Here is a 57,329-nt window from a genome sequence, read left to right as displayed (position 1 = left end):
GTTCATTCTTTGTTCAGTTTTCAAAGGTCAATTACTTATCACGTGTCACGTGATGTTTCCTTCGTGACAACTTCTTAATATTACCACCTCGACAAGTTAATGTCAACACTTTTTTAAAATCTTTTTTTGAAGAAGTTTTAAGCGTTTGGTGCGTCGCTCGTTCAGCAACTTTTATATAATAACATCTATATATTATTTGGTCAACAATTATCGGTGTATTTATATTGCTTTATTATCATGATAGTCATCCACTTGAAAGTAGAAGTTGTTTTCTTCTATATATAATGGCATTATTTCTAGTTGTTATATCATTACATATATCCCGTTAATGTATCTCTTCCTATATAATCATTTATCTTTTATACTGCGTTCTCTATTATATAGCTAAAAAAAGAGCCCTTCGTATCTGTCCAGTTGCTTGGCAACTTTCTAGACGAAGGACTTTTAATTTTTGATGGGACATGTAGGGCTCGAACCTACGACCCATTGATTAAGAGTCAATTGCTCTACCAGCTGAGCTAATATCCCGTTGCTCATTTACTAATAAGTGAGAACATAATTCATTTTACTCCTGCTTTTTTTCAATTGCAATGAAAAATTCAAAAAAAGAGAGAATTTTTTCTCATATTATGCTGGTTCTGGTACATAAGACATTGAAGAGAATTTATTAAACTCTTTCTTAAAGAGTAGTTTTACTGTACCACGTGCTCCACTACGGTTTTTTTCAATAATAACTTCAACGATATTATTTTCAATTTCTGGTTCGTCGTTTTCTTCTGAACCTTCTCGTTCGTAATAATCATCTCGGTATAAGAACGCTACGATATCCGCATCTTGTTCAATAGATCCAGATTCCCGGATATCACTCAAGACAGGACGTTTATCCTGACGCTGTTCAACTCCACGTGACAACTGTGAAAGTGCAATAACAGGTACTTTCAATTCTTTTGCGAGCTTTTTTAATTGACGTGAAATTTCCGAAACTTCTTGCTGTCTACTCTCACGGTTATTACCTTCTATTAACTGAAGATAATCAATAACAATGAGTCCTATTTCTCCTTGTTCTTGTTTAAGTCGGCGTGCTTTTGCTCTGATTTCAGCAATACGTATACCTGGCGTGTCATCTATGAAGATACGTGATTGTCCAAGAGTCGCCATTGCCATGATCAAATTGGACCATTCATCCTCTGACATTTGACCAGTACGCAGATTTCCGGCATCAATATTACCTTCCGCACACAACATCCGGTTAACTAATGATTCCGCACCCATCTCTAGACTAAAGATGGCCACAACTTGGTCCGCCTTTGTCGCAACGTTCTGAGCGATGTTTAGAGCAAAGGCTGTCTTACCAACGGCAGGACGTGCTGCTAGGATAATCAATTCTTCTGGCTGTAAACCGGCAGTCATTTTATCTAACGCAATGTATCCTGTCGGAATCCCCGTTACATCCCCTGATTGTTGCGAAAGCAATTCAATATTTTTTAACGACTCATTCACGACATCCGAGATGCGGATAAAGCCTGATCGATTTCGACGTTCGGACACTTGTAGAATACTTTGTTCTGCGCTATCTAAAATAACCGCTAGTTGGTCATCTTCATCATAACCTTGTTTGACAATGTCAGTCGCTGATTTAATTAAATTTCTTAATATTGATTTTTCTTCAACGATTTTTGAATAGTACTCAACGTTTGCTGCTGTTGGTACGAAAGATGCTATTTCACCTAGATAATCCAGACCTCCAACGTTTTCTAGTTGGTCTTTATTCTCCAGCTCATTTGTCACAGTTACAACATCAATAGCTTCATTACGATTAAAAAGTGTCATTACTGCATCAAAAATAATTTGGTGGTTCTTTCTATAGAAGTCTTTGGGTTCCAGATACTCCAAAACATTCACTACAGTTTCAGGATCAAGAAAAATAGACCCAAGGACTGATTGCTCTGCCTCTATACTATGTGGTGGTGTACGATCTCGGAATGTTTCTTCCATTATAGTCTTCATCCTTTTTTGATTACTCTATTATTTCCCCTGTTTCTAGCCTCTTTATTGTACTTGAAATTAAAGTTGTTTACAATCCAACAGCAAGAACGTTCGTTCCCATTTGAAGCAAAAGAAAAAAACTGCCTCAGCAGTTTTTATTCTCCGACTATATGTACAGTTAATGTTGCGGTAACTTCTAAGTGTAAACGCACTTCTAATTTAACGAATCCTAGAGCACGGATTGGCTCTTTCAAATCGATTTTACGTTTGTCTAGTTTGACTTTATATTGCTTGTTCAGCTGATCAGCAACTTGCTTACTTGTAACAGAACCAAATAGACGGCCGTCTTCACCTGATTTCGCTTTAACGATAATAACTGTTTCCTCAGCTTCGAGAAAGGCTTTTAATTTGTTCGCTTCATCTAGTTGTTCTTGTGCCTTTTTATCTTCAGCTTTTTTCTGTCCTTGTAGAGCAGACACGCTTGAGTTGGTAGCCTCTTTTGCTAGGCCATTTTTAATAAGATAGTTTTGCGCATAACCATCGGCTACGTTTTTAACTTCACCTTTTTTACCTTTACCTTTTATATCTTCTAGGAATATAACTTTCATTTATTGTTCTCCTTTCGACTCTTCTTTATTAGTAATAACAGCGATGAGCTGTTCTTTTACTTCTAAAATAGTTTTATCACTTATTTGGGTTGCGGCGTTTGAGAGATGGCCTCCTCCGCCTAATTTCTCCATAATCCTTTGAACGTTTACTTGACCCAAGCTTCTCGCACTGATTCCTATCCGTCCATCCTTACGTAACGTAATAACGAATGAAGCTTCGACACCTTCCATCGAAAGCATCGTGTCTGCCGTTTGAGCAGCAACCACTGTGTCATAAGCATGTTCTTCTTCACCATTTACAACAGCCATTCCCGGAACCACAAAGTCCATAGTTTCCAGTAAGCGACTTCTCATTAAATAGGTATCTAAATCTTCCTTCAAAGAGTTTTGAATCAAAATCGTGTCTGCACCATTTGATTGCAAATAACTTGCTGCATCAAATGTTCTGGAGCCTGTACGCAAACTGAAATTTCGTGTATCTACTATTATACCTGCCAACATGGCCGTTGCTTCTATTTTATTTATGGTATCAATGTCATTGGATTGATACTCAAATAGTTCTGCAATTAACTCGGATGCTGAGGAAGCATACGGTTCAATATAAACGAGGACAGGATTCTTTGGAAACTCCTCGCCACGTCTGTGGTGATCAATAATAACAACTTTATTCGAAATATCCATCAATTCCGGAGCCGGAACCATACTTGGTTTATGTACGTCTGCTAAAACAATCAATGATTCTTCTGTCACCATTTCTTGTGCTTGTTCGGGGCTAATGAAATATTTAGACAGGTTCGTATCTTTTCCGATAACGTCCATCATCCGTGTGATGTCATTTGAGAATTGCTCATTTTGCATAATAATCCATGCTTCTTTATTGTTCATTTGAACAATTCGTCTGATTCCCAAACAGGCTCCCAACACGTCCATATCCGGATAGTTATGTCCCATGACAAAAACCTTGTCGGAATTGGCGATTAATTCTTCTAAAGCCTGACTAATCATCCGTGCGCGAATGCGTGTTCTCTTTTCCATCGGGTTTGTTTTACCGCCATAGAAGCGCGCTTCTGCGTCTGCACTACGGACAACTACTTGGTCACCGCCACGAGCCAACGCTAAGTCAACATTCGTTTGAGCGAGCTGTGCGATATCTTTCCACTTCTCCTGCGTCATAGAAGTTTGATGAGAAATACCCATACTCAAAGTGAGCGGGAAGTTTTGTTTGGATGTCCGCTCACGAATCTGATCAACAATTTCAAACTTACTCTTTTCAAGTTTCCCTAATGTTTTTTTAGTCATTAAGATTATGAAGCGGTCATCGTCAACGCGTTTTAAGAAAACATTGTTTACGTTTGCCCAATTCGTTAATTGATTCGTTATGTAGTTATTAACGTTAGATCTTTTACGGTCGTTCATAGATTGTACTGCTTCATCGTAGTTATCAATTATGATGTTACCAAAAACAACTTTATCATCTTCATATTTTTCTTCGATATTCGCGTACTCCGTTATATCCATTAAATAGAGGACACCTATTTCTTCTTGTATAACCATTTCAAAATAACGGTCGCCCCACTTAATCTTTTGCATTTGATTGGTTTCGTACTCTTTAACCCATCCTGCAAGCTCTTTGTCAATCTCTTCAATTTTACGTCCCAGAATATCTTTATTCTCAAAATAACGAATCAGATAGGGGTTCGTCCATTGTATTTCATATTTTTCATTATATAAGAGGATACCAATCGGCATCTGAATCAGGGCTTCTTGTTCACCTTTTTTAATTCTATAAGATAAATCAGATACATATTTATTCGTTTCTTCAATTAAGTAATCTGTTGAATTATAAAGCAGCCACACTGTGACAAGAATCAGCAGCACAACTGTTAGCCCAATTTTCCAATCGGCTATAAAGGTTAAAACGATTAATAGTATCAATGACAGCAAAATAATTGTGGTTGGGACTTTTATTCTATCTTCTCTAAGAAAAACTGGAAGTTTATCAAACTTTTCCCTAATTTTCATTGTTACTCCTTTTCCCTTAAATGTTGGATTTAGTGTATTTATTTTAACACAAGGGCATTCTTATAGCCACATTTGCACCGTAAGGGAGGATGTGGCGAATGTTCCACGTGGAACTTTCACACCTACTTTGCAGCAGATGTTTCACGTGGAACATTAAAAAGAAATCGTTTACACTTATTCTTTTTATCGCTCCATTTTCTAGCGCAATATCCTTCTACTGACATTTCACAAGCGTTAATTCAATTTTTTTATAGTTTATTTGTAGGTGATACACCGGTTTTTAAGCACTTCTTTTTAATCTCCGGTAAATGTTGATAACTAAATGACTTTATCCCCAATTTGGACTTGTCCACTTGTGGATAAGTGTCATAAAAACCCATGAAACCTTGTCTTCTCAATGATAGTGGAGCTTTATTAACATGTGGGTAACTCTAAGGAAAGGCCGTCCTACACCTTTTCATTTTTGTGCATAACTCATTTTCGGTGTGGATAAGTAGTTTTATGTAAAGCTTTCTTATTTTTGAATAAAAAATAAAAGACCTGCAGTTATCATTGCTGATAACTGCAGGTCTTGCAAATTGTATTATTATTCTGCGATTGTGAAAGGCATCAAAGCGATAATACGAGCACGTTTAATTGAGATCGTTAATGTTCTTTGATGTTTAGCACATGTACCTGTTACGCGACGAGGTAAAATTTTACCTTTTTCTGATACGTAACGTTTCAAAAGATCAGTATCTTTGTAATCTACATGATCAATGTGATTTGCACAGAAGAAGCATACTTTTTTACGCTTACGTCCGCGACGAGCACCACGTTGTTGAGCCATGTTGTTTTCCTCCTTTTTACGATCCTTTATTCACTATTAGAATGGCAAGTCGTCATCTGAGATGTCGATTGATTGGCCACTTGATAGGAATGGATCTTCATTCGAATTGTAGTCATTAAAACTGTTTGTTTGGTTATTAGATGAGTAAGACGATTGATTATTATTTTGATTGTATTGGTTTGAATTGTTATTGTTATAAGAAGCAGGGCCAGAAGATTCAGTTTCTCTAGGTCTTTGTTCAGTAACATTTCTAGATTCAAGCAGGGTAAAGTTATCTGCTACGATTTCAGTAACATACACGCGTTGACCTTGTTGGTTTTCGTAGTTACGTGTTTGAATACGTCCTTGAATACCGACTAAAGAGCCTTTTCGTGTGAAGTTAGCAAAGTTCTCAGCAGCTTTTCGCCACATAACACAATTAATAAAATCAGTTTCGCGTTCACCGGATTGACTTTTAAATTGACGGTCAACGGCAACAGTGAAGGATCCTACTGCTGTGCCATTTGATGTATAACGTAAATCGACATCTTTGGTTAATCTACCTGTTAGTACAACGTTATTAATCATCTTTTCTTACATCCTCCTTAAAATGTTTCACGTGGAACATTTTATGCTTCTTGCTTGATGATGATATGACGGATAATATCGTTACTGATTTTCGCTAGACGGTCAAATTCTGTAATCGCTGCAGCATCAGAAGCTTCGATTGTTGCGATATGGTAGATACCTTCGCGGAAATCGTTGATTTCGTATGCTAAACGACGTTTTGACCAGTCTTTTGATTCAATAATTGTAGCGCCATTATCAGCTAAGATTGTATCGAAGCGTTTAACCAATTCAGCTTTATCAGCTTCATCGATGTTCGGACGGATAATGTAGTTAATTTCGTATTGAGTCATTGTACTGTCACCTCCTTATGGACTTTGGCTCTTATAATTACAAGAGCAAGGAGAGTATTTTTTGAAATACTCACGTTTAAATATTCTACCATAACTGTTTCTAACTTGCAATATTTTTTTAGAAAAATAAATAAAGCGATAAGAGGGGAGGCTGACTCCCATTTCTTATCGCTTTATGTTTAGTCTTTATCTTCTTCTTCGAAGATTTCAGTTGCAAATTGTTGCATATCTGCTTTGATTTGTTCGTCTGTCTTGCTGACCATTTCTTCTTCTGGCATATCCAGTTCTTCCTCTTCAGGATCAACAACAGCCATAGTCGATACTTTTGAATCGTCGTCTAAGCGCATTAAACGTACACCCAACGTCGCACGGCCTGTTTGAGATACATCCTTAGCATGGAAGCGAATCATGACGCCTGTATCGGTAATAATCATAATATCATCGTCTTCTTTTACCGTACGTAAACCGACTAACTTACCATTCTTCTCAGTAATATTAGCGGTCTTGATTCCTTTACCACCACGGCCCTTGATTGCATATTCGTCGATACTTGTACGTTTCCCGTATCCTTTTTCAGTAATAACAAGAACTGTCGTATCTTCTTCAAGAATAGCCATTCCAACGATGAAATCATCCTCACGCAAGCGTGCTCCACGTACACCTGCAGCAGTACGACCCATTTTACGGACGTCTTGCTCATTGAAGCTCACAGAGTAGCCGTAATGTGTTCCTAGGATGATGTTCTTATTTCCATCCGTCAAGACAACTTTGATCAACTCATCGCCTTCATTCAAGTTGATTGCACGCAATCCGCTTTGGCGAATATTTGCAAAATCAGTCGTTTCCGTCCGTTTTACGGTTCCTAATTTCGTAACAAAGAATAGATTTTCACCTTCAACTGGTTTATTACCTGACAAGTTGATGATGGTTTGAATCTTTTCACCCGCATCCAGGTTCAACAAGTTAATAATCGGCAATCCTTTAGCAGTACGGCCATATTCTGGTATTTCATAACCTTTAGTCCGGTAAACCTTACCTTGGTTAGAGAAGTACAGCAGATTGTCGTGTGTGGAGGTCGTTAGCAGTGTTTCGATAAAGTCGTCATCATGGACGCCCATTCCTTGTACACCGCGTCCACCGCGGCGTTGCGCGCGGAATTCGCTGCTTGGAATACGTTTGATGTAGCCATTATAAGTTAAACTAATGATTACTTCTTCTTCTTCAATCAAGTCTTCGTCTTCTAGCGAGAGAACTTCTCCAACTAATAATTCAGTACGACGTTCGTCACCGAAACGTTCTTGAATTTCAAGCAATTCATCATAAATGATTTGGAAAATACGTTGCTCATTTCCTAAGATATCAGCTAAGTCAGCAATCAGAGCAACTAAATCGTTGTATTCTCCTTCTATTTTGTCACGTTCCAAACCGGTTAAACGAACCATCCGCATATCTAAAATCGCTTGTGCTTGTTTATCCGATAGTCCGTAATCTTCCATGAAGATTTTCTTCGCTACATCGCCACTTGGTGAACTTCTCAAAATATTAACGATTTCGTCGATATGATCTAAAGCAATTCGCAGACCTTCTAAAATATGCGCGCGTGCTTCTGCTTTTCGTTTGTCATACATCGTACGACGACGTAGAACGACTTTTTGATGCTCTAAGTAATGGTAGAGGATGCTCTTCAAGCTCAATGTTTCAGGAACACCATTCACAATTGCCAGCATATTGAAACCGAAAGAAGATTGAAGTGGTGTCAATTTATATAAGTTATTCAAAATAACGGACGCACTCATATCTTTACGGACATCAATGACAATCCGCATGCCGTCACGGTCTGACTCGTCTGCTAAGTCGGTAATACCTTCGATCCGTTTGTCACGTGCTAATTCAGCAATCCGTTCTACTAATTTCGCTTTGTTGACAACGTAAGGCAATTCCGTAATCAAGATACGTTCTTTACCGTTCTTCAACGTTTCAATTTCAACTCGTCCACGGACAATGATAGAGCCGCGTCCTGTTTCATAAGCTTTACGGATACCTGATTTACCAAGAACAATTCCCCCAGTAGGGAAGTCTGGTCCTGGTAAAGCTTCCATTAATTCTGTTGTTGTCGCATCCGGATTGTTCATCAGAATGTGAAGAGCCGAGATAACTTCCGTCAAGTTATGCGGTGGAATATTGGTTGCCATTCCAACCGCGATACCAGATGCTCCGTTAACTAGAAGGTTAGGGAAGCGTGCTGGTAACACATCAGGTTCTCTTTCAGAACCATCGTAGTTATCATGATAATCAACCGTATCTTTATTAATATCCCGTAATAATTCTAACGCAATTTTAGACATTCTTGCTTCGGTATAACGCATCGCAGCAGCGCCATCACCATCGACAGAACCAAAGTTTCCATGTCCATCAACAAGCGTATACCGGTAACTAAAATCTTGCGCCATCCGAACCATTGACTCGTAAATCGCACTGTCACCGTGGGGGTGGTATTTACCCATAACATCCCCGACGATACGTGCTGATTTTTTATGAGATTTATCAGGCGTAATGCCTAATTCGTTCATTCCATACAAAATTCTACGGTGTACGGGCTTTAGACCGTCACGTACGTCTGGAAGGGCACGTGAGACGATAACACTCATCGCATACTCTAAGAACGATTTTCGCATTTCTTTACTGAGATCACGGACTTCCATGCCAGCATCTAATTCTTTATTTTCTTCGTCCATTTGATTAATGTCCTTCCTTCCTATACGTCAAGGTTTTCTACATATTCAGCATTTTCTTGAATAAAGTTACGTCTTGGTTCAACTTTTTCACCCATCAACATACTTAATACGTTGTCTGCATCAATCGCATCATCAACTGATACCTGCGCAAAGCGACGGTTTTCTGGGTTCATCGTTGTTTCCCATAGTTGTTCTGCATCCATTTCCCCTAATCCTTTGTAACGTTGGACTGATGGTTTTGGTGAAGTAGGAATTGTTGTTAAATACTCATCCAATTCTTCTTGCGATTGCAAATAAACTTCTTTCTTCCCTTGTTTTACTTGGAACAAAGGTGGTTGTGCGATATACACATATCCAGCTTCAACAAGTGGGCGCATATAACGGTAGAACAACGTCAATAAGAGGGTACGAATATGCGCACCATCGACATCGGCATCCGTCATAATAACCAACTTGTGGTAACGTGCTTTCGAAACATCGAATTCAGCCCCAAAGCCCGTTCCCATTGCTGTAAACAATGAACGAATTTCTTCGTTTGCCAAAATACGATCCAATGAAGCTTTCTCAACGTTCAGAATTTTACCCCGAATTGGTAAAATCGCTTGGAAGATACGTGAACGACCTTGTTTTGCTGATCCGCCGGCAGAATCTCCCTCTACGATAAATAATTCAGAAACTTCTGGATTTTTAGAAGAACAGTCTGCTAATTTACCTGGCAAATTACTGATTTCTAAGCCACTTTTCTTACGGGTTACTTCTCGGGCACGCTTCGCTGCTAAACGCGCTCTAGCGGCCAAAATTCCCTTCTCAACGATTCTTTTCGCTGTTTGTGGGTTTTCCATCAAGAACTTCTCTAACATTGATGAGAAGAGACGGTCTGTGATTGTACGTGCTTCGGAGTTACCAAGTTTTGTTTTGGTTTGTCCTTCGAATTGTGGATTTGGGTGCTTGATGGATAATACAAGCGTCAAACCTTCACGTACATCTTCACCGGTTAAGTTTTCTTCGTTTTCTTTCATGATTTTTGAGCGTTTCGCATAATCGTTAATAACCCGTGTCAAAGCTGTCTTCGCACCCGATTCGTGCGTTCCACCTTCGTACGTATGGATATTATTCGCGAAACTGAATAGGCTGGTATGGTAGCCATCTGTATATTGCAACGCTACTTCTACTTGGATGTCATCTTGCTCACCTTCAACGTAGACAATGTCTTCAAAAAGCGGCTTTTTATTTTGGTTTAAGTATTCAACGTAGCTCTTAATACCACCTTCATAATGGTATTGATTAACGATTTCTTTTTCAGGACGTTTGTCTGTAATCGAAATATTCAAGCCTTTGTTCAAGAAAGCCAGTTCGCGTACGCGGACATTTAATTTCTCAAATTCAAAGATAACCGTTTCGGTAAATATTTCCGGATCCGGCCAAAATTGTACAATTGTTCCTTGTTTGTCCGTTTCACCAACAACTGTCAATTCATCAATGATATCCCCACGTTCGAAGGTAATTTGATGAATTTGGCCATTTTTGTGAACTTGAACCGTTAATTTTTTAGAAAGGGCGTTAACAACGGAAGCACCTACACCGTGCAAACCTCCCGAAACCTTATATCCGCCACCGCCGAATTTACCACCGGCATGTAAGACTGTATAAACTGTTTCGACAGCTGGACGGCCTGTATTCGCTTGAATATCAACCGGAATTCCCCGGCCGTTGTCCTTTACAATAATACTGTTATCCTCTTCGATGGAAATCGTAATCTCTGAGGCAAATCCTGCTAATGCCTCATCGATTGAATTATCAACGATTTCCCATACCAAATGATGCAAACCAGCAGCACTTGTTGCTCCAATGTACATCCCCGGACGCTTACGAACAGCTTCCAGACCTTCTAGTACCTGAATCTGACTGGCATCATATTCCTGAGCTAAACTTTTTTTGTTATCTTCAAATTCTGCCATTGTTTTATGCACCTTCCTTATTCACTGAACCATCAGAAATATTAAAAATCGTCGGTTCTTCAATTTTATTTCGTTTTATTCCATCCAGACTCGTTGTTGTTAAAAAGGTTTGGACTTTTTTCTCAATTGTTTTAAGAAGATGCGTCTGTCTATCGTCATCTAATTCTGACAACACATCATCTAATAAAAGAATCGGATATTCGCCCAAAACTTCGTTCATACATTCGATTTCTGCTAATTTCATACTTAAAACAGTGGTACGTTGCTGCCCCTGCGACCCAAATTGATGGACATTTTTGTCATTCACATAGAAGACCAGGTCGTCACGATGCGGACCAAAAAGGGTAGACCCTTGCTCACGTTCACGATCCGCGACACGTTTTTGCTCTGCAATGAGTTTTTCGAACAGCTGGTCCTTGTCGTCTGTTTTCTTATAATCAATCGTTGATTTATAACGGATGCGAAGATTCTCTTTCCCATTTGAAATTTGATGATGAAGAGGATCGGCCCATTTTTCTAATTGTTCCACGAATGTCAATCGCGCCTTAATAATACTCGCTGCTTGAATTGCTAACTGATCGGTTAAGACCTCCAAATAAACGAGGTCTTTGGCCTGACGGCTCAATAACTGTTTCAAATAGAGATTACGTTGCTTCAATAAGCGTTGGTATTGCACCAAATCATATAAATAAACCTGACTCATTTGTCCCAATTCCATATCCAAAAACTTTCGCCGGTTACTCGGTGCTCCTTTGACTAAATCTAAGTCTTCCGGTGCAAATAAGACCACATTTAACTTACCGACATAGTCAGATAACCTTTTTTGTTCCAAATGATTCACTTTGGCTATTTTCCCTTTTTTTGTAAAGTGTAATTCCAGGGGATAATCGCCTGTGCGTCGTTCGATTTTACCGGTTAAAGTTGCGGAATCTTGCTGCCAGCGAATCATTTCTTTTTCGTTAGCCGTACGCGGACTGCGTGCCATTGATAAAGAATAGATGGCTTCCATCAAATTAGTCTTACCTTGTGCATTTTCTCCTAAAAAGACATTGATACCGGGAGAAAATTCCAGCGTCAATGCCTCATAATTACGAAATTGCCGAAGCTTTATTTCTTTTAATATCATGATAACGACTCTTGAGAAGAATCATTACGTTGAATCAAAAAGGCTCCTTCATCCGGAATTTCAACCATCATGCCTGGATAAATCTTACGGCCGCGACGATCCTCTTTTTCACTATCTACGAAAACAGCGTACTCTGATAAATACCATTTCGCCATACCGCCACTGGAAATAACGTTAATATGTTTAAGTAATTGTCCAAGTGTAATAAAATCTTCGTCAATATGAACTATATTTTTCAAGATTTTCACCCTATTTCATTAAAATAAGCATGGAACCTCTCGAATCCACACTTTCCACTTCTTATTATACACTTTTTTAGGCAGAAATTCAAATAAACGCGTAAAAATAGGCCTTCTATCGATTTGAGGTAATAAACAACAAAAACGTGTATTGTGTCTAAATGATATTTATAAATCAAAAAAGAAAGAAGCACAGGGCCTCTTTCTTTTTTGATTTTATTAATATGTACGTACAGGTGTGATTAATTGGATGAAAGACTGAGAAATTTCAGTGTTGTCATCTGCTGGTATAACTGTAAACGGACGAATCGGAGCAGTGAAACCAATAATGACATTTTGATGTCCAAATGTTCTTAGTGCATCTTTCAAATAATCAGGGTTGAAAGAGATAACTAAAGAATCACCTTTTGCTTCGATATACTCTAATTCTTCTTCTACTGTTCCGATTTCCGGTGAGTTACCTGATAATTCCACATGATTGTCGGAAATAGACAGTTTAATGACGTTATTCTTTCCTTCATGTGAAAGAAGAGACGCACGATCTGTCGCTTGCAGTAAATCATTCGCGTTAATTGTCAGCTCTGTTGCGGAGTTTGCCGGAATTAAACGATTTGTATCCGGGTAATAACCTTCTAATAAGCGTGAGTAGAAATAAAGATTTTCAGCTTTGAAAAGAACTTGGTTTTGCGTCACCATCATCTCAATCGTATCTTGATCTTCGATGATTTTAGAAAGCTCAGTCAAACTCTTTCCTGGAATAATGACTTTATAACTCTTATCTTTCAATGATTCAGGTACTGTAATCGGAATAATCCGTTGGCTGAGACGGTGGCTGTCTGTTGCGACCGCTTTAAGCTGGCCATTTTCAATAGTTATGTTAACACCGGTTAAAATTGGACGACTTTCTTGTGTTGATGTTGCAATAACCGTATGTTGAATCACTTGTTTAAACAGTGTCGTTGGTAAAGTAATTACTTCATTTGAATCAATTACCGGGAAATTCGGGTAATTGTCAACGTCAATACTATTGATATTAAAAGCTGCATGAGCAGATGTAATCGAAGTTTGGAAATTGTCTCCTACTTCAATTGTTAATTTTTCATCAGATAGCTTTCTAACGATTTCATTGAAGATACGTGCCGGAAGAACGATGCCGCCTTCTTTGATTACTTCTAATTGGTTGTCCTCATCGGAAACTGGTATAAAAATTTCAATTGATATATCAGAATCACTCCCACTTAACATCAAACCACTTTGGTCAATGGTCATCTTTACTCCTGTTAGAACTGGAATAGTCGTACGTGATGAAATTGCACGCAGTACATCTGTTAGAGATTTAGTGAATTTGGATCGGTTAATTGTAAATTTCATTGGGCTTCCCTCCGTTATAAATTATATTAGTAAAAAATAGTAGTAGTAGTAGGGCATGTTGATACTGTGGATAACAGCTTTTAACGTTTGACATGAAAAGATTTCCACATGTGCATAAGGTGTGCGTAAGACTGTTCACTAAAACAAGAGATATCCACAGGCGCAAAAACTAATTATTCTTCAGTTTCTCGCTGAGTGTTTTAATTTCTTCATTAAGCGTGCTGTCTTTTTTGATAGCTGCTTGAATTTTGTCGTAAGCATGCAACACGGTCGTATGATCTTTTCCACCAAATTCTTGCCCAATCTTAGGTAATGAGCTGTCCGTTAATTCTCGAGAGAGATACATCGCGATTTGACGGGGAACAACGATTCCTTTGGTGCGTTTTTTCCCTTTTATTTCTTCAACCGTTACTTGATAGAACTTCGCTACGGTTTGTTGAATCGCATAAATGCTCAGTGCTTTCGGTTTATCTGTTGGCAAAATGCTTTTCAGAGCATCTGCTGCCAAGCTGGTCGTGATATCTCGTCCTTGAATAGCCGAAAAAGCTTGAACACGCACAAGTGCGCCTTCTAATTCACGGATGTTTGAGTCGATTTGGCCGGCGATATAGCTTAATGTGTCGTCTGGAATTTCTAAACGTTCACTATTCGCTTTGTTTCTTAAAATCGCGATTCGTGTTTCCAAATCAGGTGGCGTAATGTCTACAGACAAGCCCCAGGCAAAACGAGACACTAATCGTTCTTGTAATTTAGGAATTTCGTTTGGTAAACGATCACTGGTCAGAACGATTTGTTTCCGTTCATCATAGAGTGCGTTAAACGTATGGAAAAATTCTTCTTGTGTTCCTTCTTTGTCCGCGAAAAATTGAATGTCATCTACCAATAGTAAATCAACGCTGCGGTATTCGTTCCGGAATTGTTCTTGCGTCCGGTTTTGAATGGAATTAATAAAATCGTTCGCGAATGTTTCACTGCTGACATATTTAACTTTGGCATCCGGGCGTAATTGAATCATTTGATGGCCAATGGCGTGCATCAAATGCGTTTTACCCAATCCAACTCCTCCATAGAAAAACAAAGGATTATAAATTGTTCCGGGTTCTTCAGCAACAACAAGTGCTGCAGCATGTGCCATTTGATTCCCTTTACCGATAACAAATGTATCAAATGTATATTTACTATTTAGTTGTGCCTGCTTGAATGGTTTTTTCTCAGGACGGATTGGTCTTTCTTGCTCAATAGTAGGGACTTCTTCATTTTTAATCATGAAAATAGGCGAAATTTCTTTATTTGTAAATTCGTAGATGCCTTCCACAACTCTGGTAGCGAGATTATTCTGCCAATAATCTTTATGTAGAGATGACGGCACTTCGATAATAATGTTCGTTTCAGTTAGACGAACGGGAACAGCACTATCGATCCAGGTGTCATAACTAACTTTCGAAAGTGACTCTTTAAACTTTTCTTGTAAGTAGCGCCAGAGAGAATAAATATCTTCCAATAGGAGAATCCTCCTTCTTTTAAATTTTAGATGATTTCATAAATATCAAGTATACATTATTTTAGCATTCCTGTGAAAGGTTTTCCACAACTCTTTCTTCTGTGCATAAATGTTTCCCAAACCGGTTAAAAAGTTTTCCACAAGATGGAAAACAGATGTGCATAATTTTAAAGAAAGTAAGAGTAAATACCACGTGTTGTGGATAACTAGACTAAAAAGAAAGTTGATGAATCAATGTTTTTATGTGTTATCAACAACATTTGAAAGTTATCCCCTGTTTTTCATTAACATATTGTTGCTATGTGGATAACCCTATGGAAAGGGTGAGGATAAGGGGTGGGGGGTATTATTTTATACAGAGCAATGTGCAAAAGAAAAAAAAATGTGGATAAAAATATTTTTTCTATCTTTCAAAAAAAGGTTTATCAATTCGGATAAATGTGCTATTATAATCGGGTGAGTCAAAAATGCTTATAAACCCTTGACAGATGGTCTAATGTTTCTTTATAATGTTTGGGACTATCGAGTAGAATTTTTGCATATGTCATTCTTATAGAAGGAAGCATTACCAGGAGGTGCAAGATAAATGAAAAGAACTTTCCAACCGAAAAAACGTAAACGTCAAACAGTTCATGGTTTCCGTAAACGCATGAGTACAAAAAACGGCCGTAATGTATTAGCAAGTAGACGCCGCAAAGGCAGAAAAGTATTGTCTGCATAAGATCACTGACCGTCAGTGGTCTTTTTTTTTACATCAAACTAATAGGAAAGAGGATACAGGATGCGTAAATCTTTTCGAGTTAAAAAAGAAAAAGAGTTCCAGAATGTATTCCACACGGGCTCTTCTAAAGCAAACCGTCAATTCGTTGTCTATGTCTTACCTAAAGAAGGGCAGAGTCATTTCCGGGTGGGAATATCTGTCGGTAAGAAAATTGGTAACGCAGTCATGCGAAATGCTGTGAAAAGAAAAATTCGTCAGGGGCTTCTGGAATTAAAGCCAGAAATTAAACCAGGCATTGATTTCATCGTAATAGCCCGTCAACCTACTACTCATTTAACTACAGAAGAAATTAAAAAAAATTTGCTACATGTGTTAAAATTAGCACAAGTAATATAGTTTAAAGGAGGAAATTTTGTTGTCTAAGCGAAAGCGAATACTATTATCTCTAGGATTGGTTATGGTCATGCTTGTTCTATCGGCATGTGGGAATACAGCACCAATCACTTCTGAAAGCACGGGGTTCTGGGATGGCGTTGTTATTTATAACTTCTCTCGTTTCATCATCTTCCTTTCGGAATTATTTAATAACAATTATGGTGTCGGAATTATTATCTTTACAGCTATTATTCGGGTAATTTTGATTCCATTGAACTATTTCCAAACGAAGAGCACACAAAAGATGCAAAAAGTTCAGCCGCAGATTAAAGAGCTGCAAGAAAAATATGCATCGAAAGATACGCAAACGCGTGAACTACTACAAGCTGAAATCTCGCGTGTATATTCAGATAATGGCGTTAATCCATATGCAGGATGTTTACCTGCTGTTGTACAAATGCCAGTTATGATTGCTCTTTACCAAGCGATTAGTCGTACAGAAGTATTGAGTGAAGGTTCATTCTTATGGATGAACTTAGGTGAAAGTGATCCGTACTTCATTCTTCCTGTATTAGCTGCTATTTTGACATTCTTTACAACAAAGCTAACGACAATGTCTCAACCACAAGGTGGCGGACAAGCGAAAGCAATGATGTATACAATGCCAGCGATGATTCTATTTGTGGGTATTTCTTTACCAAGTGCGTTATCATTGTACTGGGTAGTAAGTAACGCGTTCTCAGTTGGTCAAACACTGATTATGAATAATCCATATAAGATTATTTCTGAACGTGAAGCAGAAGAAAGAGCACAGAAAGAACGTGCAAAAGCATTAGAAAAAGCGAAAAAACCAAAGAAAAAGAGAAGAAAATAAAGTTGTTCTTTGAAATGGAAGGATGGACGATTAATGGAAAATGAAAAAATTGTAGTGCGAGATACAACAGTTGATAAAGCAGTCAGCAAGGGGTTAGCTCAACTAAATTTAGGAAGCCATGAAGTAGACATCAAAATCATTTCTGAAGGTAAAAAAGGACTTTTTGGTTTTGGTCAGAAGGATGCTGAGGTTGAATTGACACCGAAGGCAATTCCGGAAATAAAAGAACCAGGAAATATCGCTGTTTTCGAAAATGAAGAGCGTGCCGATTTCTTGAGTGAACAGACTGAAACGCCAGAAGCTCAAACGACCGAAGAAGACCATTATGATTACTCTGAAACTCTGGAATATGCTGAAGAAGATGAAGAAATCGAAGAAGATAGTGTTTCTGTCTCTTCTCATCAAGAAGCAATCGCGAGTGTTGTTGATTACCTGACTCAGACTGTTGAAGTTTATGGTGCAGCTGCGACGGTAAATGTAGAAGAAACAAAAAATGTGATTACATTTAACATTGATACTCAAAAGCCAGGTTTAATCATTGGAAAACATGGAAAAATTATTAATGCTTTACAGATTTTGGCTCAAACAGTCTATCAACAATATGAACGCAGTCGTGTGTCCATTGTTGTGAACGTAGGCGATTATCGTGAGCGTCGGGCAAGTATTCTAGAGAATATCGCAGAACGTACTGCAGAGCGCGTTTTACGTACGAAGCAACCTGTTTTCCTAGAACCACTACCAGCATTCGAACGGAAACAAATTCATGCGCATTTAAGCAAGAATAAACGCATTTCGACTCATTCAGAAGGTAAAGAGCCACACCGTTACCTTGTCGTCGAAATCGTTGAATAGATTAAATTTCAACCGGTCATCAGCCTCGTGCTGGTGGCCGGTTTTTTTTCTGGGGAACGTCATCCATTGTGTAGACGTGCAAAAGTCAGTAAAAAAGTGAAGACCTTTGCACTAAAAACTCCAAAAAGGTGCAAAGGTCAGTTAAAAAAGTTCAACTCTTGCACTGTTTACCGCGAAAGCGTGCAAAAGTCAGTTATAAATTAGCGATAATCCTCCTCTTATTGACTTATTATTTTCTGTTCTCCATAATTAAGTAAATAAATTTACTAAAAAGGAAGAGTTAAATGGCCACATTAAAAGATATAGCAGATAAATCAGGCTATTCCATTGCAACAGTCTCTCGTGTACTTTCGAACGATCAATCCCTTTCCGTTACAGATCAAACGCGTAAAAAAATATACGAGATAGCTGCACAGTTGAATTATCGACGAAAAATCGTCCGTCCTGAAGTTAAGAATATTGTTTTTTTATACTGGTTGACAGATGTTGAAGAATTGGAAGATATCTACTTTAAAACGATGCGAAAAAACATTGAAAGAATAGCAAATGATTACCACGTGAACCTTTCAGTGTTGAAAGTTAAGGAAGGAATCGAAAGTGTACCTCAGAATACAGAAGGTTTTATTGCGGTGGGGTCATTTTTGAAAGCGGAACTTGAATACTTACACACTATTACACCGAACGGAGTGTTCTTAGATGCAACCCCCGATCCAGAGTATGATTCAGTACGTCCCGATTTAGTTGGAACAACTAAAAACGCTATTAAATATTTACGTGAATTAGGACATGAGAAGATTGGTTTTATTGGCGGGACTTACTTTAATCCTGATACTAAGGAAAACGAACCAGATATTCGTGAAGTTACTTTCCGTGAAGAAATGCAAAAAAACGGTCTTATGGATAGTGATTTTATTCTAACCAGACGTCGTTTCTCAATTGATACGGGTTTTCATTTAATGAAACAGATAATTGAAACGCGTAAAAAAGATATGCCGACAGCGTTTTTTGTTGCTGCTGACCCCATCGCAATTGGTGTTTTACAAGCGCTGAATCAGTATAATATCTCCGTTCCTGAAAGAGTAAGTGTTGTAAGTATCAATAACATTAGCGTAACAAAATACGTCTCGCCGCCGCTTACGACATTTGCTGTCGATATTCCTGAATTGAGCCGTTTGGCGGTAGAACTTTTAATCGAACGTGTCCTCCGTAATCGCCATGCCACGAAAACAATTTACTTAGGAACAGAATTGGTGGAGCGCGCAAGTGCGTTTCCGTTAAATGAATAGATTGATTCAAAAACAAGTAAAATATTTTACTTGTTTTTTTACTTAATCTTATTTACACGTAAAACTTGCAATGATAGGATGAGGTCATAAAAGCGTTTACAAAAAATAGCGGAGGTTTTGAAAATGGTAAAAACATCTAAATGGTTATTGGCTGCAAGTGCAGGATTATTATTAGCTGCCTGTGGGCCAGGTGAATCAACAACTGAAGAGTCAGTTGCTGACACTGGCAATGGATCTGATGAGCGTCAAACGTTACTCGTGTGGGAAGATATTGAAAAATCTAATGGTATTGAAGAGGCAATTGCTGCCTTTGAAGAAGAATATAATGTAGATGTCGAAGTTGTAGAAAAAGCGTATGCTTCTCAAATTGAAGACTTGCGTTTGGATGGACCTGGTGGAACAGGCCCCGATGTATTGACCATGCCAGGAGATCAGATTGGTACCGCAGTTGTTGAAGGGTTATTAGCTCCTCTTTCGACAACAGAAGAAGTTCAAGGTATTTATACCGATGTTGCAATGAACTCTCAAAAAGTGGATGGAACAGTTTACGGACTTCCTAAAGCAGTGGAAACGACCATTCTTTATTACAACAAAGAGATCATTTCAGAAGAAGAACTGCCTACAACATTAGAAGGTTGGTACGATTTATCTAAAGAACTGACAAACGGTGATAACTATGGACTATTGGCATTGTGGGATCAAATTTATTATGCACAAAGTTTGATAAGTGGTTATGGCGGCTATATTTTTGGCCAAGATGCGGATGGAAATTATGATACAACGGATCTTGGTTTAAACAATGACCGAGCAGTTGAGGCTGTTGAGTATATTTCTACTTGGTATGAAGAAGGACTATTTCCGTCAGGTATGATTGGAGAGCAAGCGATCAATGTTTTAGACTCTTTATTTGCTGAAGGAAAAGCGGCGGCTGTTATTTCTGGTCCATGGAATTTAGGACCTTATAGTGATGCAGGAATTGATTACGGAGTTGTATCTTTCCCGACACTTCCAAACGGTAACCCGATGAGTGCGTTTGTTGGCGTGAAAAGCTATAACGTTTCAAGCTACTCCAAAAATAAAGAGCTCGCACAAGCATTTGTTGAATTTATTACGAATGAAGAAAACTCTTTAAAACGTTATGAAATAACAAAAGAAGTTCCTGCAGTAACGGTACTAGCTGAGAACGAAACCATTGCACAGGATCCAGCTGCTCAAGCAGTAGCAGAGCAAAGTCAAAACTCTGAATTAACACCAAGTATTCCAGAAATGGCAGAAGTTTGGTTGCCAGTAGATTCTGCTCTCCAGACAGTTGCAACTAAACAGCAAACAGCTAAAGAAGCGCTGGATACTGCTGTCCAAACTATTAAAGACCAAATCCAAGCGAACCATGGTGGTAACTAACGCTTAAAAATGCGAAGGAGAAAAAATGAAACATAGACGAACTGCTGCTGCCCTCTCTTTTATTCCAGGAGGAGGGCAGCTTTATAATAAACAATGGTTAAAAGCCTTAATTTTCTTTCTAACAACTGCTGCTTTTATCCTTGTATTCTTTGATTTACTGAATATGGGATTATGGGGCATTGTGACGTTAGGTGTAGAGACACCACGTGATAATTCTGTTTTTCTATTAGCTGAAGGAATATTATCACTTATTGTTTTAGCCTTTGGTATTGGCTTGTATTATCTGAATATCCGTGATGCGTATGCGAACGGAAAGCGCCGTGACAACGGCTTGCCCGTTCAAAATTTAAAAGACAATTATCATAACTTGATTAATCAAGGGTATCCGTATTTAATCAGTGGACCGGCTCTTATATTACTTATTTTTTCAGTTGTTTTTCCAATTTTATTTAGTTTTGCGCTCGCGTTTACAAATTATGACTTGTATCACTCGCCGCCTGCTAATTTGTTTGATTGGGTAGGATTACAGACTTTTAAACAAATATTTACGGTAAATATTTGGCGCCGAACATTTTTCGATGTTCTATCATGGACCGTCGTCTGGACGTTATTCGCATCCACATTACAAATTACATTGGGTGTTTTTCTAGCCGTTTTAGTGAATCAAAAAGAACTGCACTTTAAGAAGTTAATACGGACGATTTTTGTTTTACCGTGGGCTGTACCAGGATTCGTAACTATCTTAGTTTTTGCAGGGATGTTTAATAACAGTTTTGGAGCAATTAACAATGATATTTTGGCATTTTTCAAAATCAGTCCCGTCATGTGGATGACAGATGCGACGTGGACACGGGTTGCTTTGATTATCATTCAAGGGTGGTTGGGATTCCCGTATATCTTTACCGTTTCAACGGGTGTGTTGCAATCAATTCCCGATGATTTGTATGAAGCAGCCAACATGGATGGAGCAACGGCTTTACAAAAATTCCGCAACATTACCTTACCCGTTATTTTAACGGCGATGGCTCCTACTTTGATTACGCAATACACGTTTAATTTTAACAACTTTAATATTATTTACTTGTTCAATGGCGGAGGTCCGGCTGTAGCAGGATCAACGGCAGGTGGAACGGATATTTTAGTTTCCTGGATTTACAAATTAACGATGCAGTCCAGTCAATATGCAATAGCTGCAGCATTGACGATTCTTCTTTCTGTCTTTGTTATCACGATTGCAATGTGGCAATTTAGAAGAACGAATAGTTTTAAAGGAGGCGAATAATTATGTCTATAAATGGAAAATGGCAAAAAAGACTTAAATTAGGGGCAAGCTATGCCCTTATAATTTTCGTGATTATTGCGATTTTGTATCCCTTATTGTGGACGGTCGGCGCAAGTTTTAATCCAGGTAATAGCTTGGTAAGTACGAGTTTAATTCCAAAAAATCCGACGATTCGCCACTATCAAGAACTATTCTCGGGAAAAGCGAGCCTCCCTTATGGCCAGTGGTATCTAAACTCTCTTAAAATTAGTATCTTTACCATGCTTGGTACGGTCGTGAGCGTTTGTTTTACGGGCTATGCATTTTCACGGTTTCGTTTTAAAGGGCGTCAGAATGGATTGACGTTGTTCTTGTTGCTACAGATGATTCCGCAATTCTCAGCACTCGTTGCTATTTTTGTACTTGCTCAAATAATGGGGCTAATTAATAGTCATTGGTTCCTCATTCTCCTCTATATAGGTGGACAAATTCCGATGAATACCTATCTGATGAAAGGGTATATGGACACGATTCCATACGATTTGGATGAGAGCGCACGTATTGATGGTGCGAGTCATACACGGATTTTTTGGCAAATTGTGTTGCCGTTATCGAAACCGATGATCGCTGTGGCTGCAATGAATGGCTTTACCGGGCCACTGGGAGATTTTATTATTTCTTCAACAATCTTAAGAAGTACACAGTATTATACGCTGCCAATTGGGCTATATAATTTAGTGAATGATGTGATGGGAGCAAGTTATACGATGTTTGCTGCTGGCGCAATTTTAATTAGTATTCCTGTAGCATTTGTTTTCCTACTGCTACAGAAGAACTTTGTGTCTGGCTTAACATCAGGAGGTACAAAAGGATAAGGAGTGTTTGAGTTTGAAAGGTCTAGAGAACATATATGCTACACGAGAAAAAAGATTTTTACATGGCGGGGACTATTTCCCAGAGCAGTGGTTGCATCTTCCAGAGTATTTACAAGAAGATATTAAATTAATGCAGATTGCGAACACAAATACATTCTCAATCGGGATGTTTGCATGGAGTCGCTTGGAACCAGAAGAAGGCGTTTATGATTTTGAATGGTTGGATGAAGTGATTGATCGTATTCATAGTTTTGGAGGCAACGTTATCCTTGCCACTCCGAGTGGCGCCAAACCGAGTTGGATGGCGAAAAAATATCCTGAAATTCGCCGTGTAAATAATCGACGCGAACAAGAGTTACAAGGGCGCCGTCATAACCATTGCTTTACGGCACCGATTTATCGCGAAAAAATTAAAATGATTAATCGAAAATTAGCAGAGCGGTATCAAAATCATCCCGCTATCTTAATGTGGCATATTTCAAATGAATACAGCGGTGAGTGCCATTGTAATCTTTGTCAGGAAGCTTTCCGTTTATGGGTTAAGAATCGCTATAATCATGATTTAGAAGCAGTAAACGTGGCGTGGTGGGCAACGTTTTGGAGTCATCGTTATTCCGGCTGGGACGAAATTGAATCGCCTTCTGTATTGGGCGAAGATGCTATGCACGGTCTCACTTTGGATTGGCAACGTTTTGTAACAGATCAAACCATTGATTTCTATAAAGAGGAAATTATACCACTACGGGAGCTCACACCTCATATTCCAATCACAACAAACTTTATGGCAGATACAGCTGATTTGATTCCTTTCCAAGCGCTAGACTATAGTAAATTTGCAGAGCATGTAGACTTAATTTCATGGGATGCTTATCCTGCCTGGCATTCAGATACGCAAACGGACAAGGAATTGGCGGTTAAAGTTGGTTTTATTGATGATTTATATCGTTCATTAAAACAGCAACCTTTCTATATTATGGAATCTACACCGAGTTTGGTTAACTGGCATGATGTAAATAAGGCTAAACGACCAGGGATGCATTTACTTTCCTCGCTGCAGCATGTGGCGCATGGCTCGGATAGTGTAATGTATTTCCAATGGCGGAAATCACGTGGTGCTTCTGAAAAATTCCATGGCGCGGTTGTAGATCATGACAACAGTACTGAAAATCGTGTGTTTAAGGATGTTCAAGAAGTCGGGGCCTATTTGAATAAATTGGAAGAAGTTGTTGGGACTAATCGAGATGCGGAAGTAGCCTTTATTTATGACTGGGAGAATCAATGGGCGCTGCAAACCATCCAAGGATATAGCTCGGAATCATTACGTTATCCGCAAACTGCTCAAGAACATTACCGTCGTTTCTGGGAGCGTGATATTCCGGTTGACGTTTTGAATGTGAACCAAGATTTCACTGACTATAAATTGGTTGTAATTCCAATGCTGTATATGATGAAAGCAACATTTATGGAAAAAGTGGAAGCCTATGTGAAAGCAGGCGGAACAGTTGTAATGACATATATTTCCGGAGTCGTGAATGAAAATGACCTGGTATATGAAGGCGGTTGGCATGAAAAGCTAGAGAACGTTTTTGGCTTAACCGTTACAGAGACTGACACGTATTATCCGAGTGATGAAAATAGTTTGAATTTTCAAGGTAAGGATTATGTGGTTAAAGATTATGCGACTCTTCTTGAACAGAAAACAGGAGAAGTAATTGGTACATATGGAGCTGATTTCTATCAAGGAACACCGGCAGTCATGAAAAATACGTATGGTGATGGTAACAGTTACTACATTGGGGCACGAGCGGAAAGTGCCTTCCAAAATGACTTCTATGATCAATTAATTCAAGAATTGGCTATCATACCGCCATTTGAAGCAAATCACAGCGAAAATGTATCGGTACAAGTTCGTAAAGGGCCAGATTCGGCATACATTTTTGTAATGAACTTTGGTACGGATGAAGAGACAATTACATTTGAAGATGAAGTGATTGACTTGATTACAGGCGAAAAAGTGGCACGTAAAATCACATTGAATGGCTATGGTGTACGTGTTTTCAAAAAAATATAAAGATAGAAACGTACTGAAACAAAACATTGTTTCAGTACGTTTTTTTAGTATAGGGTTTTATAAGTTTCTGGAGGAACGTTATTCATTGCTTTCTTTTTGTTCCATGGATGGTAAGATAATAGATTTTTACCGCAAAAGGGTCACTATAAAATCGTTAAATCGGTTTGAGTGAGCTATTTAGTTGGCAGAATGATAAATAGACCGGCTTTCAGCCGTTAACCATAGGACGTATGCCGGTAATTAGATGATTTTACCGGCGTCCAGCGATACTCATAAGTCTGTAAGCCGGTATAATTTCTTTTTTATTGAGAAAATACTAATAAAAGTGCATAAAAATCACGGCTCTCATACCGAGCTGCATTCAGTAGACAAAAATATTTTTTAATGCTATTCTAATTTTAATTGAATAAGAGGTAGCAATGTAAAAGAGTAGTCACAGGGAGAAGGCGTTCGATGATGCGTGATGAAAGGTAACCATTGCCGAACGGTGTAAATTGGCAAGTTTTCATCGTGGGGGTATAGGGAATACGTATATCACTCCTACTAAATAGTAGAGGCGCTGACAAATTGTTACATCATGATATGTAAACAGTGTAAAAGGCGCCGGTATTGGGCGTCTTTTTTTATATAGAGAAATACGGTATTCAGGAGGAAATGAGATGAAAGAACTTGTTATCGGGGGCGTGAAAGCCAGCGAATTGACGGCGCAATATGGCACGCCGCTTTATGTCTATGATCAACAGAAACTTGAGGCTAATCTGGAAGCTTACACGACCTATTTTAAATCGGATGTTTTTCAAACGCGTATTCTTTATGCATCAAAGGCTTTTCAAACCATCGGGATGTTGGATTTAATTGCTGAATACGGCTTGGGCGTGGATGTTGTGAGCAGCGGCGAATTGTATACAGCCTTGAAATCCACTATGCCAGTCGAAAAAATCTATTTCCATGGGAATAATAAAACGACTGAAGAACTGCGAATGGCTCTTGAAACGGGCGTGAAACACATGGTGGTTGATAATGTGATGGAGCTGGAAGAGCTAGCTGGTTTAGCTGCGGAGTACAAAGAGAAGTTGCAGGTCCAAATACGTTTAAATGTCGGAATTGAAGCACATACGCACGAATATATCGTTACGACACATATTGATTCAAAGTTCGGAATCGCCTTCGGAAGTAGCGATTATGAGGCCTGTATAGCTATCCTGAAAAAAAGCGATTATTTGGCATTGGAAGGTTTTCATGTACATATTGGCTCGCAGATTTTTGAAATGGATGCGTGGTACGCGGCGATTGATAAGATGCTGGGCTATTTACAAACCTTTTCGGAACCGTTGACCTTGAATTTGGGTGGTGGTTTTGGCGTTCGCTATACGGATGCGGATCAACCGATGCCGATTAAAGAAAATATGGCGCAAATAGTGACGTATTTAGAGGATAAATTGCAAGAAACCGGCGTAAAAATTCGGGAAGTAATGATTGAGCCGGGGCGGAGTTTGGTTGCGGAAGCGGGCACGACTCTGTATGAAATTGGTTATCAGAAAAAAACACCGAATAAGCAGTATTATTTTGTCGATGGCGGGATGGGAGATAATATCCGGCCAAGCTTGTATCAGGCTGACTATTCCTGTGATGTTGCAAATAATATGACAGCTGAGAAGTCAGAGTTAGTGACAGTGGCGGGTAAATATTGTGAATCTGGCGATGTTTTAATTCATGATGTGTATTTACCGCCTGTTAAAAAGGGTGACATCTTAGCCGTTTATTCGACAGGAGCATACGGTTATGCGATGAGCAGCAACTATAATCGGAATGCAACACCTGCTGTTGTATTTGTTAAAGATGGGGAGTCCCGAGTCATTGTAAAACGACAGACTTTAGCTGATTTAATCAGAAATGATGTAAAAACGGAGGCGGATAAGCATGCTTAAAGGATCGATGGTCGCACTTGTAACCCCAATGGATGAAGAGAATCGGATTAACTATCCAAAAGTAGCAGAATTATTGGAATGGCACATTGAAAATAGTACAGATGGCCTGGTAATTCTTGGAACTACTGGTGAAGCTTCGACAATGACGTTCGAAGAGGAGAAGGAATTTGTAGCCTTTTGTAACGATAAAATTGCGAAACGGGTCCCGATGATTGTCGGCAGCGGCAGCAACAGTACGGCAACTGCTATTTCCAATAGCCAAGCCTTCGCGGAATTGGGTGCGGACTATTTATTGGTGGTGACGCCGTATTACAACAAAACGAATAATGAAGGAATGATTCGTCATTTTGAAAGTATTGCTGACAGCGTGACTGTGCCCATTATTATGTACAATGTTCCGAGTCGAACGGGGTGCAATATTACGCCAGAAGTAGTTGGTAAATTGGCGAAACACCCCAATATTATTGGTATCAAAGAAGCATCCGGTGATATGAGCTATGTCATGAATATTTCCAAATATATTAATGAGACCTTTGCCTTATATAGCGGAAATGATGATGTGATTGTGCCGCTGTTGAGTGTCGGTGGAACCGGAGTAATCAGTGTTTGGGCGAATATTATGCCGAAAGAAGTGCATGATTTGGTGCGTTTATACTTGGATGGTAAAACGGCAGAATCTTTGGCGATACAAATAAAATACCTGGATTTGATTGCGGCTTTGTTCTATGAAGTGAACCCGATTCCGGTTAAAGCAGCTTTGAATTGGATGGGGTGGGAGGTCGGTTCTCTGCGGATGCCATTAGGTGAAATGGGAGCGGAAGCCTATCAACGATTAGTTTTAGTACTGGAACGATTCGAGGAGGAATTACGTTGAAGATTGGATTAGTGGGCTACGGGGCCATGGGAAAGGTGATTGAGCAATGCGTAGCTGAAAATGATGAATTAGTTATTTTTGCTCCGGAACTGAAGACGGTATTAGATGACACCAGTGAAAAAGTAGATGTGTTGATTGATTTCTCAAATCCGCGTGCATGTGACGCGATTTTAGCGTATGCAGAAAAAAATAACGTTCCCGTCGTGATTGCGGCAACGGGACACAGTTCTGAGCAGTTAGAGAAAATTGCTGCGTTAGCCACACACGTTCCTGTTCTTAAGAGCGCAAACTTCAGCTTGGGCGTTAACTTGGTCAACCGGATGCTCCGGGAATATGCGCCGATTTTGAAAGATTTTTTTGATATTGAAATTATTGAAAAGCACCACCGTTTGAAAGAAGATGCCCCTTCCGGGACTGCGAAACTATTTGCTGATACCATCAACGAAACATTGCACTATGATTTCGTGAATGGACGTGACGGTTTCAGCAAACGCCAGGATAAAGAAATTGGTGTCCATGCGGTTCGCGGTGGATCGATTGTTGGCGAACACGAAGTCATATTTGCCGGGATGGATGAAATTATTTCCCTCAAACACGAAGCATTTTCCAAGAATATTTTTGCAAATGGTGCACTGAATGGGGCGAAATGGTTAGTGGATAAAGAAGCAGGATTGTACGATATGGAAGCAGTACTATTTGGAAAGTAACTATGCCCTGAAGAAATTTGGATTGGAACGTTTTGGCCAAATTTAGGAGTGCTTTTGTTCCAATAAGTTATGATTGGAACATTTCGACTCATTTTTTAGGCCCAAATGTTCTAATCACTATTTATTGGAACGTTTTGAACAAGAAGCGAAGCGATTATGTTCCAAATAAAAAAAGACCTTTCCAGGTCATTTTTTATGAAGGTTGGTCGGGAATGACCCAAAATAACATAAACGTTAAAAAGGCCATTAACCCAACAATAATAGCTTTAATAATCGTGAGCGGGGCAGCCCAGACAGAAATGCCCATTAAAATATATATGTTAGATAGGATTTGCCATTTTTTCCGGCGGGGAATGGCTTTTGTTTTGGCATAATCGGCAACATAAAAGTTGTAAATTTTCGTATTTTGCAGCCAACTATGAAAACGACTGGAGCTATGGGCGAAACAGTATCCGGCCAACAATAAAAAAGGGGTTGTTGGCAAAATGGGTAGAATCGTTCCAACGCTTCCCAAACCGAAAGAAATGACTCCTATAGTGAGTAGGAATGTCCGTTTAATTGTCATTCATCCTTTTTATTAAAAATTGAGCGATTAGAGGCAGAGCGATTGGCATCCTAGCAGTTTAAAATGAATATGTAAATAATATCACAAACTAAATGAGAATGCATTTTTGATAGCGCTTTACAACATGATTTTAAGAAAAAATGTTATAATTCAGCTGTATAATCGTCTAAAATAAACCAAAAAGGAGTATTCTCATGAAAAAAATAATAATGATTCTTGCTGGCCTCGTTGTTTTATTGGGAGGGATTTATGTTTTTACACGTCCAAAATCTTATGTTACGGAAGTGAAAGATGAGACGGCCTATGAAGCAGTGATGGCTGAAGAAGTCGCTTACTTGTATTTTGGTCGTGATACCTGTCAGTATTGTCGTAAATTTGAACCTTTAATGAACGAAGCCATCCAAGAAACAGGTACCGAAGTTTATAAATATGATACCGATAAACACAAAAATGACAAAAACTTCCAAGATATTATCGCTGCAAATGAAGTCGTTACCGTGCCTAAATTAGTGCGCTTGGAAAAAGGCATCATTACCGATTTTGTTGATCATACGCATACCCAAGCAGATATTACAGCTCTGTTGAATGGCGATTAAATGGTTTTATTTAAAATCGCAGTGTCGGACATGATCATTAACCATACCGATTGCTTGCATAAATGAATACATAATCACCGGACCAACAAATTTGAACCCGCGTTTTTTCAAATCTTTACTAATCAGATCAGAAAGGTCACTTTGAGCAGGAACATCGGCTTCTTCTTCCCAACTATTGATAATAGGTTCTGAAAATCCCCAAATATAATTTGAAAAGCTGCCAAATTCCATTTGGATTTTTTGGAAGGCAATGGCATTGGAACGAACGGACCGAATTTTCAGTTTGTTCTTAACGACGCCCGTCTGTAGGCGTATTTCCTCGAGTTCATCATCAGTCAATACAGCACATTCGGCCACAGAAAATTGTCGGAATGCTTCGCGGTAATCTTCGCGTTTATTCAATATAATTTGCCACGATAACCCCGCTTGTGCGCCTTCCAACGTCAACATTTCAAAGAGATAGGTATCATCGTAACGCGCCACTCCCCATTCATAATCATGATATTTCTGCATAGTCAGGTCATTTCCGGCCCATTTACAACGCTTTACCATAATCGCCACTCCTTTATTAAAATTTCCTCATATCTAAGGTTAACATTTTATTTTTGAATCCGATATGAAAAGAGATAACTGTATCTAAAATTCACTTAAAGGAGTGTTGCAGGTTGGATGCTATAGGGGCAAAGAAAATTAAGATGAAAAAGTCAAAACGGGGATTCGAATGGGGAAAGTTACAATTCAAATACCGGTCAATTCGTGCACGCTTATTAATCATTTTTTCAGTCTTTATTTTCTTTTTGATTGGGATCGGTGCTTCAACGCTATTGATGTTTCGATCTGTAAATGCAAATGTCGAAAAAATTATCGATGAAGATATGGTATTGGTGCAAAGTTACGAAAAAATGTCTTATCTGATGTCCCAACGTGTTGCTAATTTACGTGGTTATCTGTTAACAAGTGAAGGTAGATATCTACTCAATTTTAATGAAAATGTAAAAGAGAGTGAAACTTATCAGCAAGAAATTACCGCTCTTGACGCTGATAGTACGACAGACAACCTTTTTGAAAGTCTGTCAGAATGGGAAGTTTATGTCCAAGAAAATATTATTACTGTTCTTAAAGATAAACAACGCGCACAAGCTGTTCAGAATATGAACACGTACGCAAATCCAAAAGCAGAAGAGATTTTAGCAGCGATAACAGAACGATCAGATTCGCATTCGGCAGCGATTCAGTTGAATGGGGAAGTATTAGTCGCTAATACAAATAGAGGCGCACTAATTTTGGCAATGGGTGTCGCGGTTATCAGTTTGTTAGCAGTTGTAGTAGCACTCTTATTCTCACGTGATTTTGCCAAATCAATTCAAATTGTGATGCATCGTTTAAACACGATTAAATCGGGCCTCTTAAATCAAGAGCCTTTACCGGTTGATGGTGGCGGGGAAGTAGTCGCATTGACGCAAGCTACAAACGATATGCAAACGCATCTTCTCTCCATTATTAATCAAATGAAAACAAGCGCAGAGGCCTTAATGACACAAAGTGAGACCCTCTCATTTTCAGCGAGTGAAGTGCAGTCCGGTTCGGAACAAGTTGCGGTAACGATGCAGGAACTGGCAACTGGAACCGAGAATCAAGCGCAATCCACGTCATTATTAGCGACGAATATGACAGCTTTCAAAGCAGAAGTCGAAACGGTTACACGCGCTGGTAAAGCAGCGAACAAATCTTCGCAAACCATTGTTTCTTTTTCTGGAAAAGGGAAAAAGAATATGACAACTTCAAAAGAGCAAATGGAAAATATTAACCAAATTGTCGAAGAGGCAGTCTTAAAAATGGAAACCTTAGATCAAGGTACAAAAGAAATAGGGAAGTTAGTTGCGATTATTGATGACGTTGCGAACCAAACCAATTTGTTGGCTTTAAATGCAGCAATTGAAGCAGCACGGGCAGGTGAACACGGCCGTGGTTTCGCCGTTGTGGCTGATGAAGTACGTAAGTTATCGGAACGCGTCGCGGAATCCGTGAAAGATATTACAGCTTTTGTAACGAATATTCAAACCGAATCACATGTCGTGGTAGAATCTTTGCAAATGGGTTATACAGAAGTGCAGGCAGGACTCTCCGGAATCACAGAAACAAGTCAAACTTTTGATACCATTACGCACTCTTTAGAGACTGTAGTTGCAAATATTACGCAAATAAACAAAGAACTTAACCAACTGGCAGAAACGGGTAACGATATGAGCCATGCTATTTCAGAGATTGCCTCTGTTTCAGAAGAATCAGCAGCCGGTGTTGAACAAACATCAGCTGCTTCTCAAGAAATCAATAGTACGATGGAAGAAGTTGCTACGAACGCGCAACAGATCAAGCAACAAGCAGAGTTATTGAACAAGGTTGTAAATCAGTTCCAAATAAATTAAAAATGTCCCCCTAATTACTGAGCAGAGATGCTGAAGTGGTTAGGGGTTTTTGTTTTTTTAATTAAATAAAACATTTTGTTATAGCTTAAATTTGGACAAAATTTACCGATAATAAAGGAGGTATAGAAAAGTATAAAATTAGGAGTGACTGTATTGGACGTTTCAGACAAATTAAATTTAAAGAAAATAAACTTAAAGGGGAAAGGGCAGATAAAAAACATTAAGATTGGAAAGGTTGCCTATTCCGACTTAAAGATTAAGCAACGTTTACTACTCGCCTTTTCAGTAATTATGCTATTTATGACGATTATTGGCGCAACTAGCTTGTATACATTCCAACAGACATATTCGAATGTCGATGAAATGGTATCAGAAGATATTACGACTATGAAAATATATGACAATGTCAATTACTATTCAGCGCGTCGTTTAGCAGCTGTTCGTGGGTATTTTTTGACAAGTAAAAATAGTTATGTCGAACTAATTGATGAATATTCAGAATTGATGAATATTGAAATAGCGAAAATACTAGCTAAAGGTGTATCACCAGAAATTGAAACGGCCTTTCAAGAACTATCATTGTTGGATGTTGTGTTAGCTGAGCAACTGAATGCAATTAAAGAGGGCGGTAGTCGAGGAGATGCGCTACGAGTTGTAAATACGAAATATAATCCGCAATTTGAAAAGTTGGCAGACCAAATTACGGCCTTTTCACTTACTCAAGCTGATTTGGCGAAAGACAAAACAAGTACCGTTTTAGCTCAAATGAAGACAAGTATAAAAATAATGGCTGTATTGTTAGTAGTTGCGCTTATTCTCGGTATTATTTTGATTGTGTTATTCGCTAACAGTATTACGAAACCAATCATCACTGTCATGGAAAGATTGAAAATAATCGCTGCTGGTAAATTGGGCCAAAAACCTTTGGAAGTACCTGGTAAAGGTGAGATTTCCCAATTGATGGAAGCGACGAACCTACTACAAGGACGCTTTACCGAAATGGTTACGAATATTTCGGAAGCAGCTTCGGAACTGGCGCAACACAGTGAAGAGTTATCGCAATCATCTAATGAAGTGCGTACAGGGTCTGAACAAGTTGCCATGACGATGCAAGAATTGGCAATTGGAACGGAAAATCAAGCACATGCAGCCAGCCAAATGGCTACACAAATGGACCAGTTTGGAACGGATTTCGCCCATGCGTCTAAGAGCAGTTCTAAAATCAGTAAAGACTCAAGTAAAGTGGTCGGATTATCTGATCAAGGCCAAGAATTGATGCAAGCTTCAAGCCAACAAATGGCACACATTAATGACATCGTTCAAGAATCAGTTGTAATGATGGGCGACTTGGACAAGAGTACGCAAGAGATTAATAAATTGGTTGTAATTATTCGCGGTATCGCGGATCAGACGAATCTTTTGGCGCTTAACGCGGCAATTGAAGCGGCGAGAGCCGGCGAACATGGCCGTGGATTTGCGGTTGTTGCTGACGAAGTACGTAAACTTTCTGAGCAAGTAGCTAACTCAGTTCAAGAAATTACCGTATTTGTTGAAACGATTCAGAAAGAGTCTAATCATGTCACGCGTTCTCTAGCAGGCGGATCGACGGAAGCGAAACTCGGGTTGGAAACGATGACAGAAACACGCGCAACTTTCGAAAAAATATCCAAATCCTTAAACGATATGGTTACGGAAATTGAAGGAATGAATAGTGACATTCACAATCTTTCTGAAGCAAGTGCTGAAATGGGACATTCTATTTCTGAAATCGCATCTGTTTCTGAAGAGTCTGCTGCCGGTGTAGAAGAGACTTCTGCAGCGTCACAAGAAATTACAAGTACGATGGAAGAAGTTGCAGTAAATGCAAACCAAATTGCGGAACATGCCGAAATGCTGAATCGTATGGTAGCAGAATTCCAATTATAAAAAAGTGAGAAGAGGGAACATATGACGAAATTCATCAATTTTATCTGCAATGAACAACAATTTGCGCTCACGATTGATAGCGTCGAGAAGATATTACTCTACAAAAAGCCAGCTTTGATTCCAGATACATCGGCTTATATCAACGGCTTCTTATCTTATAACGACATCCCACTTTTATTGATCGATATGAAAAGGCGCTTGTTCAATGAAAAATTAACGCCAAATGAACAAACGAAAGTGATTGTTGCCAACTGGAAGAACAAAAAAATCGGTTTAATCGTAGAACAAATTACACAAGTAAAAGAATATCCAATCACTGATGTCGAGCAAGCTGAGTCAACCAACGGCACAGCAAAAACAGCTTATATCATTGGTACTTTTCAGGAAAATGACGACATCACCCTTCATATTGATGTAGACATGTTGTTTCCACTTGAAGGAGAACAAGAAATAGAGGGGTTAATTGAAAAGTAAAGGGGTTTTAGAGGATGGAGAACGACCTTAAAGTTGGGATAGGGGAGTATAAATCATCCCGTGCCCCACAATCATTAGTTACGATCGCATTGGGCTCTTGCGTTGGTATCGCACTGTATGAGCCGCGGTCAAGGATAGGTGGACTAAGCCATATTATGTTGCCGGACAGTACCGCTTTTCATGGAGAGAAAAAGCCTGGAAAGTTTGCTGATTTAGCCATACCGTCATTAATTGATGAGATGCGTTTGTTAGGTGCAAAAGGAGATTTAACCGCCCGAATAGCGGGTGGGGCCAGTATGTTTCAAGGTAAAAAAACATCCCCACATCTCCAAATTGGACGAAGAAATGTTGAAGCAGTGAAAAGGATATTGGAAGAATTGGATATCCCTATTCTTGGTGAACACACGGGCGATCATGTGGGACGTTCGATGAAATTTGATTTAGAGAAACAGACGATTCAGGTTCGAACAGCCAATCGTGAATATATCGATTTATAAATGAGGTGAATGGGATGCCGATACGCATATTGGTTGTAGACGATTCTGCATTTATGCGCAAAATCTTATCTGCACAGATGAATAGTATTGAGGGGTTTGAAGTCGTTGCAACAGCCGTTAACGGTGAGACTGCTTTACAGAAAATGGACATGTACAAACCGGATGCCATTACGCTTGACGTTGAAATGCCAGGTATGAACGGACTTGAGACCGTCAAACGCATTCGAGAAAAAAGCAACACTCCTGTTTTTATGTTGAGTTCTTTGCAAGGAACAGATATTACCATTCAGGCATTAGAATCCGGTGCAACGGATTTCATTGAGAAGCCAAAGAATCTTCGAGAAAATCCAGATGCTTTCCGGAATGAATTAGCTTCCCATATTGGTGCGGTTTTCCAAAGAAAAGCCAGAATACCAGCGGAAGTTAATGTTCAACGAAAAAAGCGAATTGTTGATACGGCATTTAAAGCAGTGGTCATCGGTGCTTCAACGGGCGGACCAAGAGCGCTATTGCAAGTCATCCGCAGTTTACCAAAAGATTTAGCTATTCCGGTATTTATTGTGCAACATATGCCGGAAGGCTTTACCCAGTCCTTTGCGCAGCGGTTAAATCAAAATGCTGCCGTTCCGGTCAAAGAGGCGGTACATCAAGAAGTTGTTGTACCGGGAACGGTGTATGTGGCTCCGGGTAATTACCACATGGCAATTGAACACAACACTATCCAATTATCACAAACCGAAAAGTTAAATGGTGTCCGTCCAGCAGTCGATGTTTTATTCGAATCTGCTGCGAAAAAATACACATCCGATTTGTTGGCTATTGTGATGACGGGAATGGGTAAGGACGGCACGGTCGGAATGACCCATGTCAAAGCAACCGGCGGCGTTACAATCGTACAAGATGAAGAAACCAGCGTCGTTTATGGGATGCCCGGAAATGCCGTCAAAGCAGGCGTTGTGGATGCCATTTACGATTTGGATGACATAGCGAAATTATTGCACGATATTGAAAGGTGAGTTTATGACACAACAATTTGAAGCATTTTACGACTGGTCTAAACGGGAACTAAACTTACAATTAGATGGTTATAAACAAAAGCAATTGCAAAGACGTATTAATACCGTGATGATAAAAAGCGGAGCAAAAAACTTACGTGAATACGCAGAAGCAATAAAAAAGAATGCAGACATCAAACAAGAATTTCTGGATTACATTACGATCAACGTAACAGAATTTTACCGCAATGCACAAATATTTGCCGAGTTCGAACAGATTTTATTGGAAAAAGTAGCCCCGCGTTATCCGAACTTAAAAATCTGGAGTGCAGCCTGTTCAACAGGCGCCGAAGCGTATTCAGTGGCAATGGTTCTGAAAAAGAACCGTCTGCACGAGCAGAGTAAAATAATCGGCACAGACATTGATGCTACTATTTTACGAAAAGCAAAAGAGGGCGTTTATCGTGATGCGGAAATAAAAAATGTCCCGTCTGCTGATTTGAAGAAATATTTTACAGTGACTAACAATAAATATCATTTGAATCAAGAAATTAAGGACTTGGTGCAATTTAAAAAGCACGATTTAATTTTGGATCGCTATGAAAAAGGGTGTCATGCGATTATTTGTCGAAATGTAACGATTTACTTCAACGACGAAGTAAAAAATAAGATTTACCAAGACATCAGTGATTCACTGGTTGTAGGTGGTATTTTCTTCATTGGTGCAACAGAAACGATTTATAATCCCAAACAATATGGCTTTCAAAAAGTAGGGTCGTTCATTTATGAGAAAATTGAATAGGAGGGATAAAGTTGGATGATAACAGTCAATTTTTAGATATGTTTTTTGAGGAAACCGACGAGCATTTATTGAAACTGAATGAATTAGTCTTGGAATTCGAAAAGGACGCATCTGATACGCAAATATTAAATGATATTTTTCGGTCTGCACATACCTTAAAAGGGATGGCAGGAACAATGGGCTTTGAAAAGATGACCGAAATTACACATAAACTAGAGAACGTTTTCACAATTTTAAAAGAAGGCAAGATAATAGCGAACCAAGAAGTTATCAGTGTCGTTTTTAATAGTTTGGATGCTTTAGCAGAAATTGTGGAGCATATTCGCCAGGGAACAGAAGATACCGCTGATTATTCGGAAATAACGAATGTCTGTGACCGCATTGTCGCACGTGCAAATGAAACGAACGCTGTCGCATCCGTTCAAGACGCGGATGTCAGTGAATTAGAACTCGACGAAACAGATTGGAATGTTATCGAGTCTGCCCAAACCAACAATTACAATACCTTTAAGATTAAAATAACAATCGAAGAGGAAAGTATGATGGTGAACGCACGTGTATTCCTTATTATTAATAAATTGGAAGAAGCGGGAGAAGTCATGAAGACGGATCCTCTTGTCGAAGTTCTGGAATCAGAAGAGTTTGGAAGAACGTTCCAATTGTTGTATATTACCGAACGCGATCAAGAAGCAGTTTTGAAGCTTATTAATGAGCAAAGTGAGATCGAAGCGGTCGAAGTTTCTCTAATCGGTGAAAAACCAAAAGCTGTCAGTGAACAAATCGTTAGCGTAAATAAGGAAAAAACCAGTACGGTGCAAGCTCATAATCATAGTCAATCTGTCCGGGTCGATTTAGAAAAGCTGGATTCGTTTATGAACCTTGTTTCAGAACTAGTCATTTATCGCACACAACTAGAAGATATTAGTCAAAAAACGCAGAACAAAAAACTTGAAGAAACACTGACATATGTTTCACGTGTAACCAATCAATTGCAAACGCTTGTTCTGAATATCCGCATGCAACCCTTACAAACTGTAACTAGCCGCTTCCCACGTGTGGTTCGTGATTTGAGTAATGATTCTGGTAAACCGATGGAATTAGTCATTGAAGGTGATGATACCGAATTAGATCGGACGATTGTCTCTGAACTCAGCGAGCCCTTGATTCACTTGATTCGTAATAGTGCGGATCACGGAATTGAATCGCCAGAGACGCGTAAAGCGTTAGGTAAACCAGAAAAAGGAACCATTAGAATCTCGGCTTATCAAGAAGGAAATCGGGTCTTTATTACAGTATCTGATGATGGAAAAGGCTTGGATGCGGAAGCAATTAAGCAAAGTGCGGAGAAGAAGGGAATTTCAACGGCGGGTTTGTCTACCCAAGAAATTCAAGAACTAATCTTCCATCCGGGCTTCTCAACAGCGGATAAAGTAACTAAAATTTCCGGTCGTGGTGTTGGAATGGACGTTGTGAAGACGAAAATTCAAGAACTGGGCGGCACAATTCTTACGAAGAGTGAAGAAAATGTCGGTTCGTCTTTCCGATTGAGTTTACCTCTGACTTTGTCGATTATTCCGGCACTATTAGTTAAAGTAGAAACACATACGTTTGCGATTCCACTAAGCGTCATTAATAAAGTCATTCATGCCAAGGCTGAAGACATTAAAGAAATACACGGCGGCGAAGTGCTGGTCGAAAATGGCAAGACAATTCCACTCATTCGCTTAGAGGATCAACTGGAAATAATGCATGATGAAAATGCGAGCAGCCATATGGTTATGGTGGTTATTGATGGCACTGAATACGCCCTTTCTGTCGATTCGATTATCGGTCAACAAGAAATTGTCATTAAAGAGCTCGGTAAAGAGTTTGTGGATCAACCGGACTACTTAGGGGCAACCATTATGGGAGATGGCAGTATCATTCTCATTTTGAATGTGACGGCTATCTGTCTGGAAAGGAAACAAGCATCTTATGTCTAATAACTTTACCGCAGTCGAAGTTGACATCATAAAGGAAATGATCAATATTGGGGGCGGAAACGTCGCCACAAGTATTTCGAAAATGATCGGAAAAAAAGTACATATGAACCTGCCAATCATTACGCAATTGACGTATAATCAAATCTTCGAGACGATGATGCCAGCCGAAGAAGTTGTGAAGGCTGTTCAGCTAGAAGTAGATGGCGCTATTAAAGGGCAATTTCTATTGTTGGTCGATGAAAAAAATATTATACAATTCAGTCCGGAAGATAGACAACTGATTCAAAATGAAGAGCTGGTTAACTCTGCCCTATGCGAGTTGGCGAATATCTTAGTGAATCAATTTATACAAGCCATTGTGAGCTTGTTCGATGTCCCACTCATGACGTCAGTGCCTTATTTAGCGGAGGACATGTTTGGTTCGTTATTGAGTAGTGCTTACTTAGAAGAATTCCAATTTGACGATCAAGTTTGGATTTTTAAGAATGAATACTGGGTTGAAAACGAAAAGTGGGATTCATCCCTCTATTTCGTACCGCAAGACGGAATACTTGAAAGTTTTTTAGAATATATGAGAGAAAAAGGAGAAATATAAATAATGGTTAAGAATATTTTAGTAGTAGATGATGCAGCATTTATGCGTATGAAATTGAAAGATATTTTGGAGAAAAATGGCTATACGGTTGTGGGAGAAGCTGCAAACGGCTTAGAAGCTGTCACAATGTATCAAGAACTAAAACCTGATTTAGTAACAATGGACATAACAATGCCAGAAATGGATGGAATCGATGCTTTGAAACAAATCAAAGCAGCAGATGCAGCTGCAAAAGTTATTATGTGTAGCGCAATGGGACAACAAGGAATGGTGATGGATGCGATTAAAGCAGGTGCCATTGATTTTATTGTGAAGCCTTTCGATACTGCACGTGTTGTGAAATCGTTAAGTAAAGTCACAAACTAATAAGAGGGGGATACAAGATGCAATTGGTTATATTTTCCCTACAAGATAAACTTTACGGTATGCCATCCGTTGCAGTTGAAGAAATTACGGGTGCTGTATCTTGGACAGCAGTACCTAAGGCGCCACTGTGGCTACTGGGACTGATTAATCTTCGTGGTAATGTCATTTCTCTTCTTCATTATGAACGTTTTATGAACATTGAAGATAAGACGGAGAATAATGAAGAGTTGTGCTACAATAACACCATCATAATTAAGCACAATGGGAAACAAGTGGCCTTGGCCGTTGATAAAGTTCATGAAGTGATTGATATCAATGAAGATGACATTCAATTACCAGTTGAGGGCGAAGGTATTTTTCGCGGCGTTTTTTCACAAAAAGATGCCGTAATAAGCTTAATTCGCTTATCAACTTTGTTTTCCAAGAATGAGGGGTCAAATTGAATCCAGTTTTATCACAAGAAGAAATAGATGCGTTGATGGCCGGTATGCAAAGTGGTGAAATCGATGTCGCAGTACTTGAAGAAAAAGAACAGGTGAAGATTAAGCAGTATGACTTTAAACGACCTGTTCGTTTATCTAAAGAGTATATATCTACACTCACAATGGTATTTGAAGAATATGCCAAAATCTCGGAAAATTTATTGACGACCCAACTTCAATCGAGTGTATCGATGCATTTAAAATCAATCGAACAAGTAAGTTTTGATGAATTTCTGCATTCTGTTCCGTATTTTACAATGATGGGTGTCTTTCATGCGAGTCCTCAACCAGGGATTCAAATTGTTGAATTGAACCCACAAATTTGTTTCCAGCTCGTAGAAATTATGTGCGGGAGTGCGGACGAAGCGTCTTTTACAAAAGAAGTTACTAAAACGTATTTTACAGAAATTGAACGGGCGATTTTGGAAGATATTATCCAACAGTTTGGTGTAGCGTTCCAGAACGCATGGCGGGATATTGCGGATATGGACGTTTCATTGGATTCAATGGAGACAAATTCACAATTGATTCAATCCATTTCACCCAATGAGCCGGTATCGTTAATTACTTTTGAAATAGAATTATTAGGAAATACATCCTTTTTAAATCTCTGTATTCCTTACATTTTCTATGAATCAATGTTAGAGAAATTAAGCTTCCGGAACTGGTTCCATAGTGGAAAAGAAGCCGATGCAAGTGACCAGGACCATCTGGAAAAAAGCTTGCAAGCTGTTGAGCTGAATGTCGAAGTGACATTAGGAAAAACAGAATTAAGCTTGGAGAATTTCTTGCAGCTTGAATTAGGTGACATTGTGCCACTTCAAAAACGTACGAGCGATCCACTCATCTTATCAATCGAAAAACAACCCTATTACCTCGTTAAACCAGGTATATTGGAAGATCAAATGGCCGTTGAAGTATTACAAGATATTGGAGGAAATCAGGATTAATGAGTAATGAAAAATTAACGCAAGAAGAAATAGACAGCTTGATGTATGGCAATGCGGCTGCTGCTTCTGAGACCGCATATGATTTAACCCAAATGGAAAAAGATATTATTGGTGAAGTAGCAAATATTTCCATGTCGCAAGCAGCAACCACTCTTTCTGAGTTATTGGGTCTTCAAGTTTTGATTACTACACCACGCGTCAAAGTAACATCCATTGATAAAATCTTAAAAGATTCTCCGCGTCCAAGAGTAATGACGACCATTGCTTTCAAAAAAGGGATTAAAGGGAGCAATATGTTGCTGTTGGACATTTCTGATTCAGGTAAAATTGCGAACCTGATGATGGGTGGCGACGGGCAAGTGATGATGGACACTTTAACAGAGTTGGAGTTGAGCGCTGTAGGCGAAGCAATGAACCAAATGATTGGTTCTGCCTCAACGGCAATGGCGACGATGTTTAATCGCGTTGTGGATATTTTACCTCCAGAAGTAAATGTGTGGACGGAGAATGAAGTAACGCCATCAAGCGCTACCGAAATTACCAATGAAGTGTGCGAAATATCTTTCCAGCTTGTGGTTGAAAATGTCTTGGAAAGTACCATTATGCAAGTCTTTACAATGGATGCTGTGAAAGATATGATTGAAATCATGTTGGGTGATGAAGCGGAAGTCATAGAAACAGCAGCAACGCCTAAGCCGGTCGCAGAAGTACCCGTGCAGGAAGAAACAGAAAAAGTGGCTGTTCAAAAGCCAAAATTCCAGGCGCTAGAAGTGAACGATGTTACAAATACGCCTAAAAACTTAGATTTAATTATGGATGTCCCGCTTGAGTTCAGCGTTATGTTGGGTGAAAGTAAAAAAACAATCCGTGATATCTTAGCTCTAGGCACGGGTTCTGTTGTAGAACTAGACAAATTAACAGATGAACCGCTAAATATTTATGTAAATGGTAAAATGATTGCGCAAGGAGAAGTCGTGGTTATTAACGAAAGTTTTGGTATTCGTATTACGAACATCCTGAGTAAAGAGAATAGATTACGTAATATATAAGCTAAAAAGACAAAAGAAATCATTTCTTTTGTCTTTTTTGTATGAAAAAGGTTAATAACTGACGCTGACTTCCGATATACTATAAGAGAGCATAAAACGGACCATAAGGAGGCCATTTGCTATGAAAATAACCAATGGACAAAACTATTACTTAAACGCAGTAAATCAAAATAAACAAGCAACAGTACAATCCAACTCTAAAGCAGTGGAATCTACTACTAAAAAAGAACATATTTCCGTAGACATTTCAGATGAAGCACGTAAATTATCCAAAGCTAGCTTGAATGCTGCACCAAGTGAAAAAGCAGCCGCAATTAAAGCAGCAATCCAAGCCGGTACATACACTGTATCAGCTGAAAAGATTGCTTCCGGCATACGCGATACAATGGTTGCCCAAAAAAAGGTTGAAAAATAATGGAGATAACCAATAATCCTGGTGATTTTTTAAAACAATTTATTGCATTACTTGAACGAGAAAAAGAAGCATTGATTCATAATGAGGGTGCTGTCATCCAGAGTATTGTTGCAGAGAAACACGTCTTTATTGAATGGTTTCCCACTTTTGATTTCCAACAAGATGCAGATAATGAAGTAGAGGCATTAGTTGATACAATTCGTCACTTACAAGAGACGAATTTATTATTAACGAAGCAAGCCCTTGATTATCAAGAAGCGGTCATGGAAGCACTAAGTAAAGGTGTAAAAAAAGCAGGGAAAACCTACTCTAAATCCGGTCAGCAAACAGGCTTGACCCAAGCAAGTATATTGAATCAATCACTATAGGAGGAATACCGTGTCAGGATTATTTGGAACACTCAATATCGGCGTTAAAGGCATGACAGCAGCACAAACTGCATTACAAACAACGAGCCATAACGTCTCTAACATGAATACACCCGGCTATTCACGTCAACGGGTGAATTTACAAGCAGACAACCCTTATAACTATACGGGAGTTGGGCAATTAGGAACGGGAGTTAAAATGTCCGGTGTTGTCCGCGTTGTTGATGATTATGTAACGAAGCAGATTCAAGACGAAACTTCTTCTTATAGCCGTCATGCAACGAAGTCAGATGCTTTGTCACAATTGGAAATGATTTTTGACGAGCCATCGGAAACAGGCTTGAGTGCTGGCTTTAGCCGTGTCTATGCGGCATGGAATTATCTGGGATCAAGTCCAGAGCTTGCAACAGCAAAAACAATGGTCAGCCAAGAATCTCAAACATTAACCGATACAATAAAGCAAATGGCCAATCAAATCGAAGGATTGGAAGGCGATACGCTTTATTCAATCGAAAAAGACGTTTTAGACTTTAACGAAAAAGTTGGACAACTTTCAACCTTGAATAAACAAATCTTTAATGTTGTGATTAAAGGCCAAACACCTAACGATTTATTAGACCAACGCGACCGTCTGACGACAGAACTTGCTAGTATTGCGGACGTTACGGTTACGTACGATAAATTCCAAGGTGTAAAACTGGAATTAGATGGTAATCCCGTATTGGATGGCGACACCATTCAAAAATTGGCAGTTCAATCCGGCGGAGCAAAAGGCGAACTTGAACTCCAAGGTGCAGACGGTTCTGTAAAAGCTATTGCTATTGAAAATGGCAGTATCAAAGGGTCCCAAGAAGCACTTGCAGTTATCAACGATAAAAAAGTGGAGTTGAATCAGTTAGCCTATAGCTTTGCTACAGCTGTTAATACAGTTCACGGCAAAGAGTTCTTTACTGTTTCACAAACAGATGCAGCAAAAAATATTACTGTGAATGCAGCTATTAAAGCTGATACATCACTGATTAATGCAGGGAAAGATTTGGATTTGGATAACCCAGCAGCAGGTGATGGTTCACGGGCAACGGCTATTTCAGCGTTAGCGACAACGAAATTGAATTATTTCCAAGGTGCAGATTTTGTTGGAAACTATGACGAAGATAAAATGAGTTTTACTCCGCAAACAAGTGGTACAACAACAAATGGTGCCTACAATGATATGGTTACAAGTATGGGGATCATCAAACAGCAAGCCGATAATATTGCGGCGAGTCAATCAGAAGTATTAGGCTTTTTAGAAGATAGAAGAAGTTCAATCTCCGGCGTGAATATGAACGAAGAAGTCGTTGATATGATGAAATTCCAAAGTGCTTTCCAAGCGAATGCCCGAATCATTTCTATCATTGATGAAATGCTCGACACATTGATTAATCGAACAGGGGTGTAATAAATGCGAATAGCTGATAATATGCTAACGCGTGGTTACTTGAAGAACCTTTCAGTCAACCAACAAAACGTTCAAAAATTCCATCAACAGCTCTCTTCGATGAAGGAAGTTTCTAAACCTTCAGATAATCCTTTGTTGGTCTCACAAATTATGGAATTAAAAGAGAACATTATTCAAAATGGGCAATATCAAACAACCTTAACAGATGCTAAAGACTGGACAGATATGCAAGACGCGGCTTTGAGCAATGCAACGGATTCCCTTATGCGAATTAGCACGTTGGTGCAATCAGCCGCTAACGGAACGATGAATGAATCAGACCGCCTAGTGGTTAAAGCCGAAGTCGAAACGGAAATGCAGACCTTTGTCGATTCCTTGAACACCAATTTCGGCGGTCGGTACATCTTCGGCGGAACCAAGACAACGATTCTGCCTTTCGAGATTACGAAAGCGGATGATGGTTCGATTACAGGCATTCAATACAAGGGAAAGAAACAAAATATTTCCCGTGAAATTTCGTCTGGCGTCAATTTAGATTTAATGACGGATGGCTCGAAGTTATTGAATAGCGATAAAATGGGGGACTTGTTTGTAAAAATTACAGACGCCTTGCAAAAGGACGACGTCGCTGCATTGAGCAACTTGTTAGCCGACACGACCGCAAGTATCGATCACGTTGTGACGTTCCGTACTGAAATCGGCGCAATTTCTAACCGTTTAGATTCAGCGCTATCCCGCAACGAAAGTCAGGACTTAAACCTACAAGAAATGCTTTCATCAAAAGAAGATATCGATATCGCCCAAAAATATATGCAATTCTCAATGGAGCAGGTAGCCTACCAGGCTTCCTTGCAAATGGGAACGAAAGTTTTAAGTACAACGATTCTCGACTACCTCTAAAGGGTAGTCTTTTTTTATGGAGAAAATGAAATCGTACAACATAGAATAGATTTCTATCACTTTTGTAAAATAAAACCTTTTAAAATTTAACTTTCTTATAAATCAACCGATAAAGAGTAAAGGGTTTACATTTTACAAAAGGGGGAAATAGGATGGCAAAAGAAGAAAGTAAAAAATTGGTACTCAAGAAAAACTTAAGCGGGATGTTAATGCCATATGTTTTGGGGATGACAGCTCTGCCGATGATCGCGTTATTTCTTTTTATGCACTTTGTTACCAATGATTGGCGCTACAACCTGATCGCAATTTTACTAGCTTCAGGTATCGTAATGGCAATCGCATATACGCTTTCAAATAAAATAATTAAATTGGTTGCAAATATGTTAACGGGTAGCTTTTTACGGGTAAGTGAAGGAGATTTGACGACACAGTTTAGTCTAACTGACTATAAAAATTTTACTGGAAAAACAAATCCGGCTACTCACTACACGGATCCGAATGAATTTGAGAATATTACCGCTGCCTTTTCTGATATGGTGGCACATTTCAGTGAACTGATTGGAAATATTCAAAGTGGTTCCAATAATACGTTCACGATGGCAAATGAACTAGTGGAAATGTCTCACCAAACAACAATTGCAACTGAAGAAGTTGCCTCAACAATTTTATCTGTAACCGAAGAAACGAATGCACAATTATTTGAAACGCAAAAAATGACGCAAGATGCGACAGTACTAGCTGATTTACTAACTAATATGGAAGCTGTTATCGTAAAAATTGGGAACTATATGGATGAAACGAACACAGCTAACGGCGTAAATGAGCGCAGTGTGAAGAGTGTAAGTGAAAGCTGGAAACAAGTAAACGATGAAATGGCTGTTTTGATGACAAGTATCTACGACGTAACGAATGCCGTTAAAGAAGTTGAAACGATGACACAAACAATCAGTGCCATTGCGGATCAAACCAACTTATTGGCGTTAAATGCTTCCATCGAAGCAGCACGTGCCGGTGAGCATGGTCGCGGCTTTGCGGTTGTAGCGGATGAAGTCCGAAAATTGGCTGAACAAAGTAATACAGCTTCAAATAACATTCATAGTATTATTCAAACCATTGCAGTGAAATCAGACGAAATGCTAACCAATGTCAAAGGAACGACGGAGCTTGGCGGTCAACAAACGGAAATGGTTCAAAAAGCGTTAGATACGAGTATCACGGTATCCGATAAGATTCTTCTTGTAGCTGAACAAATTGCCGGTCTGTTTATGATGGCAGATGAAATCAATGAGAAGAGAAGCAGCTTGGTCGCAAGTACAGACGAAATCCTGCAAGGTGCAGAAGAAAATGCGGCTAGCATAGAAGAAGTATCAGCCAACACCGAAGAAATCCTGGCAACCATTGAAGAAATGTCTTCGAATATTCAACAAATGATGCAAGCTTCCGGCAGCTTAAAAAGCCAAGCCAACCTCTTCTTAGCCGAAGTTGACGAAGAAGCAAGTATGGAGCGGGTTGAGCGGATTGCCAAGCGTGCGCAAGTAACTGCGTTAACGGGCGAAATGGAATTACAAAATTAATAAAAAATCCAATTTTTTCCTTAACTATCTTTAACCACACCCGATAACTAATAATAGAGGCAAGACCTCATTAAACAAAACATAGGAGGCAACACAAATGAGAATTAATACAAATATTTCCGCAATGAACACATACTCACGTCTAGGCGCAGCTAACGCTTCTAAATCTGGATCTTTAGCTAAACTATCTTCAGGTCTACGTATCAACAAAGCTGGGGACGATGCAGCAGGTCTTTCTATCTCAGAGAAAATGAAAAACCAAATCTCTGGTTTGACACAAGCAACTCGTAATGCTCAAGATGGTATTTCTTTAATCCAAACTGCAGAAGGCGCTTTGAACGAAACACACTCAATCTTGAATCGTATGCGTGATCTTTCTGTACAAGCAGGAAACGAAACAAACAGTGTCGACGACTTGTCAGCTATTCAAGATGAGTTGACTGCATTGACTTCAGAAATTGACAGAATTGCTACAACTACAAAATTTAATGGTAAACAACTATTAGCTGACGAAGAAAGTGTATCTTTACAAATTGGTGCAGATACTAATGAAAAAGATAAGCTAGAAGTTAAACTCAAAAACATGACTTCTAAAGCGCTTCTTGATAACAAAGTTTCTTTAGGTAAAAAAGCAGAAGATGACGATGTGGTAGCAGAGGTAAAAGAGGAAGTTGATGGAGACGGTAAAGTTACCAAACCGGGTGTAAAAGGTGTTGCACTAGGAGATTTTATGCCAGCTGCTAAAGTAGGAGAAAAAACTGCAGCAGATACAGCTATTGAGGCAATTGACGGAGCAATTAAAAAAGTTTCTGAGCAACGCTCAAACCTAGGCGCTACACAAAACCGTCTAGAACACACAATCAACAACCTAACTACAACAAAAGAAAACCTATCTGAAGCTAACTCACGTATCCGTGACGTTGATATGGCTGAAGAAATGATGTCATTCACGAAATCAAACATCCTTTCTCAAGCAGCTACATCCATGCTTGCGCAAGCTAACCAAATGCCACAAGGCGTATTGCAACTATTGCAATAATCTTCATAAAATTTTTAACATGGGAAACGACTACAATCGTTTCTCATGTTTTTTTGTCTTAATTATTTTTTTTTTCATCCGATAGAAAGACAAGTAGAATAATTCGTGCATAATTAACTGGGGGTAATACTGATGGAACGGATCACACATGTTAACCGAATTTTATTTGATGCCAAACAGAATTATTTAGAAAAGAACGTCGCACCTAATAAAAAGAATCAAGCAGATGATAAAGAAGTCTTTAATGAAACGACTGATTTAAAAAGAATTGTCAGTGAAGCCAATAAATATGTGGTAGGCTTAAACACAGAATTTTCAATCGAGACACATGAAGGCACCAATCGCACCATTGTCAAAATGATTGATTTACAAACACACGAAGTAATCAAAGAATTTCCACCTGAAGAAATGCTGAATGTAATTGCAGGTATTTGGGAACAAGCAGGTATTTTAGTGGATAGAACGGAGTGAAGAAATGGCAAGTTCAATGAACATCATGGGAACCTATTCGGGGATTACCATGGAAACGGTGGAACAATTAATCTCAGCGGAATCAGGGAAGCTTACTAAATTTACAGGAGAACAAACGTCTCTAAAAGCTGAACAGTCAGCTTGGAAAGATGTGCAAACACGTTTGACGAATCTTACCGACAAAATGAATGCTCTAACGAAACCAGCGGCGTTTGATGCAAAGAAAGTGAAGCTTTCTCAGGAAGGAAAGTTCACTTTAAGTGCGAGTCCAGCTGCTCTTTCAGGTGATTTTTCAATCGAAGTGAAACAGCTCGCAACCCGTACGCAAGTCATCGGAAATAAACTAGAACTGGCTGAAGACACAAAATTGAGTAGTGCTTGGGGTAAAGCAGGTGATTTAAAGATTGGTATCGCTGGTAAAGATGCCCAAACAATTACGATTTCAGAAACAGACAGTATTGAGTCAGTTATTGACCGCATTAATGAATCAACCAAAGAGAGCGGCGTTTCTGCGGTTATTATTGATAACCATGTGGTTCTTCAAAGTGCGGATTTAGGTAATAAAAAAATTAACATCGGCGGGACAGTGGCAAGCGACTTAGGCTTAGATATCGTAGGATCAAATAACATTACTCACATGAGAGGAAATAAACTAGAGCTAGCTGAAGATACAAAATTGACTAGTGCTTGGGGTAAAGCTGGCGATTTAACGATTGGTATCAGCGGTAAAGAAGCCCAAACGCTTCCGATTTCAGAAAAAGACAGCATTAAGTCAGTTATTGATCGTATTAATGAATCTACAAAAGAGAGCGGCGTTTCCGCGGTTATTATTGATAACCATGTGGTTCTTCAAATTGAGGATTTAGGGGATAAAACAATTACTATTGGCGGTACACTGGCGAATGATTTAGGTCTCGCTAATCTGAAGCCGAACCAAGTCACACAAGGGAAACAAGCTTCTGTCATCGTAAACGGCATTGCTATTACGCGTGATACCAACACGATTTCCGATATTATGGAAGGTGTGACATTGACTCTGCAAGCGACTACGACAGAGGCAGTCACAGCCAAAGTAACCGACGATTTAGAAGCTAGTACGAAGCTTGTACAAGATTTTGTCGATCAATATAACTCGACGATGACCTTTATTTCAACGCAATTGGATGTAGGTGATCCTTCACAGGAAAATAATAAAACGGGGGCCCTTGCGGGAGACGGCAGTATCATGCGTCTACAATCACAATTACGCGGTCTATTAACCCAACCTGTTGCGAATGGTAACGCGGGGAATAATACTGCGACCGCAATCGGTATCAGTGTAGATCGTAGCGGTAAAGCAACGTTGGATAAATCTAAACTCGAAACAGCTTTAAAAGAGAACAGCAAGATTGTTTCCGATTTGTTTAACTATACGGTTGAAACAACGTCAGAAGCAGCCGACGGAACAACGGTTACGAAAAAAGACGAAGTGGGTATGGCACAAAAATTCAGTACATTGCTTAATAGCTTTACGGACTCTAAAGAAGGAATCATTGCGACTAAAAATGAAACCTATGACAAAATGATTAAAGATTTAGACAAACGCATTACCGTCTTTAATGAACGACTAGATGCGAAACGTGAACGTTATATTAAACAATTCACTGCTTTGGATATTGCGATGATGGAAGCAGAGTCACAAATAAATTACCTCATGAGTCAAGTCAGTTCATCAAATGGTAATAATAAATAGGTGAATATATGGACGAACGTATAATACGCATAAAAGAGATGCAAAAAATGACCGCTAACTGGGATGGCAGTGCCGCTCAAGCGCAAGAAGTTATTAGTCACTTAAAACCACTCGTTGTCTACTTGAGTACAATGGAAGCCGTTCCTTATTCACCAGAGGAAGCGTTGCTATTACAGGCTATTATTACGAAGCAACAGGAAATGATTGCCGTACTAAAAGTAGCAAAAGCAGAAGTTGCAACGGAAATGCGCGCGATGAATAAAAAAGAAGCCTTAGTAAAAAACTATCTTTATCCCAGAAAACAACCAACTTTTGTGAACCACCATTTATAAGGAGTCCGTTATGTATAATAAAAATGCAAAAAACATGTATCAACAGAATCAAATTTTAACTGCTTCACCAAAAAAATTAGTCTCGCTGTTATTTGAAGGAAGTATTAAAAACTTATCATTAGCCAAGATTTTTATAGAGAAAAACGACTTTGAACAAGCGAATAAAACGCTTCAAAAACATCAAAATATTATTGTAGAATTACAAAGTACGCTTAATTTTGAAGAAGGCGGAGAAGTGGCCAAAAGTCTAGACACGATGTATACCTACTTATATGAACAAGCAATGCTTGCGAACGTTCAAAAAGATGTCACAATTATCGACAACTCTATCAAAATTGTCAAGGAATTATTAGAATCTTGGAACCAAATTTAATGCCTATATACAAGCCATGGAAGTGCTTTCACGACTATAATTAGTCAAAAGCCTTCCTTTTTCTGCGTTAAAATATATGCATTATTATTATATAATATTTTTGTTGAATACGATTAAATATCTGCTATAGTTATCAAGGAATAAACAATAGTTTTTCAATCAAACCTTTAAATGTTAAGTTTTCACATTTAATTTTCATCATTTTATAATAAACGGAGGCGCAATCAATATATGACAAATATCAACCTAAACCTCTTGAAAAATGCAATCGAAGCATCATCATTAAGACAAGATGCAATTAATAGTAATATCGCTAATATAAACACAGATAACTACAAAACGAATCAGGTAGCATTCGAAACGCTCCTGTCTAAATCCGTTCATGGCGTGACCATCAATAAGACTCAAGAACAACATTTGGGAAGCAGTAACATCGCAGATATTAAACCGATTGTGAGTAAGCGCACAGGGACCTCTGTGAAAGAAAATGGCAACAACGTAGATTTGGACATGGAAATGGTGAACCTCGCAGAGAATTCATTGTACTATCAAGCACTCATTAGTCAGCTGAATGGTCAGTATTCACGATTGAAAACAATTATAGGTGGATAGGAGAAAGTGAAAAATGGCAGTTTTTGATGCATTACATATTAGCTCCAGCGGGTTAAGTTTAGAACGCTTGAAATTGGATACGTTTTCTACAAATATCGCGAATGTGAATACAACGCGTACAGAAGAAGGCGGTCCGTATCAAAGAAAATCGATTGTGTTTGAGGAAGCGCTTAAAAGCAGTTCGAGTCAATTTAACTTAAACAACCAAAAAAGTTTTGGAGTACGAACAACAGAAATCGCGACTGATGAGACGGTCGTGATGACTTACGACCCTTCACACCCCGATGCCAATGCAGAAGGCTATGTGGCTTCATCCAATGTAAATATGGCAGATGAGATGGTTAATATGATGAACACGATTCGCGCTTATGAAGCGAACGCAACAGCTCTAGAGGCTGGTAAAGACATGCTGAAACAAGCATTGCTGATTTCGGCTAAGTAGGAGGAATAAAATGAATATCGAAGCAAGTACACGTATCATGTTGGACCGTCTAAATGGCGTAGAACAAATGGGCTCCTTTCAGACAGCAGATATTAATGGCAGTAATGGTTTTGGAAATATCTTAGGCGATGCCTTCTATCAATTAAGTTCACAGCAAATCCGAGCAGATCAGTCGATGCAAGCGATGATTATGGGTGAAGATATTGAAATGCATGATGTCATGATTCAAACAACCGAAGCGCAATTATCATTAGAATTGGCTGTTCAAGTTCGTAATAAGTGCATTGAAGCGTTTAATGAAATGAAAAACATGCAATTTTAATTGTCGATAAGGGGAGCTATGGAAGTCAATGGATGTTTTTAAAAATATAGGTAAGACAATTAAATCGGGATGGGACGATTTATCTCGGCTAAAACGTATAGGTTTGGTCAGTATACTTACACTTATCGTTTTCGTGGGAGGAATTGTCTCTTTTCTTGCGCAAAAAACAGAGTATGCGCTCTTATTTTCGGAAATTGAGGCCGCAGACTCTGGCGCAATTGTAAGTGATCTCGATGCACAAGGAATTTCGTACCGATTAGAGGATAACGGCACGACCATCTATATCGATGCAAAGCACGTGGATAAGTACCGGATTAACTTAGCAGTTAATGATATGTTGCCCAATTCATCTGTGGGATTTGAGATTTTTGATTCGACAAGCATGATGGCAACGGATGAAGACCGTAAGATTATGCAACAACGGGCTATTCAGGGTGAATTAGAACGCGCGATTGGTGCCTTGAGTGGCGTCGAAAGCGTTAAAGTTCTCCTATCAATACCGGAAAAAAGTGTCTTTACACGTCCGGAAGACACATTGGCAACAACTGCTTCGGTTATTGTTGCTACAACAGGGAACAATACTCTTTCAACGTCAGCTATTCAAGGAATGGCAGCATTAGTGAGCGGAGCAGTAGACAATCTTCCGATAGAAAACGTGAGTATCGTAGATCAAAGCGGTAAGCTGTTAAGCGGCTTTATCCAATCGGGTACGAATGTACAATCTGCTGATTTAGCTTCACAAAACCGTCAAATTGAAAGCGAGTATGCTTTAGAGTTGGAGCGTAAGTTAATAGCAACGTTAGCACCAGTTTATGGTGTTGAGAACTTATCCGTTTCCGTCAACGTCAAGATGAACTTTGATATTGCGGAAGAAGAGGTTATTGATTACGGTTCAAATGGTCAAACCGGTGCTGCAGGTGAAGGCAGTGATATACCATTTGTGCGTAGCCAAGATATTTCTGCCTCGGGTGGAGAAATTGGTTCCGGCGATGGTGCATTAAGTGGAAATGATGTTTCAGTCACTCAAATTATTGAGGGTGAAAGTGGTAATACAGCACAATACAACAGTACAACCAATTATGAGTTTGATACGACTACGAAACGCCGTGTTTTAGAGACAGGGGCGGTTGAAAATATTTCTGTATCTATTTTATACAATGAAAGTTTTGCTGTTATGGAACAAGAAGCATTGCAAACAATTGCAATGGGTGTTGTCGGAACGACAGAGAGAAATGATGTTCAAGTAACCGGAGCGCGCTTCTTAACAGCAACAACGCCTGAAGTGACGGAGCCAGTAGTAGTGGACTCCCTTCAAACCTTATGGGATGACTACAAGTATTACCTGATTGGGATAGGCGGCTTTATGCTTGTCAGCTTGATTATCGCTGTTGTTATTTCCGGCCGTCGTCGTCGCCGTGAAGAAGAGGACGAATTCGAAGAAGTAGAAGACAACAGTGAGAATATGCTTCATTTGCAAGCGATGGAATTAGCCGAGAAAGATGAGAAGGACTCTCTTCAAGAATTACTCCAAGGTGAAAAGTTGAAGAAAGAAACGGAAGCACACAACCATGCGAAAGAAAATCCAGCAATGGTAGCAGACCTTCTAAAAATGTGGATGAAGGATGAGTAATGAGATGGAAGAAATGTCTGGAATTAGAAAAGCAGCCCTCCTCCTTATTTCTCTAGGGGCGGAAACTTCGGCTGAAATTTTGAGACACTTACCGGACGGAATGATCCAAAAAGTAAGTTATGAAATTGCCAACATTGATTTCGTTAATCCGACAGATCGCGAAACAATCTTGGATGAATTTATAGAGATGTCACAAGCACGGCAATACGTCATCGATGGCGGTGTTGATTACGCACGTGAAGTATTAAACCGGGCGTTAGGTGCGCAGCGTGCAAAAGAAGTGATTGATATGTTAACGCAAATTCAATTGCGTGAACGTCCCTTCAATATTGCCCGTAAAGCCGATCCGATGCAGTTAAAGAATTTACTCTTGAATGAGCAGCCACAAACTGTAGCTTTGATTCTTTGCTATATGCAACCGGATAAAGCAGCCTTGATTCTGGCGCAATTTCCTTTGGAACTACAAACGGAAATCGCTGAACGAATTGGAACGATTACGCGTACTTCACCAAAAGTAATCGAAAAGATTGAAAAAGTAATCGAGAACAAATTCTCTAGCTATGTGGAAAATGAAACGGAAACAGTCGGCGGCGTGAATACGTTGGTTGAAATCCTGAATTCAGTTGGACGTGGGACAGAGAAAAATATTCTCCATGCACTGGATGATCGTCATCCGGACTTGGCTGACGAAGTACGTGCCAACCTATTTACATTCGAAGACATCACAACCCTTCAAAATGCAGACGTACAGAAAGTCTTGCGTTTGGTTGATAATGATGACTTGATGTTAGCACTGAAAGGTGTGGCAGATGATATTCGCAACTATATCTTCAGCAATATGTCGCAACGTGCAGTTGAAACAATGAAAGAAGATATGCAATTTATGGGGCCAGCACGTCTATCAGCTGTCGAAGAATCGCAACAGAAAATTGTTGGTGTTATTCGAACGCTCGATGAAAGCGGCGAGATTTACTTAAGACGAGGTGAGCAAGATGCTGTTATCTCATAGAGTGATTAAGGCAGGAAATATGGCTGTTGATACAACGACTGCGGATATTCAAACAGAATTAAAAGTAGAACATATTATTGAAACCATCCAAAATACGAGCCCAGAGCGGGATGCTTATCACGAAGAAAAATTACAGATGGCACGTTTTTTGAAAGAAGCAGAAGAAGAAAAACGTGCGATTGTTGAAGCAGCGAAGCAAGATGCTTTAGAAGCACGCATACAAGCAGAAGCAGAAGGCTTTAGAGCCGGCGAAATTCAAGGTCAGGAAATGGGCTTCCAGTCCGGTTATCAGACGGGATTAGAGGCTGCTCAAGTAGAAGCAGAGAAATTAAAACAAGCTGCTCACGAAATGATGAGCATGGCTTCGCAAGAAGTGAATGCTTTCTATACAGCTAAACGCGAAGAAATCATTGCCTTGGCTGCACAAATGGCCGAAAAAGTAATCCATGAAAAAATTAATACATCTGATGAAAAGATTATTGCGCTACTAGAGCCCATCTTGAGTCGAATGGTCCAAGAAAGTAAATTCATCACCTTAACGGTAACGCCTGAATTGCAAAATTTTACCAAAGAAAAGATCAAAGAACTGGAAAAGACGTTTCCTTTATACCGTTTTGCCGTGTTAGTTGATTCATCACTAGAAGAAAATGGCTGCATTATTGAGACTTCTCATGCGATTGTAGACCTGCAAGTAAAGCAACAATTGGATGCAATGGTGGAAGAACTGTCAGAAATGATGGTGAGCTAAATGTTTGATGTTCCTTTTGAAAGTTATCAGGAGAAGCTCGGCAAGAAAACATATCACCAAGTCAAGGGGAAGGTTAGTGAGGTAACCGGTCTCATAATCAAGGTTGAAGGTTTAGAAGCCTTCATTGGCGAAGTGTGCGAGATTGAAATTAAAGCAACAGAGAAGAAAGTACTCTGTGAAGTCGTTGGATTCGTTGAGAGAACCGTTTTGCTGATGCCTTTAGACGAATTAGAAGGAATCGGTCCGGGGTGTGTCGTACATCCAACGGGCCGTACCTTACAAGTAGAAGTTTCTGATTCCTTGTTAGGTACTACTATTGATGGATTGGGGCGTCCGATGTCCCACCAATATCAGTTCGAAGGGATTCGCCGCGATGTGAACGGAAGTGCACCCGATCCCTTTAAACGGAAAAAAATAGAAAAAGTGATACCCACAGGAATTAAAGCAATAGATGCCACCCTAACGATTGGTGAAGGACAACGGGTGGGTATTTTTGCCGGGTCCGGGGTTGGTAAGAGTACATTGTTAGGGATGATTGCCCGCTATTGTGAAGCAGATGTGATTGTGATTGGTTTAATCGGTGAGCGTGGGCGTGAGGTCTTGGAATTTATTGAGAAAGATCTCGGTCCTGAAGGTTACAAAAAATCAGTCGTTGTTTGTGCGACATCCGATTCACCGCCATTGGTGCGGCTAAAAGGGTCTTACACCGCTACCGCGATTGCCGAATTCTTCCGTGATCAAGGTAAAAAAGTGGTCTTGATGATGGATTCAGTCACACGTGTGGCGATGGCGCAACGCGAAATTGGTCTTGCAACGGGCGAACCGCCAACCACAAAAGGGTATACACCTTCTGTCTTTACTACTTTACCGAAGCTATTGGAACGAAGCGGGATGTCTGATAAAGGTTCCATTACTGCATTTTACACCGTTCTGGTTGAGGGTGATGATATGAATGAGCCGATTGCCGATACGGTTCGGGGGATATTGGATGGACATATCGTATTGTCACGGAAAATCGCTGCCGAGAACCAGTACCCGGCCATCGATATTCAAAACAGTATCAGTCGTCTGATGAAAGAGATTGTTTCAGACACGCATTATCAATTAGCAGGGAAACTCAAAGAAAATATGGCGCTCTACGCAGAATCAAAAGACTTAATTGATGTGGGTGCCTATCAACGCGGGACGAATCCACGGGTTGACCGAGCGATTCAATTACATTTGCCGATTAAAGATTTTCTAAAACAACAAGTAGAAGATCCGTATTTATTCGCGGACACATTGGATATGCTGGCAACTACGTTAAACCAGCGGTAAGCATGAGGTGAAAGAGATTGGTTAAACAATTTTCGATGGAAAAGATTTTAGATTGGCGGATGGATTTGGAAGAACAGGCGCGCCTGAAAGTTACACAATTAAAGGAACGGCTTCAGATAGAAAACCACCATCTTCAAGAATTAATTAAAGAAAATCGTAGAGTAAAAAATGAAGCAGTAGACAATGTACATATTCAATCCTTACGTTACAACGACTACTACAAGCTTGTTATTGATGAAAAGATTATCCAGCAGAAGAATCAAATGGATTTGACGCGAGCTGAAATAAATGCGGCACAAAACAAGTTGATTTCAGCTCATACGGATCGCAAAGCAATGGAAAAGTTGAAGGAAAAAGAATTTCTCACTCACTATTTAGCGGAGCAACGTAATGAACAAAT

General features: G+C 39.3%; 57 protein-coding genes, 1 tRNA gene and 1 riboswitch (1 of these 59 cut by a window edge). Of the genes, 43 read left to right on the top strand and 15 right to left on the bottom strand.

The window, feature by feature from the left end; all coding sequences use genetic code 11:
• Positions 1–455: 455 nt before the first annotated feature.
• The 13 genes from G7058_RS06130 to dnaA all read right to left on the bottom strand — a co-directional run bounded on the left by G7058_RS06130 (position 456) and on the right by dnaA (position 15,274).
• Positions 456–528: transfer RNA gene (locus tag G7058_RS06130), tRNA-Lys, on the bottom strand.
• A 99-nt stretch (positions 529–627) separates the two neighbouring features.
• Positions 628–1,995, bottom strand: coding sequence for a replicative DNA helicase (dnaB, locus tag G7058_RS06125; protein ID WP_166062725.1), 1,368 nt, complete (start codon positions 1,993–1,995; stop codon positions 628–630).
• 146 nt (positions 1,996–2,141) lie between these two features.
• Complete coding sequence (rplI, locus tag G7058_RS06120) at positions 2,142–2,594, bottom strand: 50S ribosomal protein L9 (RefSeq protein WP_166062724.1); 453 nt, start codon at positions 2,592–2,594, stop codon at positions 2,142–2,144.
• Complete coding sequence (locus tag G7058_RS06115) at positions 2,595–4,616, bottom strand: DHH family phosphoesterase (RefSeq protein WP_166062723.1); 2,022 nt, start codon at positions 4,614–4,616, stop codon at positions 2,595–2,597.
• Positions 4,617–5,202: 586 nt separating this feature from the next.
• Positions 5,203–5,445 (bottom strand): 30S ribosomal protein S18, encoded by a 243-nt coding sequence (gene rpsR / locus G7058_RS06110; protein WP_166062722.1) that lies wholly within the window; start codon positions 5,443–5,445, stop codon positions 5,203–5,205.
• Positions 5,446–5,481: 36 nt separating this feature from the next.
• Positions 5,482–6,012: a single-stranded DNA-binding protein gene (gene ssb / locus G7058_RS06105; RefSeq protein WP_166062721.1), complete on the bottom strand. Its 531-nt coding sequence runs from the start codon at positions 6,010–6,012 to the stop codon at positions 5,482–5,484.
• Positions 6,013–6,053: 41 nt separating this feature from the next.
• Entirely contained in the window at positions 6,054–6,344 is a 291-nt protein-coding gene (rpsF, locus tag G7058_RS06100) for a 30S ribosomal protein S6 (RefSeq protein ID WP_166062720.1), read from the bottom strand.
• Between the two features lie 179 nt (positions 6,345–6,523).
• Positions 6,524–9,079 (bottom strand): DNA gyrase subunit A, encoded by a 2,556-nt coding sequence (gene gyrA / locus G7058_RS06095; RefSeq protein ID WP_166062719.1) that lies wholly within the window; start codon positions 9,077–9,079, stop codon positions 6,524–6,526.
• Positions 9,080–9,099: 20 nt separating this feature from the next.
• Positions 9,100–11,037 (bottom strand): DNA topoisomerase (ATP-hydrolyzing) subunit B, encoded by a 1,938-nt coding sequence (gyrB, locus tag G7058_RS06090; protein ID WP_166062718.1) that lies wholly within the window; start codon positions 11,035–11,037, stop codon positions 9,100–9,102.
• A gap of 4 nt (positions 11,038–11,041) precedes the next feature.
• Complete coding sequence (recF, locus tag G7058_RS06085) at positions 11,042–12,163, bottom strand: DNA replication/repair protein RecF (RefSeq protein WP_166062717.1); 1,122 nt, start codon at positions 12,161–12,163, stop codon at positions 11,042–11,044.
• A complete protein-coding gene (gene yaaA / locus G7058_RS06080) occupies positions 12,160–12,402 on the bottom strand; it encodes a S4 domain-containing protein YaaA (RefSeq protein ID WP_166062716.1) in 243 nt (80 codons plus the stop codon). The genes recF and yaaA overlap by 4 nt, the downstream gene beginning before the upstream one ends.
• A gap of 219 nt (positions 12,403–12,621) precedes the next feature.
• A complete protein-coding gene (dnaN, locus tag G7058_RS06075; RefSeq protein WP_166062715.1) occupies positions 12,622–13,773 on the bottom strand; it encodes a DNA polymerase III subunit beta in 1,152 nt (383 codons plus the stop codon).
• A gap of 169 nt (positions 13,774–13,942) precedes the next feature.
• Positions 13,943–15,274, bottom strand: a complete 1,332-nt coding sequence (gene dnaA, locus G7058_RS06070; RefSeq protein ID WP_166062714.1) for a chromosomal replication initiator protein DnaA — start codon at positions 15,272–15,274, stop codon at positions 13,943–13,945.
• A gap of 586 nt (positions 15,275–15,860) precedes the next feature.
• Between dnaA and rpmH the strand changes: the two genes are divergently transcribed.
• From rpmH to dapB, 12 genes are all read left to right on the top strand, one after another.
• Complete coding sequence (gene rpmH / locus G7058_RS06065; protein ID WP_076767859.1) at positions 15,861–15,995, top strand: 50S ribosomal protein L34; 135 nt, start codon at positions 15,861–15,863, stop codon at positions 15,993–15,995.
• A 60-nt stretch (positions 15,996–16,055) separates the two neighbouring features.
• Positions 16,056–16,391 carry a ribonuclease P protein component gene (gene rnpA / locus G7058_RS06060; RefSeq protein ID WP_166062713.1) on the top strand — a complete coding sequence of 112 codons (336 nt, stop codon included), beginning with the start codon at positions 16,056–16,058 and terminating at the stop codon, positions 16,389–16,391.
• A gap of 19 nt (positions 16,392–16,410) precedes the next feature.
• A complete protein-coding gene (gene yidC / locus G7058_RS06055; protein ID WP_166062712.1) occupies positions 16,411–17,244 on the top strand; it encodes a membrane protein insertase YidC in 834 nt (277 codons plus the stop codon).
• A 33-nt stretch (positions 17,245–17,277) separates the two neighbouring features.
• Positions 17,278–18,096, top strand: a complete 819-nt coding sequence (gene jag / locus G7058_RS06050; RefSeq protein WP_166062711.1) for an RNA-binding cell elongation regulator Jag/EloR — start codon at positions 17,278–17,280, stop codon at positions 18,094–18,096.
• A 284-nt stretch (positions 18,097–18,380) separates the two neighbouring features.
• Complete coding sequence (locus G7058_RS06045; RefSeq protein ID WP_166062710.1) at positions 18,381–19,382, top strand: LacI family DNA-binding transcriptional regulator; 1,002 nt, start codon at positions 18,381–18,383, stop codon at positions 19,380–19,382.
• A gap of 123 nt (positions 19,383–19,505) precedes the next feature.
• Entirely contained in the window at positions 19,506–20,783 is a 1,278-nt protein-coding gene (locus tag G7058_RS06040) for an extracellular solute-binding protein (RefSeq protein WP_166062709.1), read from the top strand.
• Between the two features lie 25 nt (positions 20,784–20,808).
• Complete coding sequence (locus G7058_RS06035) at positions 20,809–22,065, top strand: carbohydrate ABC transporter permease (protein WP_166062708.1); 1,257 nt, start codon at positions 20,809–20,811, stop codon at positions 22,063–22,065.
• A 2-nt stretch (positions 22,066–22,067) separates the two neighbouring features.
• On the top strand, positions 22,068–22,919 hold the full coding sequence (locus G7058_RS06030; RefSeq protein ID WP_166062707.1) for a sugar ABC transporter permease: 852 nt from the start codon (positions 22,068–22,070) through the stop codon (positions 22,917–22,919).
• Between the two features lie 13 nt (positions 22,920–22,932).
• Complete coding sequence (locus G7058_RS06025; RefSeq protein WP_166062706.1) at positions 22,933–24,990, top strand: beta-galactosidase; 2,058 nt, start codon at positions 22,933–22,935, stop codon at positions 24,988–24,990.
• Between the two features lie 400 nt (positions 24,991–25,390).
• Positions 25,391–25,560: riboswitch (Lysine riboswitch) on the top strand.
• 89 nt (positions 25,561–25,649) lie between these two features.
• A complete protein-coding gene (gene lysA, locus G7058_RS06020; protein WP_166062704.1) occupies positions 25,650–26,918 on the top strand; it encodes a diaminopimelate decarboxylase in 1,269 nt (422 codons plus the stop codon).
• Complete coding sequence (gene dapA / locus G7058_RS06015; protein ID WP_166062703.1) at positions 26,911–27,792, top strand: 4-hydroxy-tetrahydrodipicolinate synthase; 882 nt, start codon at positions 26,911–26,913, stop codon at positions 27,790–27,792. The genes lysA and dapA overlap by 8 nt, the downstream gene beginning before the upstream one ends.
• Positions 27,789–28,499: a 4-hydroxy-tetrahydrodipicolinate reductase gene (dapB, locus tag G7058_RS06010; RefSeq protein WP_166062702.1), complete on the top strand. Its 711-nt coding sequence runs from the start codon at positions 27,789–27,791 to the stop codon at positions 28,497–28,499. The genes dapA and dapB overlap by 4 nt, the downstream gene beginning before the upstream one ends.
• 193 nt (positions 28,500–28,692) lie before the next feature.
• On the opposite strand, the gene G7058_RS06005 is transcribed toward dapB, so the two are convergent.
• Complete coding sequence (locus G7058_RS06005; RefSeq protein WP_166062701.1) at positions 28,693–29,064, bottom strand: YbaN family protein; 372 nt, start codon at positions 29,062–29,064, stop codon at positions 28,693–28,695.
• A gap of 194 nt (positions 29,065–29,258) precedes the next feature.
• Between G7058_RS06005 and G7058_RS06000 the strand changes: the two genes are divergently transcribed.
• Positions 29,259–29,660 carry a thioredoxin family protein gene (locus G7058_RS06000; protein ID WP_166062700.1) on the top strand — a complete coding sequence of 134 codons (402 nt, stop codon included), beginning with the start codon at positions 29,259–29,261 and terminating at the stop codon, positions 29,658–29,660.
• 6 nt (positions 29,661–29,666) lie between these two features.
• On the opposite strand, the gene G7058_RS05995 is transcribed toward G7058_RS06000, so the two are convergent.
• Positions 29,667–30,212 carry a DNA-3-methyladenine glycosylase I gene (locus G7058_RS05995; RefSeq protein WP_166062699.1) on the bottom strand — a complete coding sequence of 182 codons (546 nt, stop codon included), beginning with the start codon at positions 30,210–30,212 and terminating at the stop codon, positions 29,667–29,669.
• 113 nt (positions 30,213–30,325) lie between these two features.
• On the opposite strand from G7058_RS05995, the gene G7058_RS05990 reads away from it, so the two are divergent.
• The 30 genes from G7058_RS05990 to fliJ form a co-directional block, all read left to right on the top strand.
• Positions 30,326–32,086, top strand: a complete 1,761-nt coding sequence (locus tag G7058_RS05990) for a methyl-accepting chemotaxis protein (RefSeq protein ID WP_227004392.1) — start codon at positions 30,326–30,328, stop codon at positions 32,084–32,086.
• Positions 32,087–32,239: 153 nt separating this feature from the next.
• A complete protein-coding gene (locus tag G7058_RS05985) occupies positions 32,240–34,012 on the top strand; it encodes a methyl-accepting chemotaxis protein (RefSeq protein WP_166062697.1) in 1,773 nt (590 codons plus the stop codon).
• A 21-nt stretch (positions 34,013–34,033) separates the two neighbouring features.
• Entirely contained in the window at positions 34,034–34,486 is a 453-nt protein-coding gene (locus tag G7058_RS05980) for a chemotaxis protein CheW (RefSeq protein ID WP_166062696.1), read from the top strand.
• A gap of 14 nt (positions 34,487–34,500) precedes the next feature.
• Positions 34,501–34,983 carry a chemotaxis protein CheD gene (locus G7058_RS05975; RefSeq protein ID WP_166062695.1) on the top strand — a complete coding sequence of 161 codons (483 nt, stop codon included), beginning with the start codon at positions 34,501–34,503 and terminating at the stop codon, positions 34,981–34,983.
• Positions 34,984–34,997: 14 nt separating this feature from the next.
• Positions 34,998–35,999, top strand: coding sequence for a protein-glutamate methylesterase/protein-glutamine glutaminase (locus G7058_RS05970; RefSeq protein ID WP_166062694.1), 1,002 nt, complete (start codon positions 34,998–35,000; stop codon positions 35,997–35,999).
• 4 nt (positions 36,000–36,003) lie between these two features.
• Positions 36,004–36,780, top strand: coding sequence for a CheR family methyltransferase (locus G7058_RS05965; protein WP_166062693.1), 777 nt, complete (start codon positions 36,004–36,006; stop codon positions 36,778–36,780).
• An 11-nt stretch (positions 36,781–36,791) separates the two neighbouring features.
• Positions 36,792–38,762: a chemotaxis protein CheA gene (locus tag G7058_RS05960; protein ID WP_166062692.1), complete on the top strand. Its 1,971-nt coding sequence runs from the start codon at positions 36,792–36,794 to the stop codon at positions 38,760–38,762.
• Positions 38,755–39,357 carry a chemotaxis protein CheC gene (locus tag G7058_RS05955; RefSeq protein WP_166062691.1) on the top strand — a complete coding sequence of 201 codons (603 nt, stop codon included), beginning with the start codon at positions 38,755–38,757 and terminating at the stop codon, positions 39,355–39,357. The genes G7058_RS05960 and G7058_RS05955 overlap by 8 nt, the downstream gene beginning before the upstream one ends.
• 3 nt (positions 39,358–39,360) lie before the next feature.
• Positions 39,361–39,723 carry a response regulator gene (locus G7058_RS05950; protein WP_166062690.1) on the top strand — a complete coding sequence of 121 codons (363 nt, stop codon included), beginning with the start codon at positions 39,361–39,363 and terminating at the stop codon, positions 39,721–39,723.
• 17 nt (positions 39,724–39,740) lie between these two features.
• Entirely contained in the window at positions 39,741–40,166 is a 426-nt protein-coding gene (locus tag G7058_RS05945; RefSeq protein ID WP_166062689.1) for a chemotaxis protein CheW, read from the top strand.
• Entirely contained in the window at positions 40,163–41,155 is a 993-nt protein-coding gene (gene fliM, locus G7058_RS05940) for a flagellar motor switch protein FliM (RefSeq protein ID WP_166062688.1), read from the top strand. Before G7058_RS05945 ends, fliM begins: the two co-directional genes overlap by 4 nt.
• Positions 41,155–42,204: a flagellar motor switch phosphatase FliY gene (gene fliY, locus G7058_RS05935; protein ID WP_166062687.1), complete on the top strand. Its 1,050-nt coding sequence runs from the start codon at positions 41,155–41,157 to the stop codon at positions 42,202–42,204. Before fliM ends, fliY begins: the two co-directional genes overlap by 1 nt.
• Before the next feature lie 121 nt (positions 42,205–42,325).
• Positions 42,326–42,619 (top strand): flagellar biosynthesis anti-sigma factor FlgM, encoded by a 294-nt coding sequence (flgM, locus tag G7058_RS05930; protein ID WP_166062686.1) that lies wholly within the window; start codon positions 42,326–42,328, stop codon positions 42,617–42,619.
• Entirely contained in the window at positions 42,619–42,987 is a 369-nt protein-coding gene (locus G7058_RS05925) for a flagellar protein FlgN (RefSeq protein WP_166062685.1), read from the top strand. The genes flgM and G7058_RS05925 overlap by 1 nt, the downstream gene beginning before the upstream one ends.
• Positions 42,988–42,997: 10 nt before the next feature.
• Entirely contained in the window at positions 42,998–44,428 is a 1,431-nt protein-coding gene (flgK, locus tag G7058_RS05920; RefSeq protein ID WP_166062684.1) for a flagellar hook-associated protein FlgK, read from the top strand.
• A gap of 3 nt (positions 44,429–44,431) precedes the next feature.
• Positions 44,432–45,328 carry a flagellar hook-associated protein FlgL gene (flgL, locus tag G7058_RS05915; RefSeq protein ID WP_166062683.1) on the top strand — a complete coding sequence of 299 codons (897 nt, stop codon included), beginning with the start codon at positions 44,432–44,434 and terminating at the stop codon, positions 45,326–45,328.
• 152 nt (positions 45,329–45,480) lie between these two features.
• Positions 45,481–46,902, top strand: a complete 1,422-nt coding sequence (locus tag G7058_RS05910; protein ID WP_166062682.1) for a methyl-accepting chemotaxis protein — start codon at positions 45,481–45,483, stop codon at positions 46,900–46,902.
• 97 nt (positions 46,903–46,999) lie between these two features.
• The gene (locus tag G7058_RS05905; RefSeq protein ID WP_166062681.1) at positions 47,000–47,941 is read left to right on the top strand and encodes a flagellin N-terminal helical domain-containing protein; all 942 of its coding nucleotides are present in this window, start codon (positions 47,000–47,002) and stop codon (positions 47,939–47,941) included.
• 132 nt (positions 47,942–48,073) lie between these two features.
• Positions 48,074–48,412: a flagellar protein FlaG gene (locus G7058_RS05900; RefSeq protein WP_166062680.1), complete on the top strand. Its 339-nt coding sequence runs from the start codon at positions 48,074–48,076 to the stop codon at positions 48,410–48,412.
• 4 nt (positions 48,413–48,416) lie between these two features.
• Positions 48,417–50,144: a flagellar filament capping protein FliD gene (gene fliD, locus G7058_RS05895; RefSeq protein WP_166062679.1), complete on the top strand. Its 1,728-nt coding sequence runs from the start codon at positions 48,417–48,419 to the stop codon at positions 50,142–50,144.
• 8 nt (positions 50,145–50,152) lie between these two features.
• Positions 50,153–50,476 (top strand): hypothetical protein, encoded by a 324-nt coding sequence (locus G7058_RS05890; protein ID WP_166062678.1) that lies wholly within the window; start codon positions 50,153–50,155, stop codon positions 50,474–50,476.
• Positions 50,477–50,486: 10 nt separating this feature from the next.
• Positions 50,487–50,849, top strand: coding sequence for a flagellar export chaperone FliS (fliS, locus tag G7058_RS05885; protein ID WP_166062677.1), 363 nt, complete (start codon positions 50,487–50,489; stop codon positions 50,847–50,849).
• Positions 50,850–51,080: 231 nt separating this feature from the next.
• The gene (flgB, locus tag G7058_RS05880) at positions 51,081–51,461 is read left to right on the top strand and encodes a flagellar basal body rod protein FlgB (protein ID WP_166062676.1); all 381 of its coding nucleotides are present in this window, start codon (positions 51,081–51,083) and stop codon (positions 51,459–51,461) included.
• Positions 51,462–51,474: 13 nt separating this feature from the next.
• Positions 51,475–51,903 (top strand): flagellar basal body rod protein FlgC, encoded by a 429-nt coding sequence (gene flgC / locus G7058_RS05875; protein ID WP_166062675.1) that lies wholly within the window; start codon positions 51,475–51,477, stop codon positions 51,901–51,903.
• 10 nt (positions 51,904–51,913) lie between these two features.
• The gene (gene fliE / locus G7058_RS05870) at positions 51,914–52,225 is read left to right on the top strand and encodes a flagellar hook-basal body complex protein FliE (protein WP_166062674.1); all 312 of its coding nucleotides are present in this window, start codon (positions 51,914–51,916) and stop codon (positions 52,223–52,225) included.
• Positions 52,226–52,253: 28 nt separating this feature from the next.
• On the top strand, positions 52,254–53,855 hold the full coding sequence (fliF, locus tag G7058_RS05865; protein WP_166062673.1) for a flagellar basal-body MS-ring/collar protein FliF: 1,602 nt from the start codon (positions 52,254–52,256) through the stop codon (positions 53,853–53,855).
• Positions 53,856–53,859: 4 nt separating this feature from the next.
• Complete coding sequence (fliG, locus tag G7058_RS05860) at positions 53,860–54,864, top strand: flagellar motor switch protein FliG (protein WP_166063728.1); 1,005 nt, start codon at positions 53,860–53,862, stop codon at positions 54,862–54,864.
• Positions 54,848–55,612, top strand: a complete 765-nt coding sequence (locus G7058_RS05855; RefSeq protein WP_166062672.1) for a FliH/SctL family protein — start codon at positions 54,848–54,850, stop codon at positions 55,610–55,612. Before fliG ends, G7058_RS05855 begins: the two co-directional genes overlap by 17 nt.
• Complete coding sequence (gene fliI, locus G7058_RS05850; RefSeq protein ID WP_166062671.1) at positions 55,613–56,929, top strand: flagellar protein export ATPase FliI; 1,317 nt, start codon at positions 55,613–55,615, stop codon at positions 56,927–56,929. It abuts the gene before it with no gap.
• Between the two features lie 17 nt (positions 56,930–56,946).
• On the top strand, positions 56,947–57,329 hold the 5' portion of the coding sequence (gene fliJ, locus G7058_RS05845; protein WP_166062670.1) for a flagellar export protein FliJ. Its footprint extends 49 nt past the window's final position; only the first 383 of its 432 coding nucleotides appear in the window; the start codon lies at positions 56,947–56,949; its stop codon lies beyond the right edge, outside the window.

The organism is Jeotgalibaca porci, assembly GCF_011299095.1.
Taxonomy (GTDB): Bacteria; Bacillota; Bacilli; order Lactobacillales; family Aerococcaceae; genus Jeotgalibaca; species Jeotgalibaca porci.
Note: the sequence above shows the minus strand (reverse complement) of the source record. Positions and strands in the feature narration are given on the sequence as shown.

Coding starts and splice junctions, on each gene's coding strand:
- dnaB (WP_166062725.1), bottom strand. CDS start 1,995: ATGGAAGAAACATTCCGAGATCGTACACCACCACATAGTATAGAGGCA.
- rplI (WP_166062724.1), bottom strand. CDS start 2,594: ATGAAAGTTATATTCCTAGAAGATATAAAAGGTAAAGGTAAAAAAGGT.
- G7058_RS06115 (WP_166062723.1), bottom strand. CDS start 4,616: ATGAAAATTAGGGAAAAGTTTGATAAACTTCCAGTTTTTCTTAGAGAA.
- rpsR (WP_166062722.1), bottom strand. CDS start 5,445: ATGGCTCAACAACGTGGTGCTCGTCGCGGACGTAAGCGTAAAAAAGTA.
- ssb (WP_166062721.1), bottom strand. CDS start 6,012: ATGATTAATAACGTTGTACTAACAGGTAGATTAACCAAAGATGTCGAT.
- rpsF (WP_166062720.1), bottom strand. CDS start 6,344: ATGACTCAATACGAAATTAACTACATTATCCGTCCGAACATCGATGAA.
- gyrA (WP_166062719.1), bottom strand. CDS start 9,079: ATGGACGAAGAAAATAAAGAATTAGATGCTGGCATGGAAGTCCGTGAT.
- gyrB (WP_166062718.1), bottom strand. CDS start 11,037: ATGGCAGAATTTGAAGATAACAAAAAAAGTTTAGCTCAGGAATATGAT.
- recF (WP_166062717.1), bottom strand. CDS start 12,163: ATGATATTAAAAGAAATAAAGCTTCGGCAATTTCGTAATTATGAGGCA.
- dnaN (WP_166062715.1), bottom strand. CDS start 13,773: ATGAAATTTACAATTAACCGATCCAAATTCACTAAATCTCTAACAGAT.
- rpmH (WP_076767859.1), top strand. CDS start 15,861: ATGAAAAGAACTTTCCAACCGAAAAAACGTAAACGTCAAACAGTTCAT.
- rnpA (WP_166062713.1), top strand. CDS start 16,056: ATGCGTAAATCTTTTCGAGTTAAAAAAGAAAAAGAGTTCCAGAATGTA.
- jag (WP_166062711.1), top strand. CDS start 17,278: ATGGAAAATGAAAAAATTGTAGTGCGAGATACAACAGTTGATAAAGCA.
- G7058_RS06045 (WP_166062710.1), top strand. CDS start 18,381: ATGGCCACATTAAAAGATATAGCAGATAAATCAGGCTATTCCATTGCA.
- G7058_RS06040 (WP_166062709.1), top strand. CDS start 19,506: ATGGTAAAAACATCTAAATGGTTATTGGCTGCAAGTGCAGGATTATTA.
- G7058_RS06035 (WP_166062708.1), top strand. CDS start 20,809: ATGAAACATAGACGAACTGCTGCTGCCCTCTCTTTTATTCCAGGAGGA.
- G7058_RS06030 (WP_166062707.1), top strand. CDS start 22,068: ATGTCTATAAATGGAAAATGGCAAAAAAGACTTAAATTAGGGGCAAGC.
- lysA (WP_166062704.1), top strand. CDS start 25,650: ATGAAAGAACTTGTTATCGGGGGCGTGAAAGCCAGCGAATTGACGGCG.
- dapA (WP_166062703.1), top strand. CDS start 26,911: ATGCTTAAAGGATCGATGGTCGCACTTGTAACCCCAATGGATGAAGAG.
- G7058_RS06005 (WP_166062701.1), bottom strand. CDS start 29,064: ATGACAATTAAACGGACATTCCTACTCACTATAGGAGTCATTTCTTTC.
- G7058_RS06000 (WP_166062700.1), top strand. CDS start 29,259: ATGAAAAAAATAATAATGATTCTTGCTGGCCTCGTTGTTTTATTGGGA.
- G7058_RS05995 (WP_166062699.1), bottom strand. CDS start 30,212: ATGGTAAAGCGTTGTAAATGGGCCGGAAATGACCTGACTATGCAGAAA.
- G7058_RS05980 (WP_166062696.1), top strand. CDS start 34,034: ATGACGAAATTCATCAATTTTATCTGCAATGAACAACAATTTGCGCTC.
- G7058_RS05975 (WP_166062695.1), top strand. CDS start 34,501: ATGGAGAACGACCTTAAAGTTGGGATAGGGGAGTATAAATCATCCCGT.
- G7058_RS05970 (WP_166062694.1), top strand. CDS start 34,998: ATGCCGATACGCATATTGGTTGTAGACGATTCTGCATTTATGCGCAAA.
- G7058_RS05965 (WP_166062693.1), top strand. CDS start 36,004: ATGACACAACAATTTGAAGCATTTTACGACTGGTCTAAACGGGAACTA.
- G7058_RS05955 (WP_166062691.1), top strand. CDS start 38,755: ATGTCTAATAACTTTACCGCAGTCGAAGTTGACATCATAAAGGAAATG.
- G7058_RS05950 (WP_166062690.1), top strand. CDS start 39,361: ATGGTTAAGAATATTTTAGTAGTAGATGATGCAGCATTTATGCGTATG.
- G7058_RS05945 (WP_166062689.1), top strand. CDS start 39,741: ATGCAATTGGTTATATTTTCCCTACAAGATAAACTTTACGGTATGCCA.
- fliY (WP_166062687.1), top strand. CDS start 41,155: ATGAGTAATGAAAAATTAACGCAAGAAGAAATAGACAGCTTGATGTAT.
- flgM (WP_166062686.1), top strand. CDS start 42,326: ATGAAAATAACCAATGGACAAAACTATTACTTAAACGCAGTAAATCAA.
- G7058_RS05925 (WP_166062685.1), top strand. CDS start 42,619: ATGGAGATAACCAATAATCCTGGTGATTTTTTAAAACAATTTATTGCA.
- flgL (WP_166062683.1), top strand. CDS start 44,432: ATGCGAATAGCTGATAATATGCTAACGCGTGGTTACTTGAAGAACCTT.
- G7058_RS05910 (WP_166062682.1), top strand. CDS start 45,481: ATGGCAAAAGAAGAAAGTAAAAAATTGGTACTCAAGAAAAACTTAAGC.
- G7058_RS05905 (WP_166062681.1), top strand. CDS start 47,000: ATGAGAATTAATACAAATATTTCCGCAATGAACACATACTCACGTCTA.
- G7058_RS05900 (WP_166062680.1), top strand. CDS start 48,074: ATGGAACGGATCACACATGTTAACCGAATTTTATTTGATGCCAAACAG.
- fliD (WP_166062679.1), top strand. CDS start 48,417: ATGGCAAGTTCAATGAACATCATGGGAACCTATTCGGGGATTACCATG.
- G7058_RS05890 (WP_166062678.1), top strand. CDS start 50,153: ATGGACGAACGTATAATACGCATAAAAGAGATGCAAAAAATGACCGCT.
- fliS (WP_166062677.1), top strand. CDS start 50,487: ATGTATAATAAAAATGCAAAAAACATGTATCAACAGAATCAAATTTTA.
- flgB (WP_166062676.1), top strand. CDS start 51,081: ATGACAAATATCAACCTAAACCTCTTGAAAAATGCAATCGAAGCATCA.
- flgC (WP_166062675.1), top strand. CDS start 51,475: ATGGCAGTTTTTGATGCATTACATATTAGCTCCAGCGGGTTAAGTTTA.
- fliE (WP_166062674.1), top strand. CDS start 51,914: ATGAATATCGAAGCAAGTACACGTATCATGTTGGACCGTCTAAATGGC.
- fliF (WP_166062673.1), top strand. CDS start 52,254: ATGGATGTTTTTAAAAATATAGGTAAGACAATTAAATCGGGATGGGAC.
- fliG (WP_166063728.1), top strand. CDS start 53,860: ATGGAAGAAATGTCTGGAATTAGAAAAGCAGCCCTCCTCCTTATTTCT.
- G7058_RS05855 (WP_166062672.1), top strand. CDS start 54,848: ATGCTGTTATCTCATAGAGTGATTAAGGCAGGAAATATGGCTGTTGAT.
- fliI (WP_166062671.1), top strand. CDS start 55,613: ATGTTTGATGTTCCTTTTGAAAGTTATCAGGAGAAGCTCGGCAAGAAA.